We start from the raw sequence: 57671 nt of genomic DNA, 5'->3' as shown, positions 1-57671 counted from the left end.
CTGGGGATAGTGCACGCGATTCAGTCGCTCGCGCTCCTCGATAATCGAGGTCGCCGCGGCTGGCGCACCGGTGGGCGAACTTTTAAGCAACGGTGCCACATAGGTATCCCAGAACTCATGCTCACGAGGCTTAGGGATAGGCTCGGGCTTTGCAAAGTGCGTAATGCGGTACGGGATGGGATCGGCGATGCCAGGGACCATATAGCCCACGAAGATATCCGGAACCACGCAGCCAAACAAAAAGGCATTGCGGTCGCGCACGCTATTGGCAAGCGCACCGGTGCGCTCCAGCAAACGCTCCGTCTGAGCGATATGAATGTTCCAGCTTGGCATAGCCACCCCCATAAAAAACCTGGATAACTATACCATCACGGCAAAGCCGCGCGGACGGCTACGCACGCTCTACGCAGCAACTAGTCCGTAGCACCGCTTTCGGTTCCATACGACGACGAAGATGCCTCGACCACATGGTGATATCGATCGATATAGATTGCACGGGCACCCAGGCGTCGCACCAAATCCTGGTGATGCGTGCTCATCAAGACCGTCTTACCCGCCGCGACATAAGCCAGCAAGAAATTGACCACGATGTCGCATGAATCCTCGTCGAGCCCATTGGTAGGCTCGTCGAGGACCAAGATATCCGGGTTCATCGACACCACCGCAGCCAGCGCAACACGCTTCTTTTGCCCGCCCGAGAGCTGATAGGGAGAGGCGTCGGCAAGGTCGGCAACCTGGAACAGCCCCATGGCATCGCGCACGCGGCGCTCGAGCTCGTCTGCCGGCAGACCCATCTGCGCGGGACCAAAAGCAACTTCCTCGCCCACCGTGGCGCAGAACAGCTGGGCATCGGCGTTTTGGAATACGAAGCCCACGCGCTGGTGGAACTTCTGAGCAGCAGCAGAATCCTTCAGATACGCCGCATCGACCACGTGCCCGTCAAACAGGTATGCCCCTGCGTCCGCGAGTTCAAGGCCGTTAATAAGGCGCATAATCGTCGTCTTACCGCAGCCGTTGGGACCGAGCAGGGCAACGAGTTCGCCACGATCGACCTGCAGCGACACGCCATCGACAACCGTATGTCCCGCATAGGAGAACACTACGTCGCGCAGCTCGATGAGCGGCGTGACCTCGGCGCCGCCCGCACCGTTCGTGCCCGCCGCATTATTCATATCGATCGTCAAAACGTCGCCCTTCCCTATTTGCATCCCCAGCCGGAACCAGCAGCGCCTACAGCACCGCGCATAACACTGCCAGCAGCGCCACGCCGGCCGCGTAAACCGCATCGCGCCAGCCAAACCCGGCGCGCGCGGGCGCCGGATACGCACCGGCAAAGCCGCGGCAAAGCATAGCCTCGTCCATCGCGCGGCTGCATTCCATCGCCTTGATAAACGTCATGCCCATGATACCCGCCAGCGAGTCGGTGCGCGAAAAACCCGCAGGCGCACGACCCACGCTGCGCAGCATGACCGATTCGCACAGATTGTGCGCCGTGCGACCCAGCACCTCGATGTGCTTGAGCGCCATATCAAACGTAAAGATAACTTCGTCGGGTAGATGCAGCATCTTGAGCGCCGCCGACATGCGGCTCCAGGTAAGGGTCCACGAAACGCCCAGCACCAGCGACACATTAATGAAGGTCTTGATCGCGATCTTGAGCATGGCGCCCGTGGCAGACGCGCCCAGCAGCAGGGCAGGCAGCGCCAAAACCACGGCAAACCCTGCGGCGCCGAGCGCCGGCACAAAGGTCGCGCGTAGCCCGCGCACCGGGCGCACCGCGACCAGCACCAACACGATCGCCGCCATCAGCATCAGATACAGCGGGCTTTGCGTCAGACACACGCACAGGACGCAAACGAACATCCCCACCAGGCGCACCGGAGCCGAAACGCAAGAAAGGACGCGGTCGACCATCGACCCGCCCTCGTGCGCGCCTCCACCCAGGCGAACCCGCTCAAGCAGGCTCGCCAGGTGCAGGACATTCTTTTGCATCACACGATGCCGAGCCCCCGCGGGCTCGTAACGCTGCTCGACCGCAAGCCAGCTAGGCAGCTCGGCTATTGCCATGAGCACCGCTTTCCTTGACCGTCAGCGAGACCAGGCGGAATACGATGGTGAGCACCGCCACGCCAATCACACCCGAAAGAATATACATCGCGGCCTGGCCGGCAAAGCCAAGGCCTTGCTCCTCGGAATAGGCCTGCAGATAATCGCCCGTGGGCAGGGCATCGGCAAAGGTCGGGGTATCGAGACCGACCGAAGCCTGCAGGCTGTCGTCACCAGCCTCCTGAACGGCGGTCGCGGCGCCCTCGGCGTCCCACTCACCCCAGGCGTCACCCGTGGCCAGCAGGCCCAGCGGCGTGGCCACGACAAGTACGGCAACCAGGATGAGCGTGGGGACCAGCGAGGTCTTCTTGGCAGCAGCGCCTTCGGCAGCAAGCTGGCCATCGACGGCCTCGGGACCGACGATAACGCCCGGCGCCGTCTTCTTAATGAAACCGTAAATCGCAGCCGTCGCCACGCCCTCGACCACGCCGGCAACCAGCATATGCGGGATCATCATGGCAGGAACGGCAATAGACAGTGGGAAGGGGCAGTACAGCGGCGCGCCCGAAGCGTTGGTAAAGAGCATCGGCTGAATACCAAACTCGATTGCCGCGCACAGGGCCGCCAGGCACAGGCCGACCCAGCCGCTTACGATGGCCGAAACCGAGGTGCCCCAGCTCTTGTCGTGCAAACGGCTGTTGAGCGCACGGAACACGATAGCAGCGGCAAACGGCAGCACGAAGGCCATGTTAAAGCAGTTGGCGCCAAAGGACAGGATGCCGCCGTCGCCAAACAGCAGCGCCTGCAGCGCCAGCGCGACCGAGACAGCAATGGCCGCGGCCTCGGGGCCCAACAGCAGCGCGATGAGTGCGCCGCCGACGGCGTGGCCTGTGGTGCCGCCGGGCAGCGGAACGTTAAACATCATGAGCAAAAAGGAGAACGCAGCGCAAATACCCAGAAAGGCCATATGCTCGCGATCGAGCGTGGCGCGCACTTTCTTGATGCAATGGACCCAAACGGGCACCATCGCCACCGCCATAACGGCATCGGTCTGCGGGGACAGATAATTATCGGGAATATGCATGAGCCCTCTCAATCAGAACGTTGCGTGTTACGTTTCCAACAATCCGTAACACCGACTCTGCATACTAACAAAAAGGCGCACCGCCCACAACGCAGCACGCCCTTGCAATACGTCCGTTATTAACCCAGGTCCACGCACCGTCCAATAAAGGCCCATGCACTCCCAACTTTCCGGTCACCCGGAAGAAGGTGCGGTCCGCTCGCAACAAGGTTAACGCAGGAACCCGCCCCCGAGAGGGGTTTTCTAAGGCAACATCCCGCAGCCGCGAAGCGGCGAGGACGTTGCCGTGAAAACCCCGCAGGGGGCGGGTTCCGAACGGCAAAGATTACGAGCGAACCTCGCCGTTTACGCCCTTGCACACCTTGGTGACGATCTTCTGGTGCGCCCTCTCGACCTCTTCGCTGGTAAGCGTGTGGTCGTCCGAGCGATACGTGAGCGCAAAGGCCATGGACTTCTTGCCCGCTCCGATGCGGATGGGATCGCGGTAGACGTCGAACAGGCGCACGCCCTCGAGCAGCTTGCCGCCGGCGCTGGTAATACGGCGCTCAAGATCCTCGCAGGTCACGGTGTTGTCGACCACGATAGCAAGGTCGTGCTCAACAGCCGGGTACTGCGAGAACTCGCGGTAGTTCTCCTGATTGCGGGCGCCCTTGACCAGCTTGTCCAGGTCGAGCTCAAAGGCAACGACGACCTCGTCGATACCACAAGCCTCGCGCGCCTTGGGGTGAATCTCGCCGACCCAGCCCAGCACGGTGCCGCCGGACAGAACCTCGGCCGCACGACCCGGCTGCAAGAAAGCGTAGCCCTCGCCCTCGACGGGACGGAAGCGGACCTTCTCGATGCGCAGCTGGGCGAGCAGCTCCTCGACAATGCCCTTGCCAAAGAAGAAGCGCAGCTTGCGGTACTTCATGTTCCAGGACCGCTCGCTCCACTGGCCCGAGAGCACACCCGCCACGGACTTGGTCTCCTTGGGCAGGCTGGCGTTCTCGCGACCGTGGAACAGGCTGCCAACCTCGTACAGGTGCACGTTGGGCGTGCCGTGGGCCTCGTTGTAGGCCACGGACTGCAGCAGGCCCGGCAGCAGCGAACGACGCATCTCGGTCTGCTCGGCTACCAGCGGGTTCATGAGCACCACGGGACAGCCGCGGCCTTCGGTGGACATACCGATCTTCTCCAGGTCGCCCGGAGCGGCAAAGCCAAAAGTCGTAGTCTCGTTGAGGCCGCAGGCGCGCAGGATCTCGCCGACCTTACGGGTGAGCTTCTGCTCGCGGGTCAGGCCGCCGATGTGGTTCTTGGCAGCCGGAATGGTCGCCGTCACGCGGCCCATGCCCCACAGGCGCAGGACCTCCTCGATCAGGTCGATCTCGCGCGGCAGATCGGGACGGAAGCTCGGCGGGGTGACCATAAAGTCCTCGCCGTCGCGCTCGACGGTGCAGCCCAGGCGGGTGAGCGAGCGCTCGATAAAGTCAGGCTCGATGTCGGCGCCGCAGATGGCATGCACGCGGGCCAGGCGCAGCTTAATGCTGTCGATGGTCTTGGGCGCGGGGAACACATCCACGTAGCCGGGAGCGACCTCGCCGCCGGCGATCTCCTCGATGAGCGCGCAGGTAACGTTGGCGACGTCCACGCAGCCGGTCTCGTCGACCTGGCGCTCAAAGCGAATGGAGGCGTCGGAGATCAGCGACAGATCGCGGCTGGTGTGCGAGGTGCGACCGGCGTTGAAGCAGGCGCTCTCGACCATCACGTCGACGGTGTCGTCCTCGATCTCGGAATCCATGCCGCCCATAACGCCGGCCAATGCCACGGGACGCTCGCCGTCGGTGATAAGGCCCATGCCGGCGTCGAGAACGCGCTCCTCGCCGTCGAGCGTCGTGAACTTCTCGTCTTGCTGGGCGGCGCGAACCGCCACGCGACGCCTGCCATCGCGCTCGGCAAAGGTGTCCAGGTCAAAGGCGTGCAGCGGCTGACCGGTGAGCATCATCACGTAGTTGGTGATATCGACAATGTTGTTGTGCGGGCGCACGCCCAGGGCGTTGAGGCGCTTGACCATCCAGTCGGGCGAGGGGCCGACCTTCACGTTGCGCACGATGCGGGCGACGTAGCGGTCGCACAGGCCCTCGTCGGCAATCTCGACCGAAAGCTCGTCGTCGGTCGCGCGGCCGGTCTCGGCCTTGATGGCGGGCAGCTCAACGTGGAAATCGCGGTCGAAGATGGCGCCGGTCTCGCGGGCCATGCCGATCATGGACAGACAATCGGGACGGTTGGGCGTGATCTCGCAGTCGAGCACGGTATCACTCGAGCCCACGTACTCGGCAAACGGCATGCCGCAGGGCGTGTCCTCGGGCAGGATCATGATGCCGGAGTGGTCGCCGCCCAGGCCGAGCTCGCGCGCAGAGCAGTTCATGCCCATGGACACGACGCCGCGAAGCTTGCTCTTCTTGATCTTGACGTCGCCGGGCAGGACAGCGCCAATCATTGCCGTGACGATGTGGTCGCCGGCCTCGAAGTTCTGCGCGCCGCAGACGATCTGCAGCGGAGCGGGGTTGCCGTCGGCGTCGAGGTTCTTGTCGCCCACGTCGACCGAGCACACATACATGTGGTCGCTATCGGGATGCGGGGTCTTGGTGAGCACCTTGGCAGTCACCACGTGGTCGAAGGACTCGCCCACGGTGTCGATTGCCTCGACCTCGGTGCCGGTACGAATATATTCGTCCGAAAGGGTCTTGGGATCCTCCGGAATATCGATCATGGTCTTGAGCCAGTCGTAAGAAACGCGCATCTAACTGGTCTCCTTTCATCTGTAACGTCTGCAATAAACAGACGGAAAACTCCAGCTACGGAGACGGGTTTCCGAGGTGCCGCAGATTGCCTTGAAAGAGGAGGGCCGCGTACTTAGGTACGCAACCGACGATTGAAAGGCAAGGTGCGGTGGCTCGGGAAGCCGCCGGGACAGGTCAACTTAAAATTGGTTCAAGAAGCGCATATCACCTGTCATGAGCGTTCGCAGGTCCGGCAGGTCGTAGCGCAGTGCCGCGACGCGCTCGGCGCCAATACCAAAGGCGAAGCCGGTGTACTTCTCGGGGTCGATGCCGCAGTTGATCAGGACGTTGGGGTCGACCATGCCGCAGCCCAGGATCTCGATCCAGCCGCTGTGCTTGCAGAAGTTGCAGCCCTTGCCGCCGCAGACGTGGCAGCTTACGTCCACCTCGCAGGAAGGCTCGGTGAAGGGGAAGAAGTGCGGGCGGTAACGCGTCTTGCGGTCCTCGCCAAACATGCACTTAACAAAGTAGTCGAGCGTGCCCTTAAGGTCGCCAAAGGTGATGCCCTCGTCGACGACCAGGCCCTCGATCTGGTTGAACTGCGGCAGGTGGCAGGCGTCGGCCGTGTCGGGACGGTAGACGGTGCCCGGGCAGATCATGTAGATGGGCGGCTTTTGCGACTCCATGGTGTGGATCTGCACGCCCGAGGTCTGGGTGCGCAGCAGTACGTCGGACTCGCCATGGGCATGCGCCTCGGGGTGCGCGACGCTGCCGGGGTTGTTGTCGACCACGTAGAAGGTGTCGCGGGCCGAGCGGCTCGGGTGATCCATGGGGGCGTTGAGCGCGGTGAAGTTGTAGTAGGAGGTGTCGACCATGGGACCGGACTCGACGGTGTAGCCGATGCCGCAGAAGATGTCCTCGGCCTCCTCGATGATCTGCTTGATCAGGTGCTGGTGACCGATCTGCGGACGGATGCCCGGCAGCGTGATGTCGACGGCGTCGTGCTCCAATGCGTGCTTGAGGGCGGCGGCCTTCATCTCGGTCGTGCGCTCGTCGAGCATGCCCTCGATCAGCTGGCGCATCTCGTTGGCGCGCTTGCCCATCACGGGGCGATCCTCGGGGGCGAGCTTGCCCATCATGCGCATCAGGCCGGTGATGCGGCCCTTGCGGCCGAGCAGCTCAACGCGCGCGGCCTCGAGCTTTGCGGCGTCGTCGGCGCCTGCGACGAGCTCCTTGGCCTCTTCCTCGAGTTTGACCAGATCATCAATCAGACTCATGTCTTCCCTTTCGTCTCTCGCGCATCCACTTGCCGCGGCGGTTGGAGCCACCCGGCGCTGCGAATGTGCGGCCCGGTTCGGTAACAAAAAACCGCCCTCGGGCATGTGCATTGCCCAAGGACGGTTGAATTCCGCGGTACCACCTTGTTTGACCCGGCGGATGTCTGGCCCGCCGCGCCCACTCTGTGCCCCTTGTCGCGAGGCTCACGGCTTCCCTACTGGGGACATCGCCGCCGCTGGCCGCGCGCCCGTTGAGGTCGCTGCTCGGGAGTGAACGCTTGGCCCTTGTCACCGCAGGAAGGCTTGCAGCCCATGACCTTCCCTCTCTTGCCGGCGACGCGGCGGGCAAAACCCTCTCCGTCAACGCATTGGGCTATAGGATAACACATTCTGCGAGCATATCGCCGCGTTCCGTTTTGTTCGTGCTGGGTACAAGGCAGGTAGCTGTGCAAACTGGCCGTGCGCCCATCCATGGCGCTCGGCTCGCGAGATCAAGGATATGGTATGGGTAAGAAGCACGATAAGAAGACCAAGCCCGCAGTGGGCAAGACGCCCAAAGGCATGAAGGTCGATAAGGCCGTCAAAAAATTCCGCAAGCTCGAGGGCAAGCTGTTGACTCGTGAATACCTGCTCAAGATTGCCGAGTTCGATGGCGCGACGATTGCCCCCGCCAACGGCGCCGCGGCCCGCGCCGATGCTATGGGGACCCTTGCCGGCGAACATCACAAGCTCCTGACCAGCAAAAAGTCCGTTGAGCTCGTGCACTCTCTCGCGCGTGAGACGGTCGCGGGCGAAAAGATCGACGACCCGCAGCTGCTCGACGAGATTCGCGTGCTCGGCCGCGACCAGCGCGAGGCAAGCGTTATTCCTACCGAGGAGGCCGAGGCCTGGACCAGGCTCACCTGCGAGGCCGACGCCGTGTGGCACAAGGCCAAGACGGCCAACGACTGGGCGAGTTTTGAGCCCTATGTGGATAAAATCGTCGCCCAGCTTAAGCATCAGGCCGAACTCATGGACCCCAAGCGCGACCCATACGACGTTTGGCTCGACCAGTACGAGCGCGGCCTTTCTGCCGAGAGCTTCGATGCGTTTTGCGATGAGGTCAAGGCGACGGTCGTGCCGCTCGTGCACGCCATCGGCGAGCGCGGCCAGCAGCCCGCTACCGACTTTTTGCACGCCCGCGTGCCCGAGGCCGCCCAGCGCGCCATGAGCTTCGACCTTATGAAGCTCGTCGGCCTGAACCTGAACGACACCACGCTTGCCTTTACCGAACACCCGTTTAGCGAAGGCTTTGCCGTGGGTGACGCGCGCATCGCGACACACATCTACGAGAACGATTGCATCTCCAACGTCTACAGCATCATCCACGAGGCGGGACATGCCATGTACGAGCTGGGCGTCAATCCCGCCTATGCGCGCACCTGTCTTGAGGGCGGCACCTCCATGGGCATCCACGAGAGCCAGAGCCGCTTTTTCGAGAACACCGTGGGTCGCAGCCGCGCCTTTATGGGACCGCTGCTCGAGGTGCTGCGCCGCCACGCACCCGAGGTCTACGGCGACGTCGACGAGGACACGCTCTACCACGCCGTGAACATCGCGCAGCCTTCGCTGATCCGCACCGAGGCCGACGAGCTCACCTATCCGCTGCACGTTATGGTGCGCTACGAGATCGAGCGCATGCTGTTTGCCGGCGAGGCAACGGCCAAGGACATCCCCGCACTTTGGAATCGCTTTATGGATGAGTACCTGGGCATTCCCGTTCCCGACGACACGCACGGCTGCCTACAGGATACGCACTGGAGCGGCGGCTCGTTTGGCTACTTCCCCACGTATGCGCTGGGCAGCGCCTACGACGCCATGTTCGTGCCGGCCATGTGCCGCGACGGCGTCGACCTTACCAGCGCCTGTGTGAACGGCGATTTGGCGCCCGTCCGCGCCTGGCTGGGCGAGCACATTTGGCAGTGGGGCCGCGCCAAGGACGCGCCGGAGCTCATCAAGGGCGCGTGCGGCATGGCGTTCGATGCCCGCTACTACTGCAGCTACCTGCAGGACAAGTTCACCACGCTCTACGAGCTGTAAGGCATAACCGACACGCCAACGCAAAGGGGACGCCGCGGAACCAATCCGCGGCGTCCCCTTTCCACCTAGTTGTTTAAGAACGTCCCCAATGACTACCTTACAGAGCTTCCAGCGCGGCGGCGATGCGCTTCATGGCGGCATCGGCAGATGCTTGGTCGGGCGCCTCGGCCAGCACGCGGATAACCGACTCGGTTCCGCTCTTGCGCACGAGCACGCGGCCCTCGCCTGCCAGCGCAGCCTCGGCCTCGGCGATGGCGTTCTGCACGCCCATGTTCTCGAGCGCGGCGTCCTTGTCCGCCACGCGCACGGCCACCTGCGCCTGCGGCAGCAACTTGCACGGAGCCGTGAGCTGCGAGAGCGTCTCGCGCTCGGCACGAATCACTTCCATCACGCGCAGCGAAGTCATAATGCCGTCGCCCGTGCGCTCGATATCGCCAAAGATCGTATGGCCCGTCTGCTCGCCGCCCAGGCTGTAGCCGCCCTCGCGCATCTTGGCATACACGTGACGGTCGCCCACGCCGCTGGTCACGGCGCTCAGGCCGGCAAGCTCCAACGACTTGACAAGGCCAAAGTTACTGGCAATCGTCGGCACCACGGTACCGCCCGAGAGGCGACCGTGCTTGTTCAGATACACGCCGCACACGTACAAAATCTGGTCGCCGTCTACCACGCGACCGCGCTCATCCACGGCCAGGCAGCGGTCGGCATCGCCGTCGTAGGCAAAACCCACGTCCAGGCCCTGCTCCACCACGTGGCGCTGCAGGCGCTCCATATGCGTGGAGCCGCAGTCGACGTTGATGTTAAAGCCATCGGGCGCGGCGTTGATCACGCGCACGTCGGCGCCCAGCGCGTCAAACACCGGCTTGGCCACCGAGGAAGCCGAGCCGTTGGCGCAGTCGATGCCGATCTTGACGCCCTGCAACGAAAAGTTCGCGCTGGCGATGAGCGAAGCAATGTAGCGGTTGCGGCCCTGCATGTAGTCCACCGTGGCGCCGATGTGGTTGCCCGTGGCCAGCGGCACCTCGCTCTTGCCATCGATATAGTCCTCGATGAGCTCCAGTACGTCCTCGTCCATCTTAAAGCCGTCGCTATTGACGAGCTTAATGCCGTTATCGCAAAACGGGTTGTGGCTCGCGCTGATCATGATGCCGCAATCGAAGCAGCCCTCCACGGTCTGATGCGCTACGCCCGGCGTGGGGATCACGTGCAGCATATAGGCGTCCGCACCGCTCGCGACCAGACCGCTCACCAGCGCCGCCTCGAACATATAACTCGAGCGACGTGTGTCCTTGCCCACGATAACGCGCGCCTTAGCACTGCGGTTGGCGCCGTAATACCAGCCCACAAAACGGCCAATCTTATAAGCGTGCTCTACCGTCAGCCCAACGTTGGCCTCGCCGCGAAAGCCGTCGGTGCCAAAGTACTTCATGCGCTCTCCTTACAAAATAGGGGCGAACAGATTGCCTGTCCGCCCCAAAATGGTACTCGATTATCTGCGCTACCAGAAAAACCCTACGCCGACGCGCTGTCGCGAGCCGCCTGGCATGTAGGAGTCTGACGCAGCGTAAGCGGCTTGTCCCCCGCCTCGGCCGACGTGGTCAGCGTATACGTGATCGTCGTCGTCTCGCCAGCATGCAGGTCAACGGTTCCTGAATAGCAGGGAACTCCGTGCCAAGTGGCAGCGAACAGTCCAAACTGAGTCCCCTCGACGTTTAGATCGGTAATGCTGCCGCCTGTCGGCGCAAACAGTGATACATACAAGCGCTCATCGTCACGCGAGGTCCCAGGCGCACTGGCCGCTACGTAGTCGGGCAGCTTACCTGCCTCCTCCTGCGTCATGATGTTCGTCAGGGTAACGGTGATGCGATACGAGCAAGCGCCGTCGCCGTTCTTCACGCCCTGACCAATCTGCGTATCGGCGTTCAGATACCAGTCGAGCTTGGAGAAGCTCAGGTTGTTAAAGTAGACACCAGCAACGGGATCTTCACTCGGGTCATCCGGATCGGGCAGTGAGGCGTCGATGTTCATCTCCTTGATAGCGTTCTGCTCGTCATCGTTTTTCATCCACGCGATCAGGCGGCCCTCTTCGGCACCGCGCTCAACGGCGCTGACAAGGTTCGCAACATCGACGTCGCCGATACCGCCAAGGATCTTGTCGAAGGCAGCGCTGGCGACGGATGCAAAGATGCCGTCCGACTCCTCGACCGGATAGTTCCAGTACACATCATGCATAAGCACCTTCGCCGCGTTAGTGCCGTCAACGACTGTACCGTCGGGCAGTGAAACATTACCCACGAGGCCCAACAGATACTGCAGGAATACCGGATCGATACCAATGACGCCATCGACGTCCTGACCATATTCAGACTTCCACAGCGCGGCGACACGCTGCGAATTACGGGGCCAGTCGGGCGAATAGGTGTTGCCCGAGATGTATAGGTTGCTGTGGTCACCAAACAGCGTCTCATCTTCTTCGTCGACGCTCTCAACCGCCTCGTCTTTGCTGCGCGCAATGCAGGGAACAAACTCGCCAATCGACATCTGGCCGTCGGTGACCGAAATCAGGCCCTGCGAACCGCCAAAGCCACCGCAAGCACGAATCTCGACGTTGTTCATGGCGTACACAAGGTAGTTGCGCGTCTGGCCGTTGGCGCCGAGCATCTGGGGAAGGACGGGGGCGACCTTCTCCGCCGCGTCAACCGCGCCGTTGAGGGTGGCAAAGCCGTCCTTGGCCTTATCGACCAGCTCGGTCACCTGGGAAATATGAGTATCGCCAATGCCCTGGACCTTCTCGTTGGCGCTCTTGAACACCTTTGAGCTGCTGGAAAGCGAATCGGCGACCGCCTGCAGCGCGGACACGTTAATCATGCCGTCCTGGAACAGCTTGCCGGGCGTGGCCTGCGAAAGGTTGTCGGCCATGGGAACCAGCGCGTTGCTCGAGACATCGGACAGGGCATCAATCATGGTGCGGGCTGCGTTGATGTCACTGCCATACACCGGGATAAACGAAGCCGCCGTCCACAGCGGGCTCGAAGTCTCCGCCTTCATGCTGTCGCAGAGTTCATCGATCTTCTTCGCGTCGTCAGGCAGCGTCGAAAAATCGCCCGACGTGACCTTGTCCTTAAGGCCACCGACGATCTCGACAGCCTCCTTCGCTTCGCTCTTTACGGTCTTTGCCGAGTTAAGCAGCATAAAGCCGCTTGCGCCAAGCGCAACGAGAAGCACCGCGAGTACAGCGGCAATAATGGCGCCGGTGTGACGCTTTTTGCGCTCGCCCTTGCGATGGCGATGACGGACCAGACCGTCAGAGGTCGAACTCGACGAAGCGTCGCTACCGTAGTTCAAGCCAAAATCGTAATAATCTTCCTTGGAACCCGAGCCCGCAAACTCGGCACCGCTATCATCCAGGCGGGCGAACGTGCCAGTCTCGGAGGCGCCGGTGTAGATCGTGCCAAGGTTACCCGTAAGCCCCGCGCCACCGGCAGAGGGAGTATTGTTGTCGGCCTTGCCGGCATTAACGTTGCCGGCGGCATTCGCGGCGTTGGCAGCACCTGCGTTGTTCGCAGGTACCGAAGGAGCCCCGCTCGGCTGCGACGCGGAGGTTGCACCGCCCGCAAAGACATTCCCTCTTGCACGGCCGGTCTTTTTTGCCTTTTGAGACTGCTCGTACAGAGCGGTAAACATCGCCGTCTCGCCCGGGGACACGCGCTTACCGGAGCCGCCCTGTCCAGCGTCGCCCGGCGTGCCGGCCTTACCAGCCCCGTTCGGACGCGGCGGAACTGCAGGACGGCCGCTATCGCTGCCCTTAAAGTGATTACCAGCCATAAAGAAATCCTCGCAATTGAGTCGCAATGAAAAAGTCCATATCGTTACTAGTTTATGGCATTTTGAGCATCGACAGCTAAACTCCAGACACGGACATCAATTGGCGAAAATGCGGCACAACACCTTTTCTGTCTTGGCGGCGGCGTCAACTACACCGTGAGGAACATCATCACGATGATCATGGCAAAGCCGATAAGGTCGGTCGGCAAAAACACCGTGCCCAGCATAACGGCGCTGGTGATGGTCGCCGAAACCGGCTCCACAGTTCCGATGAGGCTCGCACGCACCGAGCCGATGTCCTTAACGCCCTGCATATAGAGCATGTAAGCAAAAAACGAGCCGATAACCACGAACACCGCGAGCGCCTCGATACCGGCGGCATCGAGCGCCGGCATATGCGCCCAGGGCTGCACGAAGACACATGAGACCACGCCCGCCGTGAGCATTGCCGAGCCCGTGACGATGGGGCTACCGTATTCGGGCAGGATCTTGGCGGGAATCACCGCCATACACGCGGCGCTGACCGCACACATAAGACCTGCTGCCAGGCCAAGCGGCGAGATATTCAGGCTGGTGGGGTCGCCGCCGGTGGCGATTAAAAAGGTTCCACCCAGAGCCAGGCCAATGCCGACGACTTCGCGAGTACGCGGCATGCGGCGATCGGTCACGCAGGCGTAGCCCATGATGATAACGAGCTGCAGGCACTGGAGCACCGTCGCGGTTCCGGCGTTCGTCAGGCGCACGGCCGAAAGATAGCAAAACTGATTGAACAGCAGGCCAAAGGCGGTAAAGAGCAGCAGCTGCTTGCGATCGGCGGGTGTGGTCCAGAGCTTAATCAGGCGCTCGCGGTCGCGCGTAACAACCACGGCCATAAAGAGTAGACCGGCGAGAATCTGACGCGCGCTCATAAGCCACAAGGTGTCGACGTGGTAGATATCGAACAGAAAGCTCGCGCTGGTGCCCGAGAAGCCCCAAAACGAACCGCCCACCAGCGTAGCCAAGACGCCCGTGATCATCTTGCGCGACGACGCATCGTTAAGGCGCTCGCGCCAGGCGCGACGGGTGTTGCGGCTGAGCTCGTCGGTGCCCTCGGGCACATCAATGTTCGATATATCGGTCATCGGCACCGAAGCCCCTGTGCCTTCGACCTGCTCGACACACTCTTTGCTCATTCCACTCCCCCGAAACAGCCTAGAAACAATTCGGCTTACCTTACCACGGCGAAGCCACCAGCTGGAGGCTTGTCCGCTTATCGGTAGGACAATTCCGCAGGCGTCTTTCCATAGCTCGATACCGCAATGGCCTTGCATTATGCGACAGCCAAATCGCGGCAGCAGGCTCTTTTGAAATGGATATGACAAAGCCCCCGAATTCCACAATGTAAGCGATTTTTAAAAATGTTCTTGCCACCGAGTTCAGGCTCCGTTATATTATCCCTTGCGCGCTTGCGCACCCTTGATCGGGCGTTTAGCTCAGGGGGAGAGCGCTTCCCTGACACGGAAGAGGTCAGAAGTTCAAATCTTCTAACGCCCACCAAATGTTCGCAGCTCAGAGGCTATGTCCTCTGGGCTGTTTTGTTTTATGTCGCCAAATCCGCTGGCAGCTCCAACCGCCCAACTAGCCAAAATCCGACCATCTACTTGCCGATCTATCCATCGGCATAACCAATCAGTCCGCACCGCAACTTCTCAGCAAAACGCCGCGATGTCTGCGCCCTGCGGTATCCTTGGGCCACTTGCACCTGCAGCACCAAGGAGCCGCCATGCGCACCGAGCTCGATGTCCCCTTTTCGCACAAAGAAGAAGCCAAGGCGCTGGGCGCCAAATGGGACCGGACCAAGAAGGTCTGGTATGTACCCAGCGGCGTCAACCCCGAGCCCTTTGCCGAGTGGCTGCCCGGTGTTGACCGATCCGACCCCTCAGCGCCGTATATATATCTAGTACTGGGCAAGCGCGAGTGCTGGAAGTGTCACAAAGAGACCTCGGTCGCGGCCTTCGGCATTCCCTATCGAACCGATAACGACGAGAGCGTCGCCATCGCGCACGCGCCCAACGAATCCGGGCACATTGCCATCGACACGGCCAACGCCAACGCACTCGCCATCGTGCCCGCTCTTGGCTGCGTGCCGGGCGAGATCCGCGACTACCTTCATAAGCGCTGCGGCTACAAGCCCGTAGGCGCGCGGGCCTCCAAAGCCCCGTCGCTCGGCAACACGTGCACCAGTTGCGACGCGCTGCAAGGCAGCCGCTATCTGTTCGAGGAGCCCTCGTCCCCGTTTGCCCTCACTGCCATCAACAAGCTGCCGGCACTGGAGTTTATACGCGTCGAAGTTGCCGGCGTCTTTGGCGTCCCGGTCACGCGTACCGACTTTGACCAGGCGCTCTTTACCTGGGCACGCGACCATCACGCCGAGTTCCACAAGCAACTCGGTGAGGGGATTTATTTGTAGAGGCAAAAGACACTCACAGCCAACTCCTCCGCATCACCTATCCCTCGTCGCCGGCGTCATACACGATATCGAGGCCACAAACAGGGCATTTCTCCGGATACACCGGCATATGAACGCCTGTCTGTTTTCTCACTTCGTCGCTGAACCTGTCGCGCGCATCGATGAACCGAATGTCGAGACACGGTATTTGCGAGCCGCAGCAAGGGCAGGTGACGACAAACGACCCGCAATCAACCTCTACGCTCGGAAACATATTGTTGTCTATAAGGGCACACGGCAGTTTTCCGTACTTCCCCATCGCAATATCGCCTCGCCAGCTCATACACGCTCCACTCTCGCTATACAAAACAGGAAGAGCATGCACCGGCGGGCGTGCGCGAGATTGCATCGCCACGCGATCCGATCAAACAACACGATCGTCAAAGAATGCCAAAGCCAAATACGCTAATACGGCGGAAGCCCCGCCTTTTCACGCTTCTTTTCCGAGCGATCGAACTCAATGCGATGGGCCTCAAGAAACACCGTATTGGGTCGCCACTGACGCTCATTCGGCTGCCTTAGCGTCGCACCCGCAAAGGAAGCGTAGCCGGTCTTATCCAGCAGGTACGATCCGCACAGCCGATATTCGCCGCAAACAGGCTCAAACGAAATCAGGTGAGCATCAAATAGGGAATGAAGATCGCGTCGAAGCAGAATGCCGTTGCTGGCAACCTGCGATTTGGGTCCCGAGTAATTCTCGATATGTGCAGCCTCCAGAGCTTCGCTGACGCCGCAGTCCGACACCGCGCAACGGCCATCATAGGCGGCAACGAGCTGCTTGCGGAACCATTGCTGCCCCAATCGCTCGCGCCTTAACGCATAGCGGACCTTTTCGTCGTCGGTCGTACCCTGTCCGGCAAACTCAATATCGACGGGCATGTGCTTCAGATAACTCATGTCGGGCGCAAAACGAGGGTCCGGTCCGCCTTTATGAACAGGACCGTGCAGAACAAACCATTCGTTTTCGGGCTCGAACCGTTCAACAAACGCAAGGCCGAGCACCTTGTAGCCCACCTCGGTTGCAAATATGACTCCGACTGGAACGCCACATTCCATGCAGTTGAGCATTTTACGGTTGTAATTCTGGTCTCGAAAACCAACGGTACCCGGCGCTTGAACCGAGTACTTAATGACCCACGTACCATCGTCCAAATAGAGCGGAGGCACATCGGTGTAGAAGCTCTTTTTAGAGTTATGGACCGAAAGCGCAAAGATCTTATTGGGATCTTGCTTCACCCGATCCTGGCCCGGCCAGAAGATCCCTGAATCCCGCGTTACGGGAAAGAAGTCCGAGCCAATTCTCAAACGATACTGATACTGAGGGCTATCTTCCTTGGTGTGGTGCGGAAGGCTGGTCCAAACGCCGCCGCGCTGTTCCTCACCCAGAAACCACTCCCATGCCTCAACGTATTCGGAAGGCACGAGACTGCAGGCGCGGTCATAGCTTGGTCCATCCATCAACGGAACAGCAAGGTCAATGTCGTTCATCGCCAGCACCTACAACCATACGAACGCGAGTCATGCCCCTCAATGATATGGCCGAGAGTCAATTATTACAAGATCTCATTCCGCGATCGGCACATCGTTGATGCTCTCGGTTTGCCGCTGGCGCGCTTGTACCCCGCTACCCCACTCCCCTGTATACTGATGTAGCACGTGTTTCATCCGGGCTTGTTGGGCCGGGTCGTTCATGGGAGGTTCTTGTGGCTGTTTCGAATCCGCCTAAGGGAAGCGTTTCTTCTTCGTCCATCAAGCCGGTTACGCGCAAGGCCGTGCGTTGCCAGCGCGAGGTCGCTTGGCTTGTCACGCAGGCGGCGGGCAGGCTTGTGGCGACCACTCAGGACGTCAATGCGCCTACGCCGAGCTTTGTGTTAGCGGCGGCGCTGGATTTTGTGCGCCAATTGGAGCTTGCCGCACAGGATACCAGCGGCCACCTCGACTACCAGAATGTTATGGCGCCCGACCTGCAAACGTTCTGCCACATGGCCAAGTTGCCCGCCGCGCCCAATGCGCTTTCGGACGCAGGCTACATGTTTACGCTTTCGGGCGCGGACCTTATCCGCGACATCTATGCATACTGCAGCGAGCTCGCCGAGCACCACGTCTTTGACGCGGCAGAAGTCAAACCGGGATATGTCATCAAGCTGGTTCTTAGGCTGTTCTTGATGGACGGGTTCGGGGCCATGCCGGCGTAAGCCGAGTCTTTAGCATCACCGTCGACTGGGCAACAACCGCTTTACCTTAATGGACGCCAATCGAGGGTCGATTATTGGGTCGCCTCGTCCACTAACGCATCTATCCCACGCGCTCCGACAGTCGATACTTGCGGTTGCGGCTCGTCGCCGGCGCCGTGGGCTCAAGCTCGCCTTGAGCAATGAGCGCGTTGACGCGCGACCTAACCTGGGAAATTGTGAGCCCTGTGTGCTCTGCCAACTCGCGCGTCCCCAGCTCGCCGTAGTGTTTGAGCGCCGTCACAATTAAGCCCCCGCCATGATCGACCGGCTCGATCTTTGAACGGTAAAGTACGACCTTGAACCGATCGAACCCCGGGCAGAACAGGGGCTCGGCCAGACCATGCGCGCGCATGGCATCGATCATCATCGGGATGCCCGAGCCATTGCCCTCAGCCGGCGAACCTGCGCCATCCGGCAGCGGGACAATCGACATGAGTTTCACGAGCGTCGCGTTACGGCATCGGGAGCTGCCGTCAAACAAGTTCTCGCGAGTCTTTCCCCCGTAAAGGCCGCCAGGATTCGTCACCTCGACACGATCGTCAAAGACGTCGACGGTAATCGATTGTCCACAGAACCGATCCCCATATTCTCGATGGATTACGGCGTTGGCGATTGCCTCGCGCAGAACCTCCTCGGGGATCTCCAGCGAGTCGACACGCGAGACACCTTGGACGGTCGAGGTTCGCCGCAAATTCTTGGCGACGGCCGCGACGGCATCCGAGATCATCTCGCCCAACGTTCCCTCACAGATTGTGCGGTCCATGAACCTCAGCGACCCCGCCGTGCCTTTCCGGGTCCCCGCATAGACAGCCATGTCGATAAAGAGCTTGGGATAAAACTGCTGAGGGTAGGTGCCCGCAACTAGGAGTCCAGCCTTGGTGACATTGCCCTGGAATCAAGGATATTTAGGCGCTCCAGCTTCGTTTGTTTGTCCGGCGCGCCGCGCATTGCCCGAGGCGTCAACGAGAAAGCCCGATCTATCGTACGGTCGACCAGCGTCTCGTCGAGATCGTCCGCGCCCGCACCCGCCACCGCGTCGCGATCGCTCGGAGTCGCTCGACCGTATGACGCCAATGCGAGCACCTCGGTCGATGAAAGCGGCACATCTTTGTCATCGATGCGCTTGTAGCTGCCGCCCTGGGCGCCCCGCTCTATGACATAGCAGGGCTTGCTCGACGGATCGAGCTCCTCAATCGTAATGACGAGAACGATGACGCCCTGAAGCTCCACTCGCTCGATCGTGTATTTGGGCGGATTGGCCAGCTTTCCTCGACCGCCCGCATCACCCATGCCTGACACAAATTGGTTGAGCACTTTCTCGGTCTCGAAGTTCTCAACCGGGACAAAACCTGCGCGCTCACTCACTCCGAGCACGATGATTCCGCCGGCAGTGTTCGCGAATGCGCTCACCGTTTCCCACACGTCGCGGGAAAGCGTCGTGGCGCTCTCCTTCACTTCGACGTTAAGATCATCCGAGCCCATACGCCTTAAAGACTCAAGCAGACCGGTCAGCTCGTTTTCGTTCATCTGCACGTCCTTTCGCTCGGTCCTGCGGAGAATGCCGCGGATAGATTTCCCTCGTCTCTCAGTTATCTCTCGTAATTATCTCTCATCTATCTCTCTATCTCTCGGCTTAGAGATAAGAGATAGATAGAGATAGAATGTCTACCATTTGCTTCATTTATACATATTTTTGCTGGTAGAACAATCGGTATTGAGACAATACCATGATTGCCTGTCTCTTTGCTGCTTAGTTATCTCTCATATTTTTCTCTCCTCTTCCTGTCATCTCTCATATTAGAGACGAATGAGATATGAGAGATGTGCGGGCGGCGGATGAGCGTGGATTTTGGACGGTCGGGAAATGAGGGTGGATATTTGGACGGTTTTTGGGCTTTTGGAAGCCGATTTCGTCCGAAAATCCACGCTCATTTGGTGGGCGTCCGAATTTCCACGCTCGTGTGTCCGAAAATCCACGCTCATCCGGCAGATTGGTCGAGGGCCCCATATGGGTATACTCTCGAGGATTCGACTCGATTCGCCCCCGCTGGGGCGTCAAAGGAGACTGCATATGTCCACCACCTCAACCGACCCGCGCACCGCTGCCGCCGCACTGCTGGTGCCCGGCACCACCTGCCACGGCTTTGCCGTCGAGCGCCGCGAGACCGTGCCCGAGCTCGACTCGGACGCCTACGTGCTGCGCCACACCGCATCGGGCGCTCGCCTGCTGTACCTGGCGTGCGACGACGAAAACAAGGCCTTTGCCATTGGCTTTAAGACGCCGCCGGCCGATTCCACCGGCGTGTTCCATATTCTTGAGCACTCGGTGCTGTGCGGATCGGCCAAGTTCCCCGTCAAGGAGCCATTCGTCGATCTGATCAAGAGCTCCATGCAGACGTTCCTCAACGCCATGACCTACCCCGACAAAACCATCTACCCCGTTGCCACCACCAACGAGCAGGACCTGTACAACCTGATGGACGTGTACCTGGACGCGGTGTTCAACCCGGCCATCTACACCAAGCCGACTATTTTTGAGCAGGAGGGCTGGCACTACGAACTGGACCTGCCAGAGAGCGCCGAGGGCGAGGTCGACGGCAGCTCCGCGAGCCTGCGCGAGGGCACGCTGCGCTATAACGGTGTGGTGTTCAACGAAATGAAGGGCGCGCTGTCCGACCCCATGAGCGTGCTGGACGATGCTGTTAACGCCGCGCTCTATCCCGACACCGCCTATGCGCACGAGAGCGGCGGCGACCCGCGCGCGATTCCCACGCTCACCTACGAGCAGTTCCTGGACACGCACGCGCGCCACTACAATCCTTCCAACTCTTATATAACGCTCTACGGCGACCTGGACGTGGACCGAGCACTGGCCTTTTTGGACGAGCGCTATCTGTCGCAGCCGAGTGCCGCGAGCCGCCGCATGGACACTGCCGTTGCCGCCGGCGAGGACCCGTCCGCACTGGCGCCCAATCCGCTGGGCGTGCAAGCGCCCGTGACCTGTGAGTATAAGCGCATCGAGATGGCAACCACGCCCGAGAACGCCCTGGTTGGCCTGGGCCTGGTGCTGGGCAGCGCGCTCGACCGCAAGCGCACGATCGCGGCGGATATCCTGTTCGAGGCGCTGCTGGGCTCCAACGAAGCGCCGGTTAAGAAGGCAATTCTGGCCGCCGGCCTGGGCGGCAACGTGGTGAGCTATACCGCGGCCGAGAGCCTGCAGCCCTACGAGCTCATCATGCTGCAAAACGCGCAGCCCGACGTGGCGCGCGAGCTGCGTCGCGTATTCCAGGACGCCTGCCGCGACCTGTGCGAGCACGGCGTTCCGCGCGAGCGCCTGGAAGCCATCATCAGCAGCAACGAATACGACCTGCGCCAGCGCGACTACGGTATCGCCGACGGCGTGGCCATTGCGTGCGACGCGCTGAGTACCTGGCTCTACGATGACGACGCCGCGACGCTGGCGCTCAAGTATGGCCCGGTGTACGAGGAACTGCGCGGCGAGCTGGACGGCAGCTATTTTGAGGACCTGCTGCGCGAGCTGGTGCTGCAGAACGATCACATGGCACTGGTCGAGCTGGTGCCGGTGGACGCCACCGAGGGTTCGGAGGGTGCCGAGGCCGCCGAGCTGGCAGCCAAGCGGGACGCCATGACCGATGCCGAGCTGGCCGACGTGATCGAGCGCACGGCCGCGCTGCGTGCCGCGCAGGAGGCGGAAGACACGCCCGAGGCCAAGGCCACGCTGCCGCGCCTGCGCGTGTCCGACATTGGCGAGGCGCGCCCCGAGCCGCCGCTGATCGTGGACACGACCGCACCCATCCCCTGCCTGCGCCACGGCATCCCCACCAACCGTCTGGCCTACGCCATGCAGTATTTCGACCTGAGCTGCGTCGCGTTTGAGGATCTGCCCTATGCGACACTGCTCTGCCGCCTGTTTAAGCAGCTGCCCACGCGCGAGCGCTCGGCCGAAGAACTCGACAACTTGCTCGCTGGCAAGCTCGGCTTTTTGAGCTTTACGACCGAAGTCATGACGCAGCCCGAAGTGGACGGCGTACGCCCCTACCTGCTGGTGAGCGCCGGCGCCCTGTCCGAGAAGATCGATGCGCTGGCGAGCCTGCCGCGCGAGGTATGGTCGAGCACGCTTTTGGCAGATGCCGACGCCGACCGCGTGCGCGACGTGCTCACGCAGATTCGTATTGGGCTTGAGCAGGGCTTTATCAACAACGGTCACTCGGCGGCGCTCGGTCGCGCGATGAGCTACAGCTCGCCTTCGGCCGTGGTGCGTGAGCAGCTCTCGGGCGTAGACTTCTACCTGTTCCTGCGCGATTTGCTCGAGCACTTTGACGAGCGCGTGGACGGGCTGCGTACCAAGCTTGCCGAGCTGGCGGAGCGCATCTTTGTGGCCGATGGCTGCATGGCGAGCTTTACCGGCAGCGACGAGGACTTTGACGCATACTGGGATGCCGCGGGCGACCTGGGGCTGGACGCTGGCGACGGCGCCGATGCCGGCCGCGACGCGCTCGTGGTGCCGGCGCCGTGCGACCGCCACGAGGCTTTCGTGATCCCCAGCGACATCTGCTTTGCCGCGTGTGCGTGCGATCCGCGTCGCTTGGGCATTGACGTGACAGGCGCTTGGGCCGTGGCTGCCAACGCACTCTCCTACGACTACCTGTGGAACGAGATTCGCGTGAAGGGCGGTGCGTACGGCTGCGGATTCCGCGCAGCCGGTGAGCGTCAGGCGGCGTTCTACACCTACCGCGACCCGGCAATCGATCCTTCGATTGAGCGCGTGGAGCGCGCAGGCGAATGGCTCGGCAGCTTTGAGCCCGACGAGGCCGCCTTTGAGGGCTTTATCGTGAGCTGCGTGAGCGGCATGGACGCACCGGTGAAGCCGTACGCGCTCACCAAGCGCCGCAACACGACCTACCTGGCCGGGCTCGATCCGCACGCACGCGAGGAGCGCCGCGCCCAGATGCTCGCCGCCACGCCCGGTGAGCTCCGCTCGCTCGGCGCCGACGTGACGCGCATCGCAGCCGAGTCGCCCACCTGCGTCTTTGGCGGCCGCGAAGTCATCGCCAAGAGCAACGCCGACTTTAACGTCGTCGACCTGATGGGCTAACGCACGGCAAAGGTAGATTTTTGGGACATGTCTGAAAATCTACCTTTTTTCTGCGGTTTGAGCGGGGTGGCGCAGCCCACCGCGGCGGTTTGTCTCAATCTGCAACATCTAGGTCCAATTTTGCCGAGTTACTGTTACAGATTGAGACAAACCGCCGCAGACGCCCACTCCACAGCACAGACCACCACAAAGGTGCCTGTCTCCTTCCTCAGTTGTGATTCGAACACTTGTTCTATACGCACACATGTTCTATAGTAGAGGTGCTTGCATCAAACTGAAATTGCAACTAGAATATAGTTGCAGAATGTGAGGCGGGATGGCTCGATCCGATAAACTCATCGCCCAGCTGCTTAGCTGTCCTTCAACGTATAGATTCGCTGACTTTCTTAAAGTTATGGCTTCATATGGCTTTGAAATGGACCGCAAAGGCAAGACATCCGGATCGCGCGTTCGCTTCTACAGGCCATCAGATGGCAGGATGTTCGTAATGCACGCGCCTCATCCATCTGACGAATTGACAGCGGGGACCATTCGAAACATCGTTCGCTTTCTGCAAGATGTCGGAGGTAGTCATGAGTAACGTTTTGGCATACAAGGGTTATTTCGCCCCGGTCGAGTTCGATGCCGAACAGCATGTGCTAACAGGTATGGTCGCCGGCATTAGGGACGCAATCGTATTTGAAGGCTCCACGGCTGAAGAAGTGGAGCAATGCTTCCACGACGCCGTCGACGATTACCTTGAGTTTTGCGCCGAGAAGGGCAAGGAACCCGAGCGGGCTTTTAAGGGCTCGTTCAACGTAAGAACGGGCTCTGAGCTCCACAAGCAAGCAGCGCTGGCAGCGGCAAAGAAGGGTGAGTCACTCAATAAGTTTGTGACTGAAGCGATCGCTGCGGCGCTGTGAAGCCAACGTCGAGTCGAAGCCGCCACAAAGGGCGCCTTTGTGGCGGCTTCGACGTTTGCCCAGATAAAGCCTGCCAAAATAAACCTGTCCCTTTTTGGTAGGTTTGGGAGAGAGGGCCGGGATGGACAAGGCTGAGTTGCGGCGGGCGGTGATTGCTCGGCGCGATGCTCTCGATTTGGATGTGCGGGCGGCGAAGTCTGCTGATATCTGTGCGCGGCTGGTTGAGCTGCTGGGCCGCTTGGATGCCGCGGCGCCGCGCACCGTTGCCGTCTATGCCGCGATGGGTTCCGAGGCAGACCCTGCCGCGTTTGCCGTTGCGGCCGCCGTGCGCGGCTGGCGCGTAGCCTATCCGTGCATGCTCTCGGCAATTGATGCCGCAGCTTGTGGCCAGCGCATGTGCATGCGGGCAGTTGCCGCCGACGATGCGTCCGCGGCTCCGTTTATCGCCCACCCCACGCGGGCCTTCGCGGCCACGGACATCGACAGCGACCGCTTCCCCATCATGCCTGCCGAAGCTCTCGACATGATCGTCGTGCCGCTCGTGGCCTTCGACCAAACCGGCGCGCGCCTGGGCTACGGCGGCGGTTGTTACGACCGCTACCTGCCCACGCTTTCGGCCACATGCCAGATCATCGGCATCGCCTTTGACGAACAGCGCGTCGACCGCGTTCCCACCGACGCTCACGACCTGCCGCTGCCCCACATCGTCAGCGCCTAACGGCTGGCGCACCTCCCGACGGCCCAGTGCTCCTCGCCGGCGCGGGCCAGGTCGTAGGGCGTGGTCTGGTAGACGTAGTAGTTGAGCCAGTTGGTGTAGAGCAACTGAGCCTGGCTGCGCCAGACGTTGCGCGGCTCGGCCGTGGGGTCGTCATTCGGGAAGTAATGCGCCGGAACCTGGGGGCTGAGCCCGCGCTTCACGTCGCGCTCGTACTCCAGGCGCAACGTGTCGGTATCGTACTCGGGATGGCCAAAGACAAAGAAGCGACGGCTGTCGGTCGACTTGACGATGTACAGGCCAACCTCGTCAGACACGGCCACAACCTCAAGCTGCGGCTCGGCCTCCACGTCCTCGCGGCGCACATCGGTGTTGCGCGAATGCACGGCATAGAAACGGTCGTCAAAGCCGCGGACCAGCGGGCTTTGCGGCTTCACCAGATAATGCTCAAATACGCCACTCGCCTTTGCCGGTAGGTCATACTTCTGGATACCGTAATGATGGTACAGACCGGCCTGTGCGCCCCAACAAATGTGCAGCGTAGAGTGTACATGCGTGGTAGACCAGTCCATGATCTGGCAGAGCTCGGGCCAGTAGTCGACCTCTTCGAACGGCATCTGCTCCACCGGCGCGCCCGTGATGATCAGGCCGTCGTAGTGGATGTCGCGGATGTCGTCGAACGTGCGGTAGAACGTCTCCAGGTGGCCGGCGCTCACGTGCGTGGCCTCGTGCGTCTTGGTGCGCAGCAGGTCCACTTCCACCTGCAGCGGCGTGTTGGAGAGTTTGCGCATGATCTGCGTCTCGGTGGCAATCTTGGTGGGCATGAGGTTGAGGATGAGCACGCGCAGCGGACGGATGTCCTGGTGCAGCGCGCGGTACTCGGTCATGACAAAGATGTTCTCGCTCTCGAGCTGCGCGGCGGCAGGGAGGGCGTCGGGGATGCGAATGGGCATGGATGCTCCTTACGAGTCAGTTGCAGCTATGGTACAACGAGCGGCCCCATCCGCGCGAGCACATCGCCCAGCGATGCCGTCAGCGGCCCAAATCACTCCAAAAGTAGAGATTAAGGCATGCCCAAAAATCTATTGCGCTTTAGCCTAGCAAAGTGGCAGCAGGACGCTACAATGGTTCGACGCGAAAAACTCGGCCGAAAGGATACGTATATGTACCAGACGCGTAAGATCGGTGTGGTCGGCCAGGGCCACGTAGGAGCACATGTTGCCAACAGCCTGCTTATGCAGGGCATTGCCGATGAGCTGTACCTGTGCGATATCAACGAGGCCAAGGTGACGTCCGAGGTCCAGGACCTGCGCGACTCCCTTTCGTTTGTCCCGTACAACACCAAGATCGTCAACTGCTACGACCACTACGAGGAGCTGGCCTGCTGCGACGTCATCGTCAACGCTGCCGGCAAGGTCGCGCTGGCCGCCGGCAACCGCGACGGTGAGCTGTTCTTTACCACCGACGCCGCCCGCACCTTTGCCAAGCGCATCGTCGACGCCGGCTTTGACGGCATCCTCGTGAGCATCTCCAACCCCTGCGACGTCGTGTGCACCGAGCTGTGGCACCTGACCGGCTACGATCCCAAGAAGATCATCGGCTCGGGCTGCGGCCTGGACTCCGCCCGCCTGCGCACCGAGATCTCCAAGAAGGTCGGCGTGAGCCCCAAGTCCATCGACGCCTACATGATCGGCGAGCACGGCTTTAGCCAGCTTGCCGCCTTTAAGGCCGCAACCATCGCCGGCAAGAGCCTTAACGAGCTTCAGGCCGAGAACCCCGACAAGTATGCCTTCGACCACATGGAGATCGAGGAGCTCGCGCGCAAGGGCGGCTACGTAACCTACCAGGGCAAGCAGTGCACCGAGTACGCTGTCGCCAACTCCGCCGCGCGCGTCTGCGCCGCCGTGCTGCACAACGAGCACGCCGTGCTTTCGGCCTCTACGCTTATGACCGGCCAGTATGGCGAGGAGGGTATCTTTACCTCCCTGCCGTGCGTGATCGGTGCCGAGGGCGTCGAGGAGGTCTACACACTCGACCTTTCCGAGCACGAGCTCGAGGGCTTCCACAAGAGCTGCCAGCACATCCGCGACAACATCGCCCAGCTCGACTGGTGGGATACCGAGGCCTACGACGCCAAGTAAGCCGCTGGCTGCCGCAACCTTGCGAATCTATGCGCGATACTAAGCGGGCCGCGCCGGAAACCCACCGGCGCGGCCCGCTTTTTACGCACGCTGTTCGCTTGCGAATCGAAGGTGAATGCTTTTCCCGTTACCTAGTACTGCTCGATGCCCATGTAGCGACGAATCTCAGGGCTGTGGTCGAACACCTTTCCGCGGGCGGCGCGCAGCTCGCAGCTCATGTTGTAGAAGAAGATCGGCTCCAGGTACGAACGCACGCTGGCAGGCACTTCACCCACGCCGTACTCGAGCGCATCGAGCACCATGACGGTATCGGTGTGCGTGTTGAGGAACGCAAGAGCGCGCTCCTCCATGGGGCGGCACTCGCCCGATCCGAGCTGCACAAAGTAGAACACGCCGGGCTCGGTGGCTTCGAACGGGCCGTGGAAGTACTCGCCGGAGTGGATGTAGCAGCAGTGCTGCCACTGCATCTCCATGAGCGAGCAAATCGCCATGGCATAGGTCTGGCTAAAGTTGGGACCGGAGCCCAGGATATAGAAGAACTTGTGCTGCTGGCAGAGCTCGGCAAAGCGGGCGCCCAGCTCGGCGTTGACCTTCTCACGGGCGGCGGGCAGCAGCGCATCCATCTGCTTGAGGCCCTCATACATGTCGGCGAGTGACTCGTAGCCTTCCTGCTGGTCGAGCAACTCGGCGGCGATCAGAGCGCCAATGCCCTGCGGCACCTCGGCCTGCGACACGCCCTCACCCCACGGATAGACCCAGGTAGTCCACTTGCCGTTGTCGATCTTTGAGCCCTCGCAGTCGGTAAGGGCAATGACCTCGGCACCGGCGGCCAGCGCCATCTCGCAGCCGTCGACGACCTCCTGCGTGTTGCCGCTGTGGCTGCAGGCGATGACGAGCGACTTCTCGCCAAGACTCTTGGGAGCCATCAGGCAAAACTCGCGTGCCGTGTAGACCGTCGAGGTAAACGTGGTGGCCTCACGCTTGAGCAGCTCGTTGGCCGGCATGAGATCGATCATCGAACCGCCGCAAGCGATCCAAAAGACGTTCTCGATCTTGCCCTTGCGCTCGATGATTTCCTGAACCAGATCATGTGCGTTCATCCTGATGTTCCTCCTTGTGGGGCGGCTTTGAGCGACGGCGGCTCGTACCTGCTGTCGTTCTATGTTGTCCTATTTATAACACGTGTAACAAAGCCCGTGAAGTCATCTCGGCAAATTTGTTCTATGTTGTTCTATCTGTGTATGTTAGATGTCGAAGACGTAGCGCGAGCCCACGATCTTTTGGCGGCCGAGCAGTAGAGGGCGCCCGCCGGCGTCGGTAAAGTAGGCCTCCATATAGAAGAGAGGCTCGCCGACCGGCACCTCCAGCAGCGGGGCCGTCTGAGTATCGGCAAGCGCAATCTCCACGGTGCAGGGGTCGGACTTGAGCGGCGCGCGACCCGAATGCTCGGCAACGAGCGCAAAGATTGAGTTATCGGTGAGGTCCTCGTCGGCCAGCGTCTGCAGGTAGGGATGGTCGGCGAGCACAAAGGCGTTGTTCTCGAGCATGACGGGGATGCCGTCGGCCGTGCGCACGCGCTCGACCACGATAAGCTCGCAGCCGGGCTCCACGCCAAAGAACGCCGCATCCTCGTGAGTCGCCGCGACCACCGTGCGCGACACCAGACGCGCACCCGGCACCATGTCGTTGGCAGCACAACCCTCAGTAAAGCTCTGGACGTCACCCTTCTGGCGAATCTTGCGCTTGAGCTTGGGGGCGCACACAAACGTGCCCCTCCCCTGCTGGCGGTTGAGATACCCCGCGCGCGACAGCTCCTCGATGGCACGGCGCACGGTGATGCGCCCCACGCCGTAGGACTTCGCGAGCTCCATCTCGGCAGGGATGCGCGAGCCGGCGGGGTACACGCCGCGCGCGATCTCGCCCTTTAGGTCGTCCATGACCTGCTGGTACAGCGGCACGGCGGGCACGTCAGTGCGGTCGGTTTTATCGTCGAATGCCATCGTTACACTCCATCCCGCGCATGCTCGGACTCAAATTCTTCAATCGCCGCCATAAACTGCTCGCCAAAGGCGTCGGCTTTTTTCTCGCCAATGCCGTTGACCTGGATCAGCTCCTCGCGCGTCTGCGGACGCAGGCGGCACAGGCCGCGCAGGGCCTTGTCGGAAAAGACCATATACGGCGCCATCTCCAGCTCGGTCGAGATCTCCTTGCGGAGGGCACGCAGGCGCTCGAACAGCTCGGCATCGTCGCCAACGCGCGGGCGCTGATCCAGCTCGGCCTCCTCGCGCAGCAGATCGACGGCGCGGCGGGCGCGGGCCGAGGCCTTGCGCTTGGACGCACGACGCTTAACGGTAAAGGCGAACGCCTCATCCTCGACCTCGACGGCACGCGGACCCAGCCCCACGACCGGGTACTGCCCCTGCGAGGTGGCCAAATAACCGCGACCGCACAGCTGGCCGATGATGTCCTTGATGCGCCCGACCGATTCGCTCGACAGCTCACCGTAGCCGCGCTCCTCGTCCAGATGCATCTGGCGAATGCGCTCGGTGTTGCCGCCGTGGAGCACGTCGGCGATCAGCGACTTGCCAAAGCGCATGGGACGCGTGGCCACATAGCGCACGGCGGCGCGGGCCATATCGGTGACGTCCTCGACCTCGAACTGCATGAGACAGTTGCTGCAGTTGCCGCAGCCCTCGGCGTCGTCTGCCGTGCCGCCCGCGGCGGCTGCCGCATGCTCGGCCGCCGCCTCGTCGCCAAAATAGCGCAGCATGTATTCGCGCAGGCAGCCGGTGGTATTGCAGTAGCCCTCCATCTGGCTGAGCAGGCGATAACGGTTCTGGAGCGCCCACGCGCGCTGCTCGTCGTCGAGCGCCTCGTCGGCCGCATCGCCGCGGTCGATCAAAAAGCGGCGCATGCGAAAATCGTTGCCGTTCCACAGCAAATGGCAGCTTGCCGGGTCGCCATCGCGGCCGGCGCGGCCCGCCTCCTGGTAGTAGGCCTCGATGCTCTCGGGCACGTTGTTGTGGATCACGTAGCGCACGTTGGGCTTGTCGATGCCCATGCCAAAGGCGTTGGTGGCAACCATCACCTGAATGTCATCGTCGATGAAGGCGCGCTGGCTCTGACGGCGAGCGTCGTTGCCCATGCCGGCATGGTAGCGGCCCACGCGAATGCCGCTGGGGTCCAGCACCTCGGCAAGCTCCGCGGCCAGCGCGTCGACCGTCTTGCGGGTCGAGCAATACACGATGCCGCTCTCGCCCGAATGCGCGATCACGTAGTCGCGCACCCACGCGGTCTTGGCCTTGTCGCCCATCTCCTCGCAACCAAAGTAGAGGTTCTTGCGATCAAAACCCGTCACCACGGTCGCCGGGTTTTGCAGGCCGAGCATTTGCTGGATGTCGGCGCGCACGCGCTCGGTCGCCGTGGCGGTAAACGCCGCCACGATCGGGCGCCGCGGCAGCGAATCGATAAACTCGCGAATCTGCAGGTAAGCGGGACGGAAATCCTGGCCCCATTGGCTTACGCAGTGGGCCTCGTCAATGGCCACAAGCGGCACGCCAACGCCGCCGTCCGCCGCGACCTCCTGCGCAAAGGCTAAAAAGCGCGGCTCGAGCAGGCGCTCGGGTGCCACGTACATAAGCTGGTAGCGGCCCTCGCGCGCCCGCTTGAGCACGGTGTTTTGCTGAGCCGGCGTAAGGCTGGAGTTGAGATAGCTGGGTCGCGCACCCGCCGCGAGCAACGCACGGGTCTGGTCCTCCATAAGCGACAGCAGCGGACTCACCACAAAGGTGATGCCGGGCAGCATGAGCGCGGGCACCTGGTAGCAAATGGACTTGCCGGCACCCGTGGGCATAACACCCAGCGCATCGCGACCGGCAAGGATCGCATCGACCATGCGGTCCTGTCCCGGGCGAAACGAGGTGTAGCCAAAATAGGCGCCGAGCGTGTCGAGCGCCATCTGCTGCATGCTATCGGTCATGGTTTCCTAACGTCCAAGTCATCTGCCGCCGATTATACGCCGCCACGCGGACCGGTGCCGCACGGCTGTCGGCCACGGGCAACGCAATCCAAAAGGAACGAGCGTGGGATTTTTGGACACTTTCCCAACGGCTAATCTCTTGACAAGCGCGCAAACGTCGCTGGTTGAGCATAAGTCAGCGAAAACGCCCCTAAGCGAGCAAGGTGACGTGAAAGAGGAGGGAAGCGTACTTTGGGTACGCGACCGACGATTGAACGTCAGATTGCCGCTTAGGGGCGTTTGCAGCGTCGAGCCGTTACGCGGTTTGGTAAAACCGCGTAACTTACATGACCATAACGTAGCGCGATCCCACGTAGTACTGCTTACCCATCAAAACCGGCTCGTCATCGGGACCGGTAAAGCCGGCACGCAGGTTGAGCAGCGGATCGTGCGGAGCAATGCCCAGCTCGGCCGCCTGCTCGGCGTTAGCTCGAACGGCCTCGACCGTACGGTAGCCAACCGAGACAATCGGCGTTCCGCCAACACGCTCGACCTCGGCAAAAATCGACTTGTCCTCAAGATCGGCCGTCAACAGCTCACGGTAGGCGTCAAACGGCACAAAGATGTTCTCCTCAAAGATGGGCTCGCCGTCGGCCGTGCGCACGCGCTTGATATGCAGCAACAGCGCATCCTTCTGCAGGCCAAAGAACTCCATCTCGTTTTGGCGCGCCGGAACGATCTGGCGATCGATCACGTGCGCACCGGCCTTCATGCCGTTGCCGGCACACAGCGCGGTAAACGTCTGCAGCGTCGAGGCGTGAAACTGGCGGTTGATGTGCGGCGTGGAGACAAAGGTGCCGCGGCCCTGCTGCTTAACCAGGTAACCATCGGAGCACAGCTCCTCGACAGCGCGGCGCACCGTAATACGGCTCACCTCGTACTGCTCGGCTAGTTCAAGCTCGGACGGAATACGCTCCTTGGGTGCATAAACACCTTTTTCGATCGCATCCTTGATTTCGTCATAAATCTGCTGGTAAAGCGGTGCATTTTTGGGCGCAGGCATATCTGATCACTCTTATCAAAATAGCCAAATTTCTCATACGTATATAACGTCTAGTTTCATGTTACCTCATATTGATAAAACGATACACCCTCCCTACCAAAAAGCGACAGCTTCATTTTGGTAGGTTTTATCTGGGCAAACGAGAGCCCTCGAAAGCAACGGGGCTTTCGGGGGGCTCGTTCGGATGGGTTGCGCAGGACCGGCAAAATGCCAATACCCTACTTGCCGTCGTCCTGCTGCAGGCTGTCCTGTTCGCTGAGGCGCGCCTGCCTGCTGGCCATGCGTGCGGGCTTGTCGGGATCGGGAACGGCCGTGGGCATGGGCTCGTCGACATGACCGCCCCACCAGCCGCCCACAAAGTTGAGCGTGTGGAACACGTTGATCACGGCGCCGGGATCAACGTCGCACACCAACTTGATAATGTCCTGGCTCTCGTAGGTCGAGACAACGGTGTTCAGCAGGTACATCTTTTCGCGGCTGTATCCGCCGACGACCTCGGCGCAGCTAATGCCGTGCTGAAAATGGTTTACGTAGGCAGTCATGACCTCGTCTGCCTTACGCGTCGTGATCTGCAGCGTCACGCGATCGTAGCGACGATAGAAACTGTCGATGGTCTTGGTCGAAATAAACTGGAACACGATGGAATACGCCGCCTTGTCCCAGCCAAACATAAAGCCAAAGATCGCCAGGATAAAGCAGTTGAAACCAAAGATGACGCCCCAGATGGTCTTGCCCGTGTGGTTGGAAACCCACAGCGCGATAAAGTCGGTGCCGCCGGTGGATGCGCCGGATTTAAGCGCGATGGCAGCGCCCAGACCCGAGACCACGCCGCCAAAAATGATGAGCATGATCTTGTCGCCCAAAAACGGCGCGAAGTGAAAGACGTTGAGGAACAGCGACGAGAGCACGACCTGCATCATCGAGAAGATGACGAAGCGCTTGCTAATGCCGCTCCAGCATAGGAGCGCCACGGGAATGTTGAGCGCAAGCATGCCGAGCGAGATGTCGATGTGAACGCCGCCCAGCGAGGTAACGCGATCGAGCAGGACCGCGACGCCGGTGAGACCGCTCGGAAGCAGGTCGGCGGGCTGAATGAACGCCTGGATCAGAAATGTCTGGAGAACGGCGGAAATGGTGACCGCCACAGCAGTAATGGCGCGGCGGACGATGGTGAGGCGGCCGAGCACGAGCACTCGGTCCGTGAGCTGATCGATGGCGTTCGCCACGCAGGCTCCTTTCGAAGGCAGATGTAGTTGTGGGATATGTCCGCGATTGTAGCATGGAGCGTGCGGGGGCGCTTCAATTCACCCTCTCCCGACAACCAAAGCGGGACCAGCAACCCCACGACCAAAGGCCCAAATTACAAGTGAGTAGACTTTACGCGACCTGCAGAGCACACCCAAAACCGCCACCCCTGTGACCTGCGGTTTTACAAAGGAAGATATGCATTGCGCTCGGCCTGCGCCAAAAAGTCTACTCACTTAGTCCGAATCGAAGCCAAACGGATCAAAATCGAAACCAAATTGAGCCAGTCCACCGCAAAAAACGTTTGAACCCGTGCTTCTCGCGGCGGATTGACACTACAAAGCGGCCAAAATATCGGTCAGATTATCAATAACGGCATCGGCTCGCGATTGATCGAGGTTGACGCCCTCGTGCGGACGCAGTGCCAGGACGCGGGCGCCGGAACGTTTGCCAGCCTCGATCCCCAAAGGCGAATCCTCGATAACCAGGCACTCGGCAGGCTCCACCCCCAGCGCCTCCATGGCACGCAGGTAGATCTCGGGGTCGGGCTTAAACGCACTGCACTCGTGACCGCTGATGGTGTAGTCCAGCACGTCGGGGATACCGGCAATCTCCACCAGCTCGTCGATCAACTCGCGATAGGACGAGCTCGCGATGGCACACTTCACGCCGCGCTCGTGCAGTGCGCGCATCACCGGCTCCGTCTGCTCGTTGAGCAGCTCGGCATACGGAACGGGGTGGTCCGGGCTGTAGACCTGCTTGTACTCCACGCGAAGGCGCTCGCGCAGCTCAACATCGTCGGGCACCAGCGCCTCCCAAATGGCAGGCTCGTTAGACCCCGAAAGATCGGGGATCTCGTCAAAGTGGAAGCCCTTCTCCTCCATAAACGCCACGCGACGACGGTTGTAGAACCACTCGGTATCGACCAGCACGCCGTCCATATCAAACAGCACTGCCTTGATCATACGCATCTCCTCCCACCTGCCAAAAAGGGTCAGGTTTATTTTGGTAGGTTTTATCTGGGATTTGCGACGCGACAGACACGCCCTCCCCAGAGCAAAAAAGGGGACGGGTCGCAAACCCCATCCCCTCTCAATCAACCCGTAAGGTCTACTTACTTGTGATTAGTAGGAAAGCTTCCACATGTAGCGACGCATGGTCAGCGGATGCTGACGGGCCTCGGCGATCTGGTTGCCGTACTCGCGCATAACGGCGAGGTGCAGCAGCGGGTTGAAGTAGGTGACGACGCTCGCGGGCACGGCGTCAGCCAGGCCGTAGTCCTTGGAGTCGATCAGAGCGACCTTGGCGCCCATGCGCTCAAGGAAGGTGAGGGCGCGGGCGTCCATCGGACGGGTAGCGCCATCGGACATGAAGAAGACGTAGGGCTTACCCTCGGTGGAAACCTCGAACGGGCCGTGGAAGTACTCGCCGGTGTTGTAGGCGGCGGCGTCGATCCACTGCATCTCGGTGAACAGGAAGGCGGCGTGAGAGTAAGCCATCTTCTCGGAGGCACCAGAGGCCATGAAGTAAATCATCTTGTCGTCCTTGAAGTCCTCAGCGAACTTCTTGGCGAGCTTCTTGCAGGACTGAGCAGCGTTCTCGCAGAGATCGAAGACGTTGGTGAGGCCGGTGATCATGTCGTCGTACTTGTCATAGCCCTCGGTCTGCTGAAGGATCTCGAGAGCAAGAGCGATGGCATAGCCGGGCTTCTCGCACTTGGCAGCGAAGTTGGCGTGGAAGCCGTGAACGATGACGTAGTCAGCGTCGACGGTCAGAGCGGAGCCAGCCTTGTTGGTGAGGGAGACGACCGGGCAGTTGTGCTTCTTGGCGGTCTTGTTGGCCTCGACGGTCTCGGGCGTGGAGCCACCGAGGGAGCAGGTGATCACGAAGGTGTGCTCGTTGACCCAGGAAGGCGTGTCGTAGTTGAACTCGTTAGCGGTGAAGATCTGAACGTTCAGCTTGTCCGTGTTGTTGGCCAGGAAGTACTTGGCGGGGTACAGGTCGGACATGGAAGCACCGCAGCCGACGAAGGCGACACTGTGGATCTCGTGGTTGGACAGGACGTCAGCGACGATCTGCTTAGGGAGGTTAAGGTCGATCTCGTACATCTGACACATTCCTTTCGATTTTTGCGGCGCCACATTGCCGGGCGCTCGCAGGGTTACCGTGGTTTGGACCGAGTCGCCGGTCCGTTGAGGATGCGACAAGGGGACTGTCCCATTGTCGCATTTTGGGGATGGAAGCCTGCCTGGGGTATGGGATGCCAGGCAGGCCCCCGGGGGAAAGCGGTTAGGCGCTTGGTCGCGACTAGGCCAGAATGCCGGCCGCGGAGAGGGCGATGCCGCCCACGATGGCGATCACGAGAAGCCAACCGGTGTTGACGTTCTTCTTGATGAGCCAGTACATAAGGCCGGTGAGGCCAAGGGAGATCATCTGGGGCATCATGCCGTCCAGGATGTCCTGGATAACGACGGTGCCCTCAGCGAACTGCAGCGGGGTGGTGGCGCCGATCAGCGTGGCGATCATGCCGCCCACGGACATAAGACCCACGATGCCGCAGACATACATGAGCTTCTCCATGAGGTCGCCGCCCTGAAGCTTGCTCAGGTACTCGTGGCCGCCCTGATAGCCCATCTTGGCTGCGAACCAAGTGATCAGCACAGAGGGGACGATGGAGATGAGCATGGCCAGGATCGGGCCCATGATGGAGCCCTGCTGAGCCAGCTGAACGCCCAGGCCAAAGGCGATAACGCGGATGGTGCCCTGGAAGAAGGAGTCACCGATGCCGGAAAGCGGACCCATGAGGGAGGTCTTGACCGCGTTGATCGAATCGGGATCGAAGTTCTCGGGATCCTTGGCGTACTCCTCCTCCATGGAGGCGGAGAGGCCCAGGATGAAAGCGCTCGTCTGCGGGGTGCAGTTGTAGAACGCCATGTGACGGTGGTAAGCCTCTTTCTTAGCAGCGAGCTGCTTGGGGTCGGACTCATCCGGATAGAGGCGATCGAGCGTGGGAACCATGCCGTAGAGGAAGCCCATGTTCATCTGACGCTCGTAGTTCCAAGAGGCCTGGATGGCCCAGGAGCGCCAGAAGAACTGGCTGACCTTCTTGTTCAGGGACACGTCCTTGGTTGCGGTTGCCATAGTGTGTTCCTCCTTAGTCTTCGTCGTCTTCGAGCGGATCGTAGTCGGAATCGACACCGGCGGCTGCATGGGAACCGTTGAACTTGAAGCCCATGAAGACGACAGCCAGGCACACACCGATCAGAGCGACCGCGATGACGGACAGGTTGAGGTAAGCGGCGAGCAGGAAACCGATGAACAGGAACGGAGTCATACTCTTCTTGATCATCATGGTGAGCAGCAGGGCCAAGCCGTAGGCGGTCATGATCTTGGTCGAAACGTTCAGACCAGTGGACAGCCACTCGGGAACCATGTTGACGATGGCCTGAACCAGGTCGGTGCCAACAAAGACGGCGAGGAAGATCGGCAGGAAGTACATGATGGCGTACAGACCGGAGCCGGCGCAGATGTGCATACGGTAGGCGGTCTTGAACTTTCCGTTATCGATCGCGCTATCGGCCACATGGGTGAGGGCGGCGATGATGGAACGGAACACGATGCCGAGGAGCTGACCCAGGACGGCGACCGGGATGGCGATCGTCATGGCGGTCTCGGCGGAAGCATCGGTCAGGCACGCAAAGGCAGCGGCCACGATGCCGCCTAGGACCATATCGGGCGGAACGGCGGCGCCGACCTGCACCAGGCCCATGGACACGAGCTCGACGGCGGCGCCGACGGCAAGGCCGGTGGGCACATCGCCCAGCAGCAGACCGACGAGCGTAGCGCCAACGAGGGGCTGCTCGAAGTTAAGACGGCCGAGCAGGCGGGAGTCCCACATGCAGAACACGCCGACGAGGCCGACGAGCACCGCACTGATGAACGTATTCATACCCTTCTCCTTTCAGTCAGGCAAAAGCCTGGTTGATTACAGCTTGGCGTCGATGTCGACGCTCTGATACGTAGGGGTCTGCTGGACATAGAGCCTGATGCCCATGTCGAGCAGCTGGTTGACGTCGGCCTTCTGGGTGGCGTCGAGGAAGACGGAGCTGTCCTTGCCGCCGACCTGATCGGCGCCGTCGTGGTTGGCGGTGGCGCCCAGGTTGATGGCGTCGAGCTTGTAGCCCTGGCAGAACTGCAGCATCTCGGCAGTATTGCCAAAGACGAACATGACGCGCTCGCCGAGGGTGTTGAGCTTGTCCATCTTGGCGAGGGCACGCTCGACGGTGAAGACGTTCAGGCGAACGCCCTGGGGCTTGGCCAGCTTAAGAGCGCCCTTCTTGATGTCATCGTTGGCGGCAGCGTTGTCGACGACGATGATGCGCTCGGCCTGAACCTTGGTGGTCCAGGTAAAGACGACCTGGCCGTGCAGCAGACGGTAGTCAAGACGTGCGAGGACGATCTTGGCGGGACCGGAGCTGTGACGGGACGCCTTGGCCTTCTTGGCGGGAGCCGCGGCAGCCTCGACCGGTGCATTGGGGTTGGTCAGACCGGTGCGGGCCTCGTTGATGAGGGCCGCGAGCTCGGCACCCTTGATGGGAGCGGGGCTCATAGCGAGCGTCAGTGCCAACGGGATGTTGAAACCGCTGACAACCGTGAACTTCGTGCCGTTCTTGGAAAGCTCGACCATGTTGTTGTTGACCGAGCTGCCGAGCATATCGGTCAGCACATAGACGGTGTCGTCCGCGTTGAACGTGGCGATCATAGCCTCAACCTTATTGGTGATGGGCTCCTTGTCGTCACGAGCAAGCGACACGACGTGGACGTTCGACACGTCGCCGAGAACCATCTCGAGCGTGTCTTTGGCGCCTGCGGCCAGGCCGCCATGAGATGCGAGAATGATCTGATTCATCTTGCCTCCTCCTTTTCGTTATGGTCATTATAACGTCTTATACGTTGCTTATATTGTTAATTAGTATAAAGACCGTTCGCGGGTGAAAATCGACCGTTGACGGGTTTAACGTACTCGAAACGTTTGGCTGGGTAGGGCGGCGCTAGCTGGATAACCCCAGGTCAGACCCTGCGCGCAATCCCCTATCGCACGAAGTACCAGGGGCTTTCCTGTACGGTGGGTTCCAGCGCAATGCCGGTGCGTTCCTTAAACAGATCCATGTCCTGAGATTTTTCGGTCCACCACGCGTTGGGCTTAAAGGTCATGCTCTCAATGACATGACCGACAAACACACTGTTGCGCAGCTTGGAGAAGTCGGTGTTCATAATCAGGATGGACGCGAGCACCAGCACGATGCCCAGGACTTTAATCGCGCCGGCGGGCTCGGCGTAGACACCAATGCCCACCAGTACGGTGACGACCGTCTCGAATGACATTACGACGGGAACTTTCGACGTCTCGAGCCCCATGGACAGACCCTGCATATATAAGACATAGGCCACGGCTGTGGGGATGAGTCCAAAACCAAAGAACAGCAGCAGCAGCTGTGGCGACATTGCCGCGGCGACATCTGGCCACGGAGCCGCGATAGCCGCCATAACCGCACCGCCAAAAACAAGGCCCCAAAACGTGACAGCCAGCGGGTGGACCGTCTTGGTTGCTATCCGGCTAAACACCGCGAGCGACGCGCCACAAAAGCCCGCGATCACGCCCGACGTGACGCCCCAAACCGAAAAATGGAAACCGGAAAGGTCGCCATTGGTCACTGCAAGTACACAGCCACCGATATTAAAAGCGATGGCAACGAGCTTGTTGGGAGTCACATCCTCGCGATAAAGCACGCGGCCGAGCATGACGCCAAACACCGGCGAGGTGTAGAGCAGCACCGAGGCCGTGGACATGCCCACCTCGCCCATGCACTCGTAATAAAGCGTGTTAGCGGTGGCGAGGCCGATAATGCCAAGAAGCGCACAGGGAACAAGCTCTTTAGGACTTGCCTTGAACAGTGCCAGGGGACCCGATGCTTTTCCCTCACGATCGCCTCCCTGGCAACCCATGAACGCCAAGACCGGAGCCATTAAGACGGCACCCGACAACAGGCGAAAGGCCGCCATGCTCTGAGACGAAACACCCATGGCCGAGATGCCGTTTACAAAGATTCCGATGCTGCCCCACATAAGCGCGGCGATCAGCACCAGCACATAGCCCAGATTGCTTTTCTTCAACGCAGCCTCCTCGGTATTGTTTCCAATATGTTTCACACTACGTTATAGTCGTTATATACATTTTTCAAGACACAAATCGGCGAGCGGAAAAATCTGCTCCCCACATACTCATTGGGTAGTCATTGGGGACGCACTTAAATGACTGGTCATTCAAGAACGCCCCCCAACGACTAGGACTGTCCCCAACTGCCGGCAGAAAAGGAACGTTCCCAACGTCTAAGGCGCCGCTGGTTGAGCATAAGTCAGCGAGCGGGCCGCATTTGAGGCAAGGTGACGTGAAACGAAAGGGCGCTGACCTTCTGGTCGCGCCCTTGAAGTTGAACGTCAGATTGCCCAAATGCGGACCGCGCAGCGTCGAGCCGTTACGCGGTTTGGTAAAACCGCGTAACTAATACTCAAGCTTCCACATGTAGCGGCGCGTCATGTAGTCCTTGTGAGTAACGGCAGAGAGTGCACGCATATACACGTTGTTGAGGATCGGGGCAAAGATCAGGTGGTTGAAGTACTCGCTCACGCTGTCCTTGATGTCGTTGAGGCCGAGCTCCTTGGCGTCAAGCTGATAGACGCGCTCGCCACCGTACTGGTTGACGAAGCGGATGCCGCGCTCGTCGTTGCAGCGGCTGCGGCCGACGCTGATGAGCTGGAACAGCGAGGTACGCTTGTCCAGGATCTCGAAGGGACCGTGGAAGAAGTCGCAGGTGTTGATGGTGCAGGAGTCAATCTGCAGCATCTCCTGCACGTTGCAGATGCTAAAGACGTAGGCGGCACCAAAGAGCGGACCCTGAGCCATGACGTTGATGCAGGGCTTGTCGGCGTTCTGCTCGGCCCACTTGGCAGCAAGCGGACGGGTGTACTCGACGGCCTTGCGATAGATGGGGTCGACCAAGTCGAACGCGGCCATAGCGGTCTCGTACTCGGCATAGCCCTCGGTCTGCTGCGTAAGCTCCATGGCGATCATGGTCACGACGGCGGAGTTGGTGCGGCCCATGCAGGACTCGTCGACGGCCAAGCTGTCGTACTGGATCTTGTAGTCGCAGACCTCGGTGAGGCCGGACTCGTCAACATAGATGGCGATGGTGCTGGCGCCGTGGTCCTTGGCGACCTGGGCGGCGACGATGGTCTCCTTGGTGCCGCGCATGGACACGACGACGGCCAGGGTGTTCTCGTTAACGTAGGCGGGGGTTGCGTGCACGAACTCGTTGCTGGTGTAGCTGGAGCTCACGACCTGCGTGGCCTCGTGCTCCATAAAGTACTGGGCAGGATAGTTGCCGCCGTTGGATCCGCCGGCGCCAATCCACACGACGCGCTTGATGCCGCCCTTGTCTGCCTTGTCAGCCAAAACCTGGGAGACGACATCCTTAACCTGTTCCTGAGTAGTCATCGTGCATCAGCCTTTCTTCTCGTTTGATGCTCTCGATGGCATACAAGTTACATACATGTTTTGGTTATGTCGACTAGTTGTATGCTATATTTGACTTAGATATTTTGCTGATGCGGTTTTCGACAACTGGCTACCAGCGGTTTTATTGTTGTATTGAATACATGCTTGCTTAGATAGGCATACAAGTTAGATACAGGTTGATCACATGAACGCTTCGTCTAAAAAGAAACTGAGCCAATACGAGCGCTTGGCGGGTACGCTTCGCGACCGCATCGCCGCCGGCATCTACGCACGCGGAGACAAGCTGCCGTCCGAGATGGAGCTCATGGACGAATCGGGGCTGTCGCGCAGCACCGTGCGCCACGCCCTTAAGGTTCTCGTTGATGAGGGCCTGGTGCGCACCGAGCGCGGGCGTGGCGCCTTTGTGGCCGACACGCCCGCGCTCCACGAGAACAACCTAGTGTTTTCGAGCTATACCAAGCAGGTCGAAGGTCAGGGCATGAAGCCCACCACGCGCACCGTGGACTCGGGCTTTGCCAAGGCGGCCGGCAGCATAGCTAAGTTCTTTGACGCCGCCGTGGGCAGCAAGCTCGTCAAACTTGTCCGCCTGCGCTACCTGGACGACGTGCCGCTGTGCCTGGAGACCACCTACCTGCCGCCAAGCTTCGAGACGCTCATCGATCGCGATATCAACGGTTCGCTCTACGCGACGCTGCGCCAAGAATTCCATCGCGCGCCAGCACAGGGACATAAGACCTTTGAGGTGTGCTATGCCTCGCAAAACGAGGCGTTTTTGCTCAACGTCGAGCGCGGGCAGGCGCTGATCCTGATCACCGACTACGTCTACGACACCGACGGCCGACCGCTCCATGTCTCTAAGCGCATCCAACGCACCGACCGCGCCAAATACACCGAGCCAATCGGCTAACCTGCCAAAATAAACCTGTCCCTAAATGGTAGGTTTGGGGAGGTCGGGGAACCAGGTTGGTTTGGGTTGGTTAGGGACGCGCTCGGCTAGGACCAGCTCCATCCAACACATGTCGTACCAGCGACCGAACTTTTGGGCGCAGCGGTCGAAGACACCCACCAGGCGATATCCCATATGGGCATGGAAGTCCTGGCTGTTGTGCGTCAGGTACTCGTCGTCCTTGTCGTGCGGCACGGCGATGAGGGCGCACATGTTGGTGATGCCCATCGAGACCAGGCATTGCTTGAGCGCGTCATGCAGCTTGCGGCCCAGCCCACCGTGGCGCACATCACGCGCCAAGTAAATCGATGTCTCGACCGACCAGTCGTATGCCTCTCGGCTGTTGAGCGGGCTCACATAGGCATAGCCCACCGGACGTCCGCGGAGTTCCATCACCAAATACGGATAGCGCCTGAGCGTACGCTCGATGCGCCCGGCGAACTCCTCAACGCTCGGCACCTCGTATTCGCAGGTAATCGCCGTCTGGCGCACATACGGCTCATAGATGGCAAGCAACGCCGGCGCGTCATCGGGCGTCGCCAGGCGAATCGTCGGCTCGGACATCTCGGGCATACAGCCCCTCCCCCTCAAAAATAAAGGCCGCCTTGCGCCAAACCCAGCGCAAGGCGGCCTCTCGTCATTACATCAGGCTACAGGACAGCCGCCAACGCGTCGATATCCTCCTGCGTCGTGGCCCAGCTGGTGCAAAAACGCACCACCGTGTGGGTATCGTCATACTTTTCCCAGTACTCGATCGCCGCATGCTCGCGAATGCGGGCCATGTCCTCGTTGGACAGAATCACGAACTGCTGGTTGGTCGGCGTCTCCAAGAAGAACTGGTAGCCGTGCTCGTGCAGCACGCGGCGCAGCGCCTGAGCGGTCTCAATCGCCTGGCGACCAATCTCAAAATACAGGCCATCGGTAAAGAGCGCCTCAAACTGCACGCCCGTCAGGCGGCCCTTGGCAAGCAGCGCGCCGTGCTGCTTAATGCGCGGAATGGGGTGCGCCGGGGCGTGCATGCCGCAGAACACCACGGCCTCGCCGCAGAGCGCGCCGCACTTGGTGCCGCCGATGTAGAACACGTCGCACAGCTGCGCCAGCTCGGGCAGGGTAATGTCGCACTCATCGGCCGCCAGCGCATAGGCCAGGCGGGCGCCATCCACAAACAGCGGAATCTCGCGCTTCTGGCACACCGCATGAATCGCCGCGAGCTCGGCCTTGGAATACAGCGTGCCGTACTCAGTCGATAGGCTCACGTACACGGCGCCCGGGAACACCGTGTGCTCGTAGCTCTCGTTTTCGTAGAACACCTGGATATAGTTCTCGAGGTCCTCGGCGCGCATCTTACCCTCATAGCCGGGGATGGTGAGCACCTTGTGACCGCCAAACTCGATGGCGCCCGCCTCGTGACAGGCGACGTGGCCAGTCTCGGCAGCAACGACGCCCTCGTAGGGCGCAAGCAGCATGTCGATCACCGTCGCGTTGGCCTGCGTGCCGCCCACCAGAAAAAACACGTCGGCATCGGGGGCCTGACAGGCCTCGCGGATAAGCTGCTTGGCACGCTCGGTGTGCGCATCGGTACCGTAGCCGGGCTGCGGCTCCATATTGGTGTCGACGAGCGCCTGCAGCACCGCTGGGTGTGCGCCGTGGGAATAGTCGTTGTTGAACGCGAGCATGGCAATCCTCTCTTACCGGGTATCGGCCAGATGATTCAAACGGAGCTATTGTACGCCGCTGGGATAGGCAATGCGCGCGGCAAGGCACTCAAGCGCCAGCACCAGGGCAAAGCCGCAGCTCACGTCACTCAAAAAGTGCGCTCCGATCACGATGCGGCCAAACGCGACGAGCGCCGCGACCACAGCCGCCGTCCAAAAGACCACACGACGGCGCGACGGCTTTTCCTTAAAGGCCGTCGCGGGAAGCCCAGCGAGCATGAGGCCGATTGCCGCGTGCGCCGTGTGTCCGCTCGCAAACGACTTAAAGCCGTCCTTGACTACACCGGCGGCAATATAGGCCCACTTGTCGGGGTTGCCGATCACCCACCACGGCTGAAACTCGAGTCCCTGCGTCACCTCGATCACGCGCATGCGTGGGCGCGACCACAGCGGCTTGACAATCACGTTGAGGATGATGGCCTGAGCGACCCACACGACAAGCACCATCAACGCCCAGCGCGTGAGCTCGTCGGGCTCGGTCGTGCGCGTGAGGCGATAGACGACAAGGTTAGCAGCGATGACCAGCACAAACGTCAGCACCAGCTGAACCGCGATGAGCTTACCGCCAACCCGCAGGGACGAAACGATCTCGTAGCCGGCCAAGCCAACGTTGACGAGGATGCCGAGCGCAGTGAGCCATTTGCTCCCTCTGGAATCGGGACGCACCGCGCGCACGAGCATAACGCCCGCAATGCTCGCCGTCAGCTCAAACGGCAGCTCGCCGGCAGCCTCGATAAAGCGGCCGTACATGCTGCCGATGTTGAACAGCGCGCACGAGATCTGATAATCGAAGAAGCTGCCCACGCCCAGACAAAGGCACAGGACAACCGCGATAATGGCGACATCTTTCTTATAGATGTATCCGAACATGCTTTCCTTTCGGTCGGGCTGGAATCATCCTGCAACGTGGCGGGACAAAGACGACTTCCTCCCGCCACGCCCCCTACTTGTTAGTCGTCGTCGCTGGCACCCAACTGCTGCAGCAGCATGAGCGCCGCCGCCACCGGGCCGGTGCCGTCGTTGGCGTCGAGGCCGCGACCCAGGCCGCTGCCTGCGCCGGCGCCCGCCTTGTAGGGCACCGACAGTTTGCGGCTCTTGGGGAAGTTCACCGCGCCATAGCGGGTCTTTAGTTCAAAGGCCACCTTCTTGGGCACGTCGACACCCAAAAACGTGATGCGACCGCCACTGAGCGTGACGCTCTCGAGCCCCAGACGCTCGCCGCGAATGCGGATGCGCGCGCGATTGAACAGGTTGAGTCCCGCCAACGGCAGCTCGCCATGCGCGGCTTCGGTCTCCTCCTGCACCTCATCGATGCTCTCCAAGTCCTCGGCCGCCGCGAGTTTGCGGTACACGAGCACGCGCTGGTCCACCGCCGGCATGTACTCCTCGGACAAGAAATAGTCGGCCGGCAGGTTAATACCCACGCTCGCCGCCTCCACGCCGGCATCGTCGTCGCCGCGCGCCTCGGCCACGGCCTGTCCCAGCATCTGCGTAAACAGGTCAAAGCCCACGCTCGACAGGTTACCGTGCTGCTCGGCACCCATGAGCGAACCGGCACCACGGATCTCCAGGTCGCGCATGGCGATGCGCATGCCGCTGCCCAGGTCTTGGAACTCGGAAAGTGCAGTCAGACGCGCCGTAGCCTCCTCGGTGAGCGGCAGCTCACCCGGGAACATAAAGTACGCGTATGCCTGCGTGGCCGAGCGGCCAACACGGCCCTTGAGTTGGTAGAGCTGCGCCAGGCCCAAGCGCTGCGAGTCCTCGATGATCAGTGTGTTGGCGGTCGCATTGTCGATACCGCTCTCCACGATGGTCGTGGCGATGAGCACGTCGATCTTTTTGGTCGCGAACTCGATCATCACGTCCTCGACCTCGCGCGGGCTCATCTTGCCGTGCGCCACGCCCACGCGTGCCTCGGGCGCGGCCTCGTGCACGCGCGCCACGGCGTCGTCGATGGTCTTGACGCGGTTGGACACGTAGTACACCTGACCGCCGCGGCCCACCTCCAGGCGAATCGCCGCGCTCACCACATCGGGGTCGTACTCCCCCACGTGCACGATCACGGGACGACGCCCGGTGGGCGGTGTGGTGATCAGGCTCATGTCGCGCACGCCGCTCGTGGCCATCTGCATGGTTCGCGGAATCGGCGTTGCCGAAAGCGTGAGCACGTCAATCTGCTCACGCAGGTTCTTGAGCTGCTCCTTGTGCTGCACGCCAAAGCGCTGCTCCTCGTCGATGATCACCATGCCCAGGTTCTTGGGGTTCACGTCGGCCGAAAGCAAGCGGTGCGTGCCGATGAGCACATCAATCGTGCCCTCGGCAAACGCCTTAAGCGCGCGCTTCTGCTGCGCCGGGGTGCGGAAGCGGCTGAGCACTTCGACCTCGAGGCCAAACGGGGCAAAGCGCTCAAAGAACGTCTCGTAGTGCTGCTGGGCCAGAATGGTTGTGGGGCAGAGCACCATGACCTGACGGCCGGAGTCCACACACTTAAAGGCAGCGCGCAGGGCGACCTCGGTCTTGCCAAAGCCCACGTCGCCGCACAGCAGGCGGTCCATGGGCTTGGGCGCCTCCATGTCGGCCTTAATATCGGCGATAGCCTCCAGCTGGTCGCGCGTCTCGTCGTAAGGGAAGCTCTCCTCCATCTCGATCTGCTCGGGCGTGTCGGGCGGGCAGGCGATACCGGTAATCGACGAGCGGCGCGTATACAGGTCGACCAGGTCAAACGCCAGCTTTTTGGCGTTCTTGCGCGCCTTGTTGGTGGCGCGTGTCCAGTCGGCGGTGTTGAGCCTGGTCAGACGCGGCTTATCGCCGTCGGGGCCAACATAGCGCGTGATGCGGTCGACCTGCTCGAGCGGCACGTAGAGCTTGTCGCCGTCGGCATATTCCAGCAAAAAGTAGTCGCGCTCCTTGCCGCCCACTTCCTGGCGCGCGATCTCGCTAAAGAGCGCGATGCCGTGGGTGGCGTGCACCACGTAGTCGCCCGGCTTAAACGGGAACGTGATCTGCGTGATGTCAACCTTGCGGCGGCTGCGCGCGCGGTTGGCATCCATGCGGGCGTTGAGGTCGGCGATCGAGAACACGGCCAGGTTGGCATCGGGCACCACCACGCCCTGCGGCAGAGCGGCATCGACAAAGGTCACGCGTCCGCGCGAGATGGTGGGCACGGCGGCGCCGGCGGCAGCCTGCGCGGCACCCGCCTCGAGCGAGCGGGCGTTGAGCGCGTCGGCCTTACGCTCGCGAATGGAAGCATGGGCCTCCTGGCGTGCGGCACGGTCGGCGGAATCCGCCGCTGCCACGCGCACGCGGTCGCCGATGGCGTCGGCGTTTTCGGGCGCGGCCGTCAGTGACTCCTCAAAGGTTATGCCCTCGTCGCCAAAGGTGAGCTCCATCGACTCGCGCGCGCCGCGGTCGGGAATGGCAAACACGCAGGCATAGCGCTTGCCCACGACTTCCTGGATGCGCGTCATAAAACGGTTGTCCGAGCCTGCGATGGCCGGCTGCTCAATCTTGAGCTCGGCCGTCACCGCACCGCCGGCACGGATGAGGCTCACATAGCTCAGGCGCTGCTGGGCACCAAAATCGAGCTGTTGGGCACGCACGTACAGGCCGTCCAGACGGTCGACCCCCGCCTCGCCGGCACGTGCCTCGATATCCTCGTAGGCGCGCAGGCAATCGTCGAACAGCGAGCGCGGCTCGGACAGTACCACGAGCGCCTTGCCGCTCACATGCGACAGCGGGCTCACGGTCTGGCCGTACATCACCGGCAAAAAGCGGTCGAGCTCGGGCGTGACGATGCGCGCATCCACCATCTCGAGCAGCGCCGCCAGTTTGCTGTCGTCCTGGCTGGCGCGGTAGAGCGCCACATGCATGTTGTGGACGGCGTCGTCGGTGAGTGCGAGCTCGCGACAGGGGAAGATCTCGATGCTGTCCTCGTTGCCGATGGTCTGGCCCGTTGAACTCACCATGCGGCGGATGCGGTCGATCTCGTCGCCAAAGAACTCAATGCGCACGGGCGCCTTTTCCTGCGCGGGAAACACCTCGACAGTGTCGCCGTGCACACGGAACAGGCCGGGCGCGTCGGCGGCGCTGGCATTGGTGTAGCCCATGCCCACCAGACGCTGCGGCACCTCGTCAAAGGGAATCTCCTCGCCCACCGCAAAAGTAGTGGACTCCCAGTAGCGGCTCTCGACCGGCGGCACGCAGCGCAGCAGCGCGCGGGCCGAGGCGACCATGATGCAGTTGTCCCCGCGCACGATGCGCCCGAGCGCCTCGCAGCGCTGGGCTACCACGGCGTCGTCGGGCGCCTGCTCGCGCCAAGGGTAGTCCTTGCGCTCGGGAAAGCGGCACACGTGCGCCAGGCCCACATAGGCGGCCAGACTGCGTGCAGCGCGATCGGCCGCATCCTCGCCACTCACGATGTAGACCGTGGGGCGCGGACGACGCGCAAACTGGGCGGCGGCCATAAGCGTTCGGCCCGACTGAGACACGGCCAGCGTCACGTCCTCGCCAGAATCGAGCCCGGCCTCGACGGTCTGCAGTGCCTCGGCAGTGTAGAGCTGCGCGGCTATACGGTGAATGAGCATGCTGTTCCTCCGGCATTGCAACGCCAAAAGCCCGCCGAGGCAAGCTCGGCGGGTATGCGGCGGATTTCATTGCCTGTCATGGTAGCGCATGGAGAGGACTCCGGCTCAAGGGCAAACCCAGCCCCGCAAAAAACGCCAGACGAAAATGCGTTCCGCCCTACCCCGCTACGCGCACGCTGGGACACAAATCCGCCAGCGGACACTCGTCGCACTTAGGTTTGCGGGCGTCGCAGATCTCGCGGCCAAAGGTGATCCACTGGTGGTTGACCGACTCCCAATACTCGTGCGGCAAAATCTTGAGCAGATCCTGCTCGGTCTTGAGCGGCTCCTTGGCATGCGTCTTGGGACTCAGCATCAGGCGGTGCGCAATGCGGTTGACGTGTGTGTCCACCGCAATGCCCTCCACGATGCCATACCCCACGTTGAGCACGATGTTCGCCGTCTTGCGTCCCACGCCCGGCAGCTTCACGAGTTCCTTCATGTCGGCCGGCACCTCGCCGCCATAGTCGGCGACGATCATCTGCGCGGCCTCGACGGCATGCTTGGCTTTGCTCTTGTAGAAGCCGAGCGACTTGATGGTGTCTGCCACGTCAGCCACACTCGCCCCGGCCATGGCCTCGGGCGTGGGCCACTGGGCAAACAGCCGCGGCGTCACCTTGTTGACCTGCGCATCGGTCGTTTGCGCCGAGAGCAGCACCGCGATCAGCAGGCGGAAGGGATTCTCGTGATCCAGAAAACACTCGACCGGGCCATAGCGACGGTTGAGACGCTCGCACACCTCGATGGCGCGCTCGCGCTTGGCGACATTGGTCTCGCGTGGCATAACGACTCCTCGGCTCAACGGCACAATAAACTTATGGGCACAATTGTCCCACGTCCGAGACGCTTACGCCTCCAAGAATGCGCCGGTCTGACGGCTCCACAGGCTCGCGTACTCGCCACCCGCCTCGACGAGCTGCGCATGCGTGCCGTCCTCGACGATCTCGCCATCGGCCAGCACCACAATGCGGTCGAGCGCCGCCACGGTGGACAGGCGGTGCGCCACCACAATGGAGGTACGTCCACGCATCAGGTTTTCGAGCGCCTCCTGCACCAGCGCCTCGGACTCGCTGTCGAGAGCAGAGGTCGCCTCGTCGAGCACCAGAATCGGCGCGTCGGTTAGGATGGCGCGGGCGATAGCCACGCGCTGACGCTGGCCGCCCGAGAGCTTGACGCCGCGCTCGCCCACCATAGTGTCAAAGCCACGGGGCAAGCGGTCGATAAACTCCAGGGCATTGGCCAGGCGCGCGGCCTCGCGAATCTGCTCATCAGTGGCGTCGGGACGACCGTAGGCAATGTTTTCGCGAATGGAGCGGTGGAACAGCAGCGCCTCCTGCGGCACGTAGGCAACCTGGCGGCGCAGGCTCTGCTGCGTGCAGCGCGAGACGTCCTGACCATCCACGAGCACGCGGCCGCCCTGAACATCGTCTAGGCGCAGCAGCAGCTTGGTGAGCGTCGTCTTACCCGAGCCCGATTTGCCCACCAGGCCCACGCGCTGGCCCGCCGCCACATGAAGTGTCAGGTCATCGAACACGCTCTCGCCCGCCGCAGCGTCACGGTACGCAAAGCTCAGGTGCTCAAAATCAATCGCGCCCTCGGTCACTTTGAGCTCAGGGGCGTCCGGGTCGTCTGCCACCAAACGTGGCTCGTCCAGCACGCGCGTCATCTCGGCCGCATCGCCCAAAGCGCGGTTGATGCGCTGCATCATGGAGCTTACGTAGTTCAGGCGCATGGTGAGGTTATAGGTGTAGGTAAAGATCATGACGAGCGAGCCGGCCGAGATGCCAAACCACGCGTTGCCGCCCGCCACGAACACACTCACCACGGCCATGGTGATGACGATAAGGCCCGAGGTCGTAAAGTTGCGCTGCATCATGGCGTGCATCGAGACCGTCTCGGCGTCGCGCGCGGCACGATCGGCGGCGTCGAACAAATCGCGTTCAAAGTCCTCGCGCCCGCAGGTCTTGACGGCCAAGATGTTCGTGACCGCGTCGGAGAGCACGCCCGAGAGCTTGTTCTGCGCGGCGGACGTCGCGGCCGAAAGCGGCATGATGCGCTTGTACATAAGCCAGACAAACGCGATGTAGACGGCCATGATGCACACCAAGATCACGGTAAACGTCGGCACCACCGGGGCGAGTGCGGCCACGGTGCAGATGACCGAGGTGATGGTGGGGATGAGCGAATACACCGTCACGTCCACCAGCCCCGTGTAGCCGCTCATAAAACGACTCGTCTGGCTCACGAGCGATCCTCCAAAGCGGCTGGTATGGAATGTCATGGATTGGTTGGAGAGCGTGTCGAAGCATAGACGCGCCAGGTGATAGTTGCCTGCAATCTCGAGCTTGTAGACGGTGTAGTCCTGTAACTTGGAGAGGATCTGACCCACCAGGTTAACGAGTACGAGCGCCAGGATATAGGGGCCGAAGACCTCAAACACCTGGTCACCCGCCACGGGACCGGCTTGAACGCGGTCGACAATGAGGGCCATCACATAGGTATTGGCAAACGTCAGCAAAAAGATGTAGCCCGCCGACGAGAATACCGAGAGAAAGACAATCAGCGGCTGCGTGCGCGTGACACCCCAAAACCGCTGCAGCGTGCGGCGCACGGTGGAGCGACTGAGCGGGCTGGTGCTTCTCTGGGACATGGGCTTCCTTTCGCGTCTGATAGGGCGAAACGCCATTGTTGCACATTGGAGCACGCTTCAGACAAGTGCGATACGAAAAGCGGTGGGGCGCCCGCGTTTGTGCCGGTGCCCCACCGTCTTGTTGCAATTAGTCCTCGTCTTCTTGGTCCGCGAGAAGGCTCGCGGACGTGAGTCCCAAGATCTCATCGGCTTGGTCGGCGTCTTCCAGGGCGTCGATGTCCTTGAGCTTGCGCTCCATGACGTTGGTGCGCGTGGTGATGATGCCCTCGACCGTTTTGCCCGCGGTCTCGATCTGCTGCTGGGCGCGGCGCAGCGCCTTTTGATAGCGCGGCAGCTCGGCCTTGACGGCGGAGAGCACGCGCAGCACGTCGTCGGTGCGTTTTTGCAGCCTAAACGTCTGGTAGCTCATCTGCAGGCTGTTGAGAATGGCGGCCATGGTGCTGGGACCGGCAACGTTGACGTGATAGTCGCGGCCCAGGGTTTCGATGAACCCGGGTCGGCTGACGACCTCGGCGTACAGCCCCTCAAACGGCACGAACATGATGCCAAAGTTGGTCGTTGCCGGCACACTCAGGTACTTTTCGCAGATGTCCTTTGCCTCGCGTTTCACCATCATATCGAGCGTCTTGCGCGCTGCGGCAACGGCCTCCGCATCGCCCGACTCCTGGGCGTCGAGCAGATGCTCGTACGCGTCGCCCGGGAATTTGGAGTCGATCGGCAGCAGCACGGGATCGCCCTCGTCTACCGGCAGCTTGACGGCAAACTCAACGCGCTCCGAGGCGCCGGGCCTGGTGGCAACGTTTTCCAGATACTGGTCGGGTGTGAGGATGTCCGTCAGGATCGCACCCAGCTGCACCTCGCCCAAAATGCCGCGCGCTTTTACATTGCCCAGCACACGCTTGAGGTCGCCTACGCCGGTGGCGATAGATTGCATATCGCCCAGGCCCTTGTACACGGCCTCGAGCTGGTCGCTCACCTGCTTAAACGATGCCGACAGTCGGTCGTTGAGCGTGCGAGAGAGCTTCTCGTCCACCGTCGCGCGCATCTGATCGAGCTGCACGTTGTTGTCTTTGCGGATGGCGCCCAGCTGAGCATCGACCGTCTCGCGCACCTTGTCCAGGCGATGCTCGATGCCCTCGCGATTGGCGCCGAGCTGTTGGGCCGTCTCGCGGCGCAGGTCATCCATCCGGTCACCAGCTTGCGAAAACTCACGTGCGATGGTCAGGTAACGTTGCTGCTCCACGGCCGCATCTGTCGTCTGCTGCTGCGCGATGGCATTGGCCGTGCGGCGAGTTTCGGCCAGCGCGACGTTCAGGGCATCGAGCGCGTTGTTGGCCTGCTCGAGTGCTGCCAGCGTTTCCGCGCTACTGTCGCCACGCTCCCGCAACTCGGCACGCAGGCTCTTGAGCTGGAGGGCGCAAGCCACAGCAACCCCCACCGCCACCAAGGCGATCACAACAAGCACAATATCAATAGCAGACATAGACTCCGCCCAACAAACCCAATCGAGCACCAATCAAAACCGCGATCAATCTTACCCCGCCATACGCACCGGGCGCCCGGTCCCTTCTTGGGCGCCCCTCTCCTCCGCATATTCCATAATGCGGCGCGCCGTCTCCCTGCTCACCTTTGAGTCATCACCGGCTAAATATGCGTACACGTTTCCCTTATTCAGATTCAAATCGCGGCAGAGACCGTAGCGCGTTACGCCCGATTCCTCTAGCGCTCCCAACGTTCTTTTTCGCATCAGGGCGTTGATCCTTCTGTCCGCCACTGGCTTTTCCTTCACCGCTCTATACGCACGCCAAACGTTGGCATAACGATTAGGAAGTTTATCCTCGGCGCATAGAGATGCCAGGCTACCCGTTTGGGCGTACAAGGACAAAACGCCTCGGTAACCCTCTTCCATCCACGAACCCTCGGATAAGCCCAGAACGTATTCGGCTTTACCCTGTGCCAAAGCGAGCAAAAACAGGGGCTCCGCCACGCGCGGCGCAACCGTCGTCGCTTGCTTAACCAGTTTTCTAAAACTGAGCGACTGCTGTCCGGATAGCTCTCGGCAATAGCCTTTTAAGAATCCCTCAAAGGTCAGATTCAACCGAGCACCTCCTTTTTGTATTGCCTGTATGCACAGACCATCTCTTGATAACTCCGCTCCGAAGGCGACGACGCCAGCGCCTCTCCCTCGTCGAATATAAGCCGTTCGAGCAACCTCCAATCAAGTCGGTCGACGAATGCCTGACTATGAAGGTCGATGATGTCGTTCGGACGGTAGGCATAGAGCTTCATTACCGCCAGGTCCTCCAAGGATGGCGTAAGGTACCTGATAAAACGCGCCCCAATATCCAAGGGAATCAAACGATCTTCGTAATTGAACGGCATCTGATTACAATATGCCACCGCCATACCATTCACCTCGGGGTATCGAGCTATGATCTCGCGGAGGCACTTATCTGCCTCAAACACATCAATGTCATGTGTAACCGAACGATTCGTCACATCGTTTAGCATGAAGGCGCTTCCTCCCACCAATACAACGTTCGGCCTGTCGTCTCTTGGACCTATTTCCAGCTCCGCCTCTTCGTCAATGCCCAAAAGAGTCTGTTCTAAATCCTGCTTATACATAACAAATCCTATTATTATTCATCTTCAATAATACTATTCAGTCGCACGACAGGACCAACAGGATGCAAGAATTCCGCTCGTGGCGATAATCCCTACACCCTAGAAGTCCTAATGTGACAAACGCTAACTCTCCCAGCCGGCGCGGATTGTTGTTATGACATCGCCTAGGCGCTGGCCGAGGGCTGACAGATGTTGGAGCACTTCGCCGGGCGAAGCACCGTTGAGGATGCAGGTGAGCGCATACGAGACCAAGAAAATCGCCGCAAGTCCTAGCGGAATGAGCACGATCATCGCCAATGTGCGCAGGCGCTGGCCCACGCGGCGACGACGCGCACGACGCTTGTCGAACGCGAGCTCCTGCGCATATGAATCTTGCTGTACGGAATAGGCCTCTGGTGCCGATTCGCCCGCAGGCGAAACCGCGGGTGTAACGTTTTGCGCAGGGGGCTGGGCTGCCGCCCCCTGCATTTGCATCTCCATGAGTCGTTGCTGCTGACGCAGCATGCGCTCAGCCTGTTGCTGCGGAGTCTCAAGAAACAGATCCATGCTGGCCTCCAAAATCGGAGCATTCGACGCTTACGACCAGCATCCCGCACCGCCATGACCGCGACAACGCAATCGCCGGCAATAGCCACAAAGTTTCTTTTGCTCAAAAGCTGTCGAAAAGCTCAACAACTCCCCTACCAGCACTTTCTCTGAGCTTTTTTCGCCAGCAATCTTTTGGCCTTCCACCCTTACGCCAACTGACCAAAATCTAACCAAAAGCTTGACGAAAATTGTGGAGACCGGGACCCCACAAAAACGTGCCGCCCCAAAAAGGGGCGGCACACAATCTTTAATATCAGCTTTTCTGTAGCGAGCATGCGACGACTCAACGCCGGAGCGCAGGGCGGGGAAACCTTTGCCTCATGCGACCCTGCGAAGCCGTGAGCGAGAGGGAAAGGTGTCCCCGCCCTGCGCTCCGTGGTCGGTGAGGACAGACTACATGCCCGCGAGACCGCGGGCGGCGGTGGCGCATATAAACGCCAAGGCTAGAATCACGAGCGAGCCCGCGATGTCTGCCAGCACGCCCATTGCACGGCGCTCAAACAACCAGCTCTCAAAGTGCGGAGCGACGTTGCGCCAAACACGCCACAGCAAGATGCCCATACCGATGACGCCCGGAATATTGAGCAGTAGGATCTCGGAGCACAAAAGACCGATCAGGTTGCCGGCGGCAAAACCAGCGTCGCCCTCGCAGTATTTGCGATAAATCATGTACAACATGTACGCCACAAACGGCTGCAGGCACGCAGAGATAAACGAAACCACCATCGAGGGGTCCTGAGAAAAGACATCGGTGAGTTTATCGACACTCGTGGCATCTTTCGAAGCCAAGAACAAGCCAATGACCACCACGGGCACCACGCCCAAGATAACCTCGACCAGAGTAAACAACTTAGCAGTCAGATCCTCGCTAGCCGTATTGAGGTGAGGCGCCCACTCAGGATGAGCATGCGCGCCGACCTTCTTGTCCTTCTCGGCACGATCGGCCTTTTTACCCTCGGCAACCCGACGACCAGGATCCTTGCGAGTCCCCGCCGCAGCAACCCGAGCCCGAGACTTCTTACCCATAACCAACACCTCACAAGAGGAAACGAATAGCCAACGCTACCCAGTGTACCCTCTAAGCAACGTCACCGCCCCAACCGGCCCCCACAAAAACGTGCCGCCCCATAAGGGGCAGCACGCAAACTTTTTTATCAACTTTTCTGTAGCGAGCACGCGACGACCCAAAGCGGGCCGGGAGGGCCGGACTACCTTCCCTCAACGCGACCCTGCGAAGCCGTGAGCGAGGAGGGAAGGTAGTCCGGCCCTCCCGGCCCAGCTCACGCTAGCGCCAAGCGCTAGTAGTTCACCACCTGCTCCTCAAAGTACGCCTTGGGGTGGTTACACACCGGGCACACCTCAGGCGCCTCGGCACCAACGTGCAGGTGCCCGCAGTTCAGGCACTTCCACACCTTCACGCCCTCACGCTCAAACACCTCGCCCGACTCGATGCGCTCGACGAGTTTGTTGTAGCGCTCCTCGTGGGCCTTCTCGACGGCGGCGACGCCACGGAACTTCTCGGCGATCTCGGCAAAGCCCTCCTCCTCGGCGGTCTTGGCGAACTCGTCGTACATCGTGGTCCACTCGTAGTTCTCGCCCGCGGCGGCGTCACGCAGGTTGTCCAGAGTGCCCGGAACGGCGCCGTCGTGCAGATACTTAAACCACAGCTTGGCGTGCTCGGACTCGTTGCCCGCCGTCTCGGCAAAGATATTCGAGATCTGAACGTAGCCGTCCTTTTTGGCCTTGGATGCATAGTAGCGATACTTGGTGTGTGCCTGGGACTCACCGGCAAAAGCAGTCTCGAGGTTCTTCTTGGTCTGAGAGTTCTCAAAATCCATAGGTGTACTTCCCTTCAACACGTGCCGCCCATAGGCTTTGAGCGACCTTGTCTTTAGGATGCCCTCAAGCCGCGAATTTAAACCTTACAATCCCGTTCTTCAGATTTGAGCGGGCTACACACTCAACCAGCAATCGCCCTCGGCTCGGCAAAAGCCCTCGCGCTCCAGGTCAGCTAGAATACCCGCGATCAAGTCGCACTCGACCGGCCCGCGACCGGCTGCCGCTTCCATCTCGTTAACGCCCACCACGGCATCAGCAAGCGTAATCCCCGCCGGCTGCCCATCGCGCGCTGCCAACAACATACGCACGATATGCGCGCGCTTTTGGCGGCGCGAGCCCTCAAACTTGGACTGACGACTATAGCCCGCCGACCGCCTGGACGGATTGGGCAGTGTCTTTTTAAGATACGCGCCGTAATCCAGCAATGCGTAATACCACGCGCGCGGCGTGTCGGCATCGTCTTGAGGCGCGGCAAAGGGCGCGATCTCGTCCGCCGCCGCACCGGGGGCCGCCGGACAGGCAGCTTGGATCAGCGGCACCAGTTCGCGATCGGGAACGGCCGGCACATCGGGAAAGAAATGATGCAAAAAGACCGTGCGCACATTGGTCTCCAAATACACGCCCGGAAGATCGAATGCAAACGAACGGATGCCCTGCGCCGTTGCCGGGCCAATGCCGGGCAGAGCGACCAAGTCACGCGTCTCGCGCGGAAACTCCCCATCCCAGTCCTCTACAACGCACTGTGCAGCCCTGTGAAGCGCCAAGGCGCGGCGATTATAGCCCATCCCCTGCCACGCATCCAAGACATCGGAAGGGACAGCCTGAGCGAGCGCCTGAACAGTCGGAAAGCGATCGAGCCACGCCGGCATACGCGTCTCCACGCGCGGCACCTGCGTCTGCTGCAGCATGACCTCGGAGAGCCAGATGATATACGGGTCGTGCGTTCGGCGCCACGGAAGGTCGCGATAACGCAAGACCCCTTCCGAACGAATCATCGAACGAAAGGGGTCCTGAATCATAGCTATACTCCTTATGCGGCGCTATTCCTCCCGGCAAGCGTACGCGCAGGCAGCGTACTCGGGAAACGCATCGCGATCGGCGAACTTGGGATCGACAGCCGGAAACTGGCGATGGGCGACGATATCGCCGAGCGAAACGGAATCGAGGTAGTCGCGCATCAACGCCTGGGCTCCGGCCCACAGGGGATGATAGCAGCACGCGCCCATGCGCGCACAGTCACCATCGGGGGCGGTGCAGTCGTTCATAACCATAGGGCCCTGAACGGCCTCGACGACCTGGCGGATAGTGACGTCGTCCGGACTGACCTTGAGACGCATGCCACCGTGGACGCCACGCAGGCTCTCCACAATACCGGCTTGGACCAAACCATGCTGAATCGAACGGGCAAACGAATACGGGACATTGACCTCTTCGGCAGCGGTGCGAACAGAAAGCAAACGCTCCGGATCCTCAGCAAGCATCGCCAGCATACGAAGGGCGTAATCAGTCTTCCTCGATATGTCCATTTTTCCCCTTTCAAGGAATACGAACAGCTCGAACGAGCTCCGGGGCCGAGCTTGTGTCGAGACGCTAAATGACCGCCAGGACATCCAAATGGTAAATCGGATATCCACTGAGTGCCGCGCTTGGAGCGAAATGCATCAGATGCGGCGCACGGTGCAATTTAGTATAACCTAACCCCCTGTCTCGTAGAACAGGTGTTGCGCAACAAAGCTGTTGTTCAGACAGATATACTTATTAGATTTTACTTGCGTTCCCGAAGGCGCGGGGATTCTGGGCGAAGATGCACCAGGGCGATCGTTCTATCGAAACAAAGCGCATCAAACGCAAAAAGCCACGTCCGAAGACGTGGCTTTAATTGCGTTGGCGGGAAGTACGGGGCTCGAACCCGCGACCTCCGACGTGACAGGCCGGCGCTCTAACCAAACTGAGCTAACTCCCCAGGCAGTCGTTCGCGTTTGTTTCCGCTCGCGTGCGCTGCGGGGATTAGTATACACAGAAGTCTGTCCGGCGCGCAACAACTTTTTTGAAAAAATTTTTCAGGGCCATCCGGGAGGGTCTCCGGGGCTGAGGGCGGGGGTTAAGTTTGCTGCTCTACAGTCCTGCGCAAGACGGAAAGCACATTAAGTGCTTTCCTTTGCGTGCGGAACTCGCGAC

At 60.9% G+C, this 57671-nt stretch carries 48 protein-coding genes and 2 tRNA genes (1 of these 50 running past the window's edge); 10 read left to right on the top strand and 40 right to left on the bottom strand.

From position 1 onward, the window contains the following. The 6 genes from I2D57_RS04170 to pheS all read right to left on the bottom strand — a co-directional run. On the bottom strand, positions 1 to 333 hold the start of the coding sequence (locus tag I2D57_RS04170; protein WP_229055623.1) for a hypothetical protein. The gene continues 516 nt to the left of window position 1, outside the view; only the first 333 of its 849 coding nucleotides appear in the window; its start codon is at positions 331 to 333; the stop codon falls past the left edge of the window. Positions 334 to 413: 80 nt separating this feature from the next. After that, positions 414 to 1184 carry an energy-coupling factor ABC transporter ATP-binding protein gene (locus tag I2D57_RS04165; protein WP_229055622.1) on the bottom strand — a complete coding sequence of 257 codons (771 nt, stop codon included), beginning with the start codon at positions 1182 to 1184 and terminating at the stop codon, positions 414 to 416. Positions 1185 to 1230: 46 nt separating this feature from the next. Further along, a complete protein-coding gene (locus tag I2D57_RS04160; RefSeq protein ID WP_195361589.1) occupies positions 1231 to 2067 on the bottom strand; it encodes an energy-coupling factor transporter transmembrane component T family protein in 837 nt (278 codons plus the stop codon). Further along, entirely contained in the window at positions 2045 to 3130 is a 1086-nt protein-coding gene (gene cbiM, locus I2D57_RS04155) for a cobalt transporter CbiM (protein ID WP_195361588.1), read from the bottom strand. The genes I2D57_RS04160 and cbiM overlap by 23 nt, the downstream gene beginning before the upstream one ends. 325 nt (positions 3131 to 3455) lie before the next feature. Beyond that, positions 3456 to 5909 carry a phenylalanine--tRNA ligase subunit beta gene (gene pheT / locus I2D57_RS04150; protein ID WP_195361587.1) on the bottom strand — a complete coding sequence of 818 codons (2454 nt, stop codon included), beginning with the start codon at positions 5907 to 5909 and terminating at the stop codon, positions 3456 to 3458. A 180-nt stretch (positions 5910 to 6089) separates the two neighbouring features. Beyond that, a complete protein-coding gene (gene pheS, locus I2D57_RS04145; protein WP_117797200.1) occupies positions 6090 to 7166 on the bottom strand; it encodes a phenylalanine--tRNA ligase subunit alpha in 1077 nt (358 codons plus the stop codon). A 504-nt stretch (positions 7167 to 7670) separates the two neighbouring features. Between pheS and I2D57_RS04140 the strand changes: the two genes are divergently transcribed. Further along, positions 7671 to 9245, top strand: coding sequence for a carboxypeptidase M32 (locus I2D57_RS04140; protein WP_195361586.1), 1575 nt, complete (start codon positions 7671 to 7673; stop codon positions 9243 to 9245). A gap of 97 nt (positions 9246 to 9342) precedes the next feature. Here I2D57_RS04140 and glmM read toward each other — a convergent pair whose 3' ends face one another. The 3 genes from glmM to I2D57_RS04125 form a co-directional block, all read right to left on the bottom strand. Next, entirely contained in the window at positions 9343 to 10674 is a 1332-nt protein-coding gene (glmM, locus tag I2D57_RS04135) for a phosphoglucosamine mutase (protein WP_161115731.1), read from the bottom strand. An 83-nt stretch (positions 10675 to 10757) separates the two neighbouring features. After that, positions 10758 to 13070 (bottom strand): DUF4012 domain-containing protein, encoded by a 2313-nt coding sequence (locus I2D57_RS04130; RefSeq protein WP_195361585.1) that lies wholly within the window; start codon positions 13068 to 13070, stop codon positions 10758 to 10760. Positions 13071 to 13219: 149 nt separating this feature from the next. Then, entirely contained in the window at positions 13220 to 14242 is a 1023-nt protein-coding gene (locus I2D57_RS04125; protein WP_195361584.1) for a DMT family transporter, read from the bottom strand. Between the two features lie 289 nt (positions 14243 to 14531). Here I2D57_RS04125 and I2D57_RS04120 point away from each other — a divergent pair. Further along, a tRNA-Val gene (locus I2D57_RS04120) sits at positions 14532 to 14606 on the top strand. A 226-nt stretch (positions 14607 to 14832) separates the two neighbouring features. Beyond that, positions 14833 to 15519: a DUF5710 domain-containing protein gene (locus I2D57_RS04115; RefSeq protein WP_195361583.1), complete on the top strand. Its 687-nt coding sequence runs from the start codon at positions 14833 to 14835 to the stop codon at positions 15517 to 15519. 444 nt (positions 15520 to 15963) lie between these two features. On the opposite strand, the gene I2D57_RS04105 is transcribed toward I2D57_RS04115, so the two are convergent. Next, a complete protein-coding gene (locus I2D57_RS04105; protein WP_195361581.1) occupies positions 15964 to 17046 on the bottom strand; it encodes an HNH endonuclease in 1083 nt (360 codons plus the stop codon). 215 nt (positions 17047 to 17261) lie between these two features. Between I2D57_RS04105 and I2D57_RS04100 the strand changes: the two genes are divergently transcribed. Further along, a complete protein-coding gene (locus I2D57_RS04100; protein ID WP_195361580.1) occupies positions 17262 to 17753 on the top strand; it encodes a hypothetical protein in 492 nt (163 codons plus the stop codon). A gap of 100 nt (positions 17754 to 17853) precedes the next feature. Here the strand turns inward: I2D57_RS04100 and I2D57_RS09875 are convergent, their stop codons facing one another. Together I2D57_RS09875 and I2D57_RS09870 are read right to left on the bottom strand one after the other, a co-directional pair. Then, entirely contained in the window at positions 17854 to 18555 is a 702-nt protein-coding gene (locus I2D57_RS09875; RefSeq protein ID WP_229055621.1) for an ATP-binding protein, read from the bottom strand. Positions 18556 to 18653: 98 nt separating this feature from the next. Then, entirely contained in the window at positions 18654 to 19319 is a 666-nt protein-coding gene (locus I2D57_RS09870) for an AlbA family DNA-binding domain-containing protein (protein ID WP_229055620.1), read from the bottom strand. Between the two features lie 544 nt (positions 19320 to 19863). On the opposite strand from I2D57_RS09870, the gene I2D57_RS04090 reads away from it, so the two are divergent. The 4 genes from I2D57_RS04090 (at position 19864) to I2D57_RS04075 (ending at position 24528) form a co-directional block, all read left to right on the top strand. Next, positions 19864 to 22908, top strand: coding sequence for an insulinase family protein (locus I2D57_RS04090; RefSeq protein ID WP_195361579.1), 3045 nt, complete (start codon positions 19864 to 19866; stop codon positions 22906 to 22908). Between the two features lie 316 nt (positions 22909 to 23224). Beyond that, complete coding sequence (locus I2D57_RS10095) at positions 23225 to 23488, top strand: type II toxin-antitoxin system HicA family toxin (RefSeq protein ID WP_195361578.1); 264 nt, start codon at positions 23225 to 23227, stop codon at positions 23486 to 23488. After that, complete coding sequence (locus I2D57_RS04080; RefSeq protein ID WP_022094981.1) at positions 23481 to 23810, top strand: type II toxin-antitoxin system HicB family antitoxin; 330 nt, start codon at positions 23481 to 23483, stop codon at positions 23808 to 23810. The genes I2D57_RS10095 and I2D57_RS04080 overlap by 8 nt, the downstream gene beginning before the upstream one ends. A 121-nt stretch (positions 23811 to 23931) precedes the next feature. Continuing rightward, the gene (locus I2D57_RS04075) at positions 23932 to 24528 is read left to right on the top strand and encodes a 5-formyltetrahydrofolate cyclo-ligase (RefSeq protein WP_195361577.1); all 597 of its coding nucleotides are present in this window, start codon (positions 23932 to 23934) and stop codon (positions 24526 to 24528) included. Here the strand turns inward: I2D57_RS04075 and metA are convergent. Then, on the bottom strand, positions 24525 to 25478 hold the full coding sequence (metA, locus tag I2D57_RS04070; RefSeq protein ID WP_195361576.1) for a homoserine O-acetyltransferase MetA: 954 nt from the start codon (positions 25476 to 25478) through the stop codon (positions 24525 to 24527). The two genes, I2D57_RS04075 and metA, sit on opposite strands and share 4 nt — an antisense overlap. Before the next feature lie 210 nt (positions 25479 to 25688). On the opposite strand from metA, the gene I2D57_RS04065 reads away from it, so the two are divergent. After that, positions 25689 to 26666, top strand: coding sequence for an L-lactate dehydrogenase (locus I2D57_RS04065; RefSeq protein WP_195361575.1), 978 nt, complete (start codon positions 25689 to 25691; stop codon positions 26664 to 26666). A 131-nt stretch (positions 26667 to 26797) separates the two neighbouring features. On the opposite strand, the gene I2D57_RS04060 is transcribed toward I2D57_RS04065, so the two are convergent. The 12 genes from I2D57_RS04060 to I2D57_RS04005 all read right to left on the bottom strand — a co-directional run bounded on the left by I2D57_RS04060 (position 26798) and on the right by I2D57_RS04005 (position 40487). Then, complete coding sequence (locus tag I2D57_RS04060) at positions 26798 to 27766, bottom strand: SIS domain-containing protein (protein WP_195361574.1); 969 nt, start codon at positions 27764 to 27766, stop codon at positions 26798 to 26800. A gap of 144 nt (positions 27767 to 27910) precedes the next feature. Next, complete coding sequence (locus I2D57_RS04055) at positions 27911 to 28666, bottom strand: GntR family transcriptional regulator (protein WP_035136787.1); 756 nt, start codon at positions 28664 to 28666, stop codon at positions 27911 to 27913. Between the two features lie 2 nt (positions 28667 to 28668). Continuing rightward, complete coding sequence (locus tag I2D57_RS04050; protein ID WP_195361573.1) at positions 28669 to 30645, bottom strand: RecQ family ATP-dependent DNA helicase; 1977 nt, start codon at positions 30643 to 30645, stop codon at positions 28669 to 28671. Positions 30646 to 30967: 322 nt separating this feature from the next. Then, a complete protein-coding gene (locus I2D57_RS04045) occupies positions 30968 to 31687 on the bottom strand; it encodes a GntR family transcriptional regulator (protein WP_006235129.1) in 720 nt (239 codons plus the stop codon). A 218-nt stretch (positions 31688 to 31905) separates the two neighbouring features. Further along, positions 31906 to 32913, bottom strand: a complete 1008-nt coding sequence (locus I2D57_RS04040; protein WP_040359122.1) for a YitT family protein — start codon at positions 32911 to 32913, stop codon at positions 31906 to 31908. A gap of 354 nt (positions 32914 to 33267) precedes the next feature. Further along, the gene (locus tag I2D57_RS04035; RefSeq protein ID WP_195361572.1) at positions 33268 to 33897 is read right to left on the bottom strand and encodes an HAD family hydrolase; all 630 of its coding nucleotides are present in this window, start codon (positions 33895 to 33897) and stop codon (positions 33268 to 33270) included. A gap of 159 nt (positions 33898 to 34056) precedes the next feature. Beyond that, positions 34057 to 35040, bottom strand: a complete 984-nt coding sequence (locus I2D57_RS04030; RefSeq protein ID WP_229025861.1) for an SIS domain-containing protein — start codon at positions 35038 to 35040, stop codon at positions 34057 to 34059. A 199-nt stretch (positions 35041 to 35239) separates the two neighbouring features. After that, on the bottom strand, positions 35240 to 36073 hold the full coding sequence (locus I2D57_RS04025; protein ID WP_035136780.1) for a PTS system mannose/fructose/sorbose family transporter subunit IID: 834 nt from the start codon (positions 36071 to 36073) through the stop codon (positions 35240 to 35242). Positions 36074 to 36086: 13 nt separating this feature from the next. After that, positions 36087 to 36881 (bottom strand): PTS mannose/fructose/sorbose/N-acetylgalactosamine transporter subunit IIC, encoded by a 795-nt coding sequence (locus I2D57_RS04020; RefSeq protein ID WP_195361571.1) that lies wholly within the window; start codon positions 36879 to 36881, stop codon positions 36087 to 36089. 36 nt (positions 36882 to 36917) lie between these two features. After that, a complete protein-coding gene (locus I2D57_RS04015) occupies positions 36918 to 37841 on the bottom strand; it encodes a PTS mannose/fructose/sorbose transporter subunit IIAB (RefSeq protein WP_195361570.1) in 924 nt (307 codons plus the stop codon). A 182-nt stretch (positions 37842 to 38023) separates the two neighbouring features. Further along, the gene (locus I2D57_RS04010) at positions 38024 to 39106 is read right to left on the bottom strand and encodes a DMT family transporter (protein ID WP_195361569.1); all 1083 of its coding nucleotides are present in this window, start codon (positions 39104 to 39106) and stop codon (positions 38024 to 38026) included. Between the two features lie 388 nt (positions 39107 to 39494). Then, complete coding sequence (locus tag I2D57_RS04005; protein WP_118226093.1) at positions 39495 to 40487, bottom strand: SIS domain-containing protein; 993 nt, start codon at positions 40485 to 40487, stop codon at positions 39495 to 39497. Positions 40488 to 40692: 205 nt separating this feature from the next. On the opposite strand from I2D57_RS04005, the gene I2D57_RS04000 reads away from it, so the two are divergent. Next, a complete protein-coding gene (locus I2D57_RS04000; protein WP_195247000.1) occupies positions 40693 to 41415 on the top strand; it encodes a GntR family transcriptional regulator in 723 nt (240 codons plus the stop codon). A gap of 21 nt (positions 41416 to 41436) precedes the next feature. Here the strand turns inward: I2D57_RS04000 and I2D57_RS03995 are convergent, their stop codons facing one another. The 15 genes from I2D57_RS03995 to I2D57_RS03925 all read right to left on the bottom strand — a co-directional run bounded on the left by I2D57_RS03995 (position 41437) and on the right by I2D57_RS03925 (position 57456). Next, positions 41437 to 42027, bottom strand: a complete 591-nt coding sequence (locus tag I2D57_RS03995; RefSeq protein ID WP_195361568.1) for a GNAT family N-acetyltransferase — start codon at positions 42025 to 42027, stop codon at positions 41437 to 41439. Positions 42028 to 42104: 77 nt separating this feature from the next. Continuing rightward, positions 42105 to 43130: a threonine aldolase family protein gene (locus I2D57_RS03990; protein ID WP_195361567.1), complete on the bottom strand. Its 1026-nt coding sequence runs from the start codon at positions 43128 to 43130 to the stop codon at positions 42105 to 42107. Between the two features lie 45 nt (positions 43131 to 43175). Further along, on the bottom strand, positions 43176 to 44039 hold the full coding sequence (locus I2D57_RS03985) for a phosphatase PAP2 family protein (protein ID WP_195361566.1): 864 nt from the start codon (positions 44037 to 44039) through the stop codon (positions 43176 to 43178). An 80-nt stretch (positions 44040 to 44119) separates the two neighbouring features. Further along, positions 44120 to 47752 carry a transcription-repair coupling factor gene (gene mfd / locus I2D57_RS03980; protein WP_195361565.1) on the bottom strand — a complete coding sequence of 1211 codons (3633 nt, stop codon included), beginning with the start codon at positions 47750 to 47752 and terminating at the stop codon, positions 44120 to 44122. Positions 47753 to 47909: 157 nt separating this feature from the next. Further along, on the bottom strand, positions 47910 to 48575 hold the full coding sequence (gene nth, locus I2D57_RS03975) for an endonuclease III (protein ID WP_195361564.1): 666 nt from the start codon (positions 48573 to 48575) through the stop codon (positions 47910 to 47912). A gap of 63 nt (positions 48576 to 48638) precedes the next feature. Next, the gene (locus tag I2D57_RS03970; RefSeq protein WP_195361563.1) at positions 48639 to 50441 is read right to left on the bottom strand and encodes an ABC transporter ATP-binding protein; all 1803 of its coding nucleotides are present in this window, start codon (positions 50439 to 50441) and stop codon (positions 48639 to 48641) included. A 127-nt stretch (positions 50442 to 50568) separates the two neighbouring features. Further along, entirely contained in the window at positions 50569 to 51924 is a 1356-nt protein-coding gene (locus I2D57_RS03965; protein WP_195361562.1) for a DNA recombination protein RmuC, read from the bottom strand. Positions 51925 to 51975: 51 nt separating this feature from the next. Continuing rightward, positions 51976 to 52539, bottom strand: coding sequence for a transcriptional regulator (locus I2D57_RS03960; protein WP_195361561.1), 564 nt, complete (start codon positions 52537 to 52539; stop codon positions 51976 to 51978). Continuing rightward, on the bottom strand, positions 52536 to 53066 hold the full coding sequence (locus I2D57_RS03955; RefSeq protein ID WP_195361560.1) for a DUF6036 family nucleotidyltransferase: 531 nt from the start codon (positions 53064 to 53066) through the stop codon (positions 52536 to 52538). The genes I2D57_RS03960 and I2D57_RS03955 overlap by 4 nt, the downstream gene beginning before the upstream one ends. 123 nt (positions 53067 to 53189) lie before the next feature. Beyond that, the gene (locus tag I2D57_RS03950; protein WP_195361559.1) at positions 53190 to 53612 is read right to left on the bottom strand and encodes a hypothetical protein; all 423 of its coding nucleotides are present in this window, start codon (positions 53610 to 53612) and stop codon (positions 53190 to 53192) included. Positions 53613 to 54047: 435 nt separating this feature from the next. Then, positions 54048 to 54680 (bottom strand): hypothetical protein, encoded by a 633-nt coding sequence (locus I2D57_RS03945; RefSeq protein WP_195361558.1) that lies wholly within the window; start codon positions 54678 to 54680, stop codon positions 54048 to 54050. 272 nt (positions 54681 to 54952) lie between these two features. After that, on the bottom strand, positions 54953 to 55492 hold the full coding sequence (gene rbr, locus I2D57_RS03940; protein ID WP_006235152.1) for a rubrerythrin: 540 nt from the start codon (positions 55490 to 55492) through the stop codon (positions 54953 to 54955). A gap of 114 nt (positions 55493 to 55606) precedes the next feature. Further along, the gene (locus I2D57_RS03935) at positions 55607 to 56512 is read right to left on the bottom strand and encodes an HhH-GPD family protein (RefSeq protein WP_195361557.1); all 906 of its coding nucleotides are present in this window, start codon (positions 56510 to 56512) and stop codon (positions 55607 to 55609) included. A gap of 21 nt (positions 56513 to 56533) precedes the next feature. Then, complete coding sequence (locus I2D57_RS03930) at positions 56534 to 57019, bottom strand: RrF2 family transcriptional regulator (RefSeq protein WP_035136758.1); 486 nt, start codon at positions 57017 to 57019, stop codon at positions 56534 to 56536. A gap of 359 nt (positions 57020 to 57378) precedes the next feature. Continuing rightward, a tRNA-Asp gene (locus tag I2D57_RS03925) sits at positions 57379 to 57456 on the bottom strand. Positions 57457 to 57671 lie beyond the last annotated feature (215 nt).

The sequence above is a fragment of the Collinsella aerofaciens genome, assembly GCF_015553355.1.
Classification (GTDB): Bacteria; Actinomycetota; Coriobacteriia; order Coriobacteriales; family Coriobacteriaceae; genus Collinsella; species Collinsella aerofaciens_V.
Note: the sequence above shows the minus strand (reverse complement) of the source record. Positions and strands in the feature narration are given on the sequence as shown.

What these genes read in the sequence shown, in the direction of transcription:
- I2D57_RS04160 (WP_195361589.1), bottom strand. Translation starts at nt 2,067, where the DNA reads ATGGCAATAGCCGAGCTGCCTAGCTGGCTTGCGGTCGAGCAGCGTTAC.
- cbiM (WP_195361588.1), bottom strand. Translation starts at nt 3,130, where the DNA reads ATGCATATTCCCGATAATTATCTGTCCCCGCAGACCGATGCCGTTATG.
- pheT (WP_195361587.1), bottom strand. Translation starts at nt 5,909, where the DNA reads ATGCGCGTTTCTTACGACTGGCTCAAGACCATGATCGATATTCCGGAG.
- pheS (WP_117797200.1), bottom strand. Translation starts at nt 7,166, where the DNA reads ATGAGTCTGATTGATGATCTGGTCAAACTCGAGGAAGAGGCCAAGGAG.
- I2D57_RS04140 (WP_195361586.1), top strand. Translation starts at nt 7,671, where the DNA reads ATGGGTAAGAAGCACGATAAGAAGACCAAGCCCGCAGTGGGCAAGACG.
- glmM (WP_161115731.1), bottom strand. Translation starts at nt 10,674, where the DNA reads ATGAAGTACTTTGGCACCGACGGCTTTCGCGGCGAGGCCAACGTTGGG.
- I2D57_RS04130 (WP_195361585.1), bottom strand. Translation starts at nt 13,070, where the DNA reads ATGGCTGGTAATCACTTTAAGGGCAGCGATAGCGGCCGTCCTGCAGTT.
- I2D57_RS04125 (WP_195361584.1), bottom strand. Translation starts at nt 14,242, where the DNA reads ATGAGCAAAGAGTGTGTCGAGCAGGTCGAAGGCACAGGGGCTTCGGTG.
- I2D57_RS04115 (WP_195361583.1), top strand. Translation starts at nt 14,833, where the DNA reads ATGCGCACCGAGCTCGATGTCCCCTTTTCGCACAAAGAAGAAGCCAAG.
- I2D57_RS04105 (WP_195361581.1), bottom strand. Translation starts at nt 17,046, where the DNA reads ATGAACGACATTGACCTTGCTGTTCCGTTGATGGATGGACCAAGCTAT.
- I2D57_RS09875 (WP_229055621.1), bottom strand. Translation starts at nt 18,555, where the DNA reads ATGGACCGCACAATCTGTGAGGGAACGTTGGGCGAGATGATCTCGGAT.
- I2D57_RS09870 (WP_229055620.1), bottom strand. Translation starts at nt 19,319, where the DNA reads ATGAACGAAAACGAGCTGACCGGTCTGCTTGAGTCTTTAAGGCGTATG.
- I2D57_RS04090 (WP_195361579.1), top strand. Translation starts at nt 19,864, where the DNA reads ATGTCCACCACCTCAACCGACCCGCGCACCGCTGCCGCCGCACTGCTG.
- I2D57_RS10095 (WP_195361578.1), top strand. Translation starts at nt 23,225, where the DNA reads ATGGCTCGATCCGATAAACTCATCGCCCAGCTGCTTAGCTGTCCTTCA.
- I2D57_RS04080 (WP_022094981.1), top strand. Translation starts at nt 23,481, where the DNA reads ATGAGTAACGTTTTGGCATACAAGGGTTATTTCGCCCCGGTCGAGTTC.
- I2D57_RS04075 (WP_195361577.1), top strand. Translation starts at nt 23,932, where the DNA reads ATGGACAAGGCTGAGTTGCGGCGGGCGGTGATTGCTCGGCGCGATGCT.
- metA (WP_195361576.1), bottom strand. Translation starts at nt 25,478, where the DNA reads ATGCCCATTCGCATCCCCGACGCCCTCCCTGCCGCCGCGCAGCTCGAG.
- I2D57_RS04065 (WP_195361575.1), top strand. Translation starts at nt 25,689, where the DNA reads ATGTACCAGACGCGTAAGATCGGTGTGGTCGGCCAGGGCCACGTAGGA.
- I2D57_RS04060 (WP_195361574.1), bottom strand. Translation starts at nt 27,766, where the DNA reads ATGAACGCACATGATCTGGTTCAGGAAATCATCGAGCGCAAGGGCAAG.
- I2D57_RS04055 (WP_035136787.1), bottom strand. Translation starts at nt 28,666, where the DNA reads ATGGCATTCGACGATAAAACCGACCGCACTGACGTGCCCGCCGTGCCG.
- I2D57_RS04050 (WP_195361573.1), bottom strand. Translation starts at nt 30,645, where the DNA reads ATGACCGATAGCATGCAGCAGATGGCGCTCGACACGCTCGGCGCCTAT.
- I2D57_RS04045 (WP_006235129.1), bottom strand. Translation starts at nt 31,687, where the DNA reads ATGCCTGCGCCCAAAAATGCACCGCTTTACCAGCAGATTTATGACGAA.
- I2D57_RS04035 (WP_195361572.1), bottom strand. Translation starts at nt 33,897, where the DNA reads ATGATCAAGGCAGTGCTGTTTGATATGGACGGCGTGCTGGTCGATACC.
- I2D57_RS04030 (WP_229025861.1), bottom strand. Translation starts at nt 35,040, where the DNA reads ATGTACGAGATCGACCTTAACCTCCCTAAGCAGATCGTCGCTGACGTC.
- I2D57_RS04025 (WP_035136780.1), bottom strand. Translation starts at nt 36,073, where the DNA reads ATGGCAACCGCAACCAAGGACGTGTCCCTGAACAAGAAGGTCAGCCAG.
- I2D57_RS04020 (WP_195361571.1), bottom strand. Translation starts at nt 36,881, where the DNA reads ATGAATACGTTCATCAGTGCGGTGCTCGTCGGCCTCGTCGGCGTGTTC.
- I2D57_RS04015 (WP_195361570.1), bottom strand. Translation starts at nt 37,841, where the DNA reads ATGAATCAGATCATTCTCGCATCTCATGGCGGCCTGGCCGCAGGCGCC.
- I2D57_RS04005 (WP_118226093.1), bottom strand. Translation starts at nt 40,487, where the DNA reads ATGACTACTCAGGAACAGGTTAAGGATGTCGTCTCCCAGGTTTTGGCT.
- I2D57_RS04000 (WP_195247000.1), top strand. Translation starts at nt 40,693, where the DNA reads ATGAACGCTTCGTCTAAAAAGAAACTGAGCCAATACGAGCGCTTGGCG.
- I2D57_RS03995 (WP_195361568.1), bottom strand. Translation starts at nt 42,027, where the DNA reads ATGCCCGAGATGTCCGAGCCGACGATTCGCCTGGCGACGCCCGATGAC.
- I2D57_RS03990 (WP_195361567.1), bottom strand. Translation starts at nt 43,130, where the DNA reads ATGCTCGCGTTCAACAACGACTATTCCCACGGCGCACACCCAGCGGTG.
- I2D57_RS03985 (WP_195361566.1), bottom strand. Translation starts at nt 44,039, where the DNA reads ATGTTCGGATACATCTATAAGAAAGATGTCGCCATTATCGCGGTTGTC.
- mfd (WP_195361565.1), bottom strand. Translation starts at nt 47,752, where the DNA reads ATGCTCATTCACCGTATAGCCGCGCAGCTCTACACTGCCGAGGCACTG.
- nth (WP_195361564.1), bottom strand. Translation starts at nt 48,575, where the DNA reads ATGCCACGCGAGACCAATGTCGCCAAGCGCGAGCGCGCCATCGAGGTG.
- I2D57_RS03970 (WP_195361563.1), bottom strand. Translation starts at nt 50,441, where the DNA reads ATGTCCCAGAGAAGCACCAGCCCGCTCAGTCGCTCCACCGTGCGCCGC.
- I2D57_RS03965 (WP_195361562.1), bottom strand. Translation starts at nt 51,924, where the DNA reads ATGTCTGCTATTGATATTGTGCTTGTTGTGATCGCCTTGGTGGCGGTG.
- I2D57_RS03955 (WP_195361560.1), bottom strand. Translation starts at nt 53,066, where the DNA reads ATGTATAAGCAGGATTTAGAACAGACTCTTTTGGGCATTGACGAAGAG.
- I2D57_RS03950 (WP_195361559.1), bottom strand. Translation starts at nt 53,612, where the DNA reads ATGGATCTGTTTCTTGAGACTCCGCAGCAACAGGCTGAGCGCATGCTG.
- I2D57_RS03945 (WP_195361558.1), bottom strand. Translation starts at nt 54,680, where the DNA reads ATGGGTAAGAAGTCTCGGGCTCGGGTTGCTGCGGCGGGGACTCGCAAG.
- rbr (WP_006235152.1), bottom strand. Translation starts at nt 55,492, where the DNA reads ATGGATTTTGAGAACTCTCAGACCAAGAAGAACCTCGAGACTGCTTTT.
- I2D57_RS03935 (WP_195361557.1), bottom strand. Translation starts at nt 56,512, where the DNA reads ATGATTCAGGACCCCTTTCGTTCGATGATTCGTTCGGAAGGGGTCTTG.
- I2D57_RS03930 (WP_035136758.1), bottom strand. Translation starts at nt 57,019, where the DNA reads ATGGACATATCGAGGAAGACTGATTACGCCCTTCGTATGCTGGCGATG.